This window comes from Ancylobacter polymorphus (assembly GCF_022836935.1).
In the GTDB taxonomy this organism is placed as follows: Bacteria; Pseudomonadota; Alphaproteobacteria; order Rhizobiales; family Xanthobacteraceae; genus Ancylobacter; species Ancylobacter polymorphus_A.
Genome location: NZ_CP083239.1, coordinates 3,154,467 through 3,212,137, shown reverse-complemented (window position 1 = coordinate 3,212,137; position 57,671 = coordinate 3,154,467). Strand labels below are relative to the sequence as shown.

At 67.4% G+C, this 57,671-nt stretch carries 50 protein-coding genes (2 of these 50 cut by a window edge); 16 read left to right on the top strand and 34 right to left on the bottom strand.

All coding sequences use genetic code 11. The features are described from left to right. Together K9D25_RS15140 and K9D25_RS15135 are read left to right on the top strand one after the other, a co-directional pair. Positions 1–119, top strand: the 3' portion of a protein-coding gene (locus K9D25_RS15140) for a DMT family transporter (RefSeq protein ID WP_244376439.1). It extends 844 nt beyond the left edge of the window; only the last 119 of its 963 coding nucleotides appear in the window; its start codon lies beyond the left edge, outside the window; the stop codon is at positions 117–119. Between the two features lie 66 nt (positions 120–185). Beyond that, a complete protein-coding gene (locus K9D25_RS15135; RefSeq protein ID WP_244376438.1) occupies positions 186–566 on the top strand; it encodes a hypothetical protein in 381 nt (126 codons plus the stop codon). On the opposite strand, the gene K9D25_RS15130 is transcribed toward K9D25_RS15135, so the two are convergent. Further along, positions 526–2,151 (bottom strand): beta-1,6-glucan synthase, encoded by a 1,626-nt coding sequence (locus tag K9D25_RS15130; protein ID WP_244376437.1) that lies wholly within the window; start codon positions 2,149–2,151, stop codon positions 526–528. The two genes, K9D25_RS15135 and K9D25_RS15130, sit on opposite strands and share 41 nt — an antisense overlap. Before the next feature lie 258 nt (positions 2,152–2,409). On the opposite strand from K9D25_RS15130, the gene K9D25_RS15125 reads away from it, so the two are divergent. Then, on the top strand, positions 2,410–2,886 hold the full coding sequence (locus K9D25_RS15125; RefSeq protein WP_244376436.1) for a hypothetical protein: 477 nt from the start codon (positions 2,410–2,412) through the stop codon (positions 2,884–2,886). 333 nt (positions 2,887–3,219) lie between these two features. After that, positions 3,220–5,739, top strand: a complete 2,520-nt coding sequence (locus tag K9D25_RS15120; RefSeq protein WP_244376435.1) for a glycosyltransferase — start codon at positions 3,220–3,222, stop codon at positions 5,737–5,739. Positions 5,740–5,834: 95 nt separating this feature from the next. On the opposite strand, the gene K9D25_RS15115 is transcribed toward K9D25_RS15120, so the two are convergent. From K9D25_RS15115 to tpiA, 4 genes are all read right to left on the bottom strand, one after another. After that, entirely contained in the window at positions 5,835–6,704 is an 870-nt protein-coding gene (locus K9D25_RS15115) for a VOC family protein (RefSeq protein WP_244376434.1), read from the bottom strand. Between the two features lie 232 nt (positions 6,705–6,936). Further along, complete coding sequence (locus K9D25_RS15110; protein ID WP_244376433.1) at positions 6,937–8,565, bottom strand: CTP synthase; 1,629 nt, start codon at positions 8,563–8,565, stop codon at positions 6,937–6,939. Between the two features lie 116 nt (positions 8,566–8,681). Next, complete coding sequence (gene secG, locus K9D25_RS15105; RefSeq protein ID WP_244376432.1) at positions 8,682–9,065, bottom strand: preprotein translocase subunit SecG; 384 nt, start codon at positions 9,063–9,065, stop codon at positions 8,682–8,684. Between the two features lie 149 nt (positions 9,066–9,214). Beyond that, complete coding sequence (gene tpiA, locus K9D25_RS15100; RefSeq protein ID WP_244376431.1) at positions 9,215–9,964, bottom strand: triose-phosphate isomerase; 750 nt, start codon at positions 9,962–9,964, stop codon at positions 9,215–9,217. 186 nt (positions 9,965–10,150) lie between these two features. Here tpiA and K9D25_RS15095 point away from each other — a divergent pair, with 186 nt between their 5' ends. The 10 genes from K9D25_RS15095 to lexA all read left to right on the top strand — a co-directional run bounded on the left by K9D25_RS15095 (position 10,151) and on the right by lexA (position 20,009). Continuing rightward, positions 10,151–12,043 (top strand): SurA N-terminal domain-containing protein, encoded by a 1,893-nt coding sequence (locus tag K9D25_RS15095; RefSeq protein WP_244376430.1) that lies wholly within the window; start codon positions 10,151–10,153, stop codon positions 12,041–12,043. A 15-nt stretch (positions 12,044–12,058) separates the two neighbouring features. Further along, on the top strand, positions 12,059–13,573 hold the full coding sequence (trpE, locus tag K9D25_RS15090) for an anthranilate synthase component I (protein ID WP_244376429.1): 1,515 nt from the start codon (positions 12,059–12,061) through the stop codon (positions 13,571–13,573). A 140-nt stretch (positions 13,574–13,713) separates the two neighbouring features. Further along, a complete protein-coding gene (locus tag K9D25_RS15085) occupies positions 13,714–14,322 on the top strand; it encodes an anthranilate synthase component II (RefSeq protein ID WP_244376428.1) in 609 nt (202 codons plus the stop codon). Positions 14,323–14,354: 32 nt separating this feature from the next. Next, on the top strand, positions 14,355–15,380 hold the full coding sequence (gene trpD / locus K9D25_RS15080) for an anthranilate phosphoribosyltransferase (RefSeq protein WP_244450889.1): 1,026 nt from the start codon (positions 14,355–14,357) through the stop codon (positions 15,378–15,380). Positions 15,381–15,389: 9 nt separating this feature from the next. Further along, the gene (trpC, locus tag K9D25_RS15075; protein WP_244376427.1) at positions 15,390–16,205 is read left to right on the top strand and encodes an indole-3-glycerol phosphate synthase TrpC; all 816 of its coding nucleotides are present in this window, start codon (positions 15,390–15,392) and stop codon (positions 16,203–16,205) included. 3 nt (positions 16,206–16,208) lie between these two features. Further along, positions 16,209–16,694 (top strand): cyclic pyranopterin monophosphate synthase MoaC, encoded by a 486-nt coding sequence (gene moaC, locus K9D25_RS15070; protein ID WP_244376426.1) that lies wholly within the window; start codon positions 16,209–16,211, stop codon positions 16,692–16,694. 10 nt (positions 16,695–16,704) lie between these two features. Then, entirely contained in the window at positions 16,705–17,925 is a 1,221-nt protein-coding gene (locus K9D25_RS15065) for a molybdopterin molybdotransferase MoeA (RefSeq protein ID WP_244376425.1), read from the top strand. A 56-nt stretch (positions 17,926–17,981) separates the two neighbouring features. Next, positions 17,982–18,368, top strand: coding sequence for an oxalurate catabolism protein HpxZ (gene hpxZ, locus K9D25_RS15060; protein ID WP_244376424.1), 387 nt, complete (start codon positions 17,982–17,984; stop codon positions 18,366–18,368). Positions 18,369–18,451: 83 nt separating this feature from the next. Then, positions 18,452–19,165, top strand: coding sequence for a GntR family transcriptional regulator (locus tag K9D25_RS15055; RefSeq protein ID WP_244376423.1), 714 nt, complete (start codon positions 18,452–18,454; stop codon positions 19,163–19,165). A 148-nt stretch (positions 19,166–19,313) separates the two neighbouring features. Beyond that, positions 19,314–20,009, top strand: coding sequence for a transcriptional repressor LexA (lexA, locus tag K9D25_RS15050; protein WP_244376422.1), 696 nt, complete (start codon positions 19,314–19,316; stop codon positions 20,007–20,009). Here the strand turns inward: lexA and K9D25_RS15045 are convergent. After that, entirely contained in the window at positions 20,003–22,375 is a 2,373-nt protein-coding gene (locus tag K9D25_RS15045; protein WP_244376421.1) for a ComEC/Rec2 family competence protein, read from the bottom strand. The two genes, lexA and K9D25_RS15045, sit on opposite strands and share 7 nt — an antisense overlap. Before the next feature lie 107 nt (positions 22,376–22,482). Between K9D25_RS15045 and gltX the strand changes: the two genes are divergently transcribed. Further along, positions 22,483–23,919 carry a glutamate--tRNA ligase gene (gene gltX / locus K9D25_RS15040; RefSeq protein ID WP_244376420.1) on the top strand — a complete coding sequence of 479 codons (1,437 nt, stop codon included), beginning with the start codon at positions 22,483–22,485 and terminating at the stop codon, positions 23,917–23,919. Between the two features lie 241 nt (positions 23,920–24,160). Beyond that, entirely contained in the window at positions 24,161–25,468 is a 1,308-nt protein-coding gene (gltA, locus tag K9D25_RS15035) for a citrate synthase (RefSeq protein WP_244376419.1), read from the top strand. Between the two features lie 88 nt (positions 25,469–25,556). Here the strand turns inward: gltA and lpxB are convergent, their stop codons facing one another. The 28 genes from lpxB to nuoI all read right to left on the bottom strand — a co-directional run. Beyond that, on the bottom strand, positions 25,557–26,735 hold the full coding sequence (lpxB, locus tag K9D25_RS15030) for a lipid-A-disaccharide synthase (RefSeq protein ID WP_244376418.1): 1,179 nt from the start codon (positions 26,733–26,735) through the stop codon (positions 25,557–25,559). After that, the gene (locus K9D25_RS15025; RefSeq protein WP_244376417.1) at positions 26,732–27,631 is read right to left on the bottom strand and encodes an LpxI family protein; all 900 of its coding nucleotides are present in this window, start codon (positions 27,629–27,631) and stop codon (positions 26,732–26,734) included. The genes lpxB and K9D25_RS15025 overlap by 4 nt, the downstream gene beginning before the upstream one ends. After that, the gene (gene lpxA / locus K9D25_RS15020) at positions 27,606–28,439 is read right to left on the bottom strand and encodes an acyl-ACP--UDP-N-acetylglucosamine O-acyltransferase (protein ID WP_244376416.1); all 834 of its coding nucleotides are present in this window, start codon (positions 28,437–28,439) and stop codon (positions 27,606–27,608) included. Before lpxA ends, K9D25_RS15025 begins: the two co-directional genes overlap by 26 nt. Further along, entirely contained in the window at positions 28,436–28,924 is a 489-nt protein-coding gene (fabZ, locus tag K9D25_RS15015; RefSeq protein WP_244376415.1) for a 3-hydroxyacyl-ACP dehydratase FabZ, read from the bottom strand. Before fabZ ends, lpxA begins: the two co-directional genes overlap by 4 nt. Positions 28,925–28,928: 4 nt before the next feature. After that, positions 28,929–30,002, bottom strand: a complete 1,074-nt coding sequence (lpxD, locus tag K9D25_RS15010; protein ID WP_244376414.1) for a UDP-3-O-(3-hydroxymyristoyl)glucosamine N-acyltransferase — start codon at positions 30,000–30,002, stop codon at positions 28,929–28,931. Between the two features lie 87 nt (positions 30,003–30,089). Further along, complete coding sequence (gene bamA / locus K9D25_RS15005; RefSeq protein ID WP_244450888.1) at positions 30,090–32,516, bottom strand: outer membrane protein assembly factor BamA; 2,427 nt, start codon at positions 32,514–32,516, stop codon at positions 30,090–30,092. A gap of 188 nt (positions 32,517–32,704) precedes the next feature. Beyond that, a complete protein-coding gene (gene rseP / locus K9D25_RS15000; protein ID WP_244376413.1) occupies positions 32,705–33,850 on the bottom strand; it encodes an RIP metalloprotease RseP in 1,146 nt (381 codons plus the stop codon). 149 nt (positions 33,851–33,999) lie between these two features. Next, positions 34,000–34,821 (bottom strand): phosphatidate cytidylyltransferase, encoded by an 822-nt coding sequence (locus tag K9D25_RS14995; protein WP_244376412.1) that lies wholly within the window; start codon positions 34,819–34,821, stop codon positions 34,000–34,002. 4 nt (positions 34,822–34,825) lie between these two features. Next, the gene (locus tag K9D25_RS14990) at positions 34,826–35,623 is read right to left on the bottom strand and encodes an isoprenyl transferase (protein ID WP_432207885.1); all 798 of its coding nucleotides are present in this window, start codon (positions 35,621–35,623) and stop codon (positions 34,826–34,828) included. 24 nt (positions 35,624–35,647) lie between these two features. Then, positions 35,648–36,211: a ribosome recycling factor gene (gene frr, locus K9D25_RS14985; protein ID WP_244376411.1), complete on the bottom strand. Its 564-nt coding sequence runs from the start codon at positions 36,209–36,211 to the stop codon at positions 35,648–35,650. Between the two features lie 143 nt (positions 36,212–36,354). Then, positions 36,355–37,086: a UMP kinase gene (gene pyrH / locus K9D25_RS14980; protein ID WP_244376410.1), complete on the bottom strand. Its 732-nt coding sequence runs from the start codon at positions 37,084–37,086 to the stop codon at positions 36,355–36,357. Between the two features lie 101 nt (positions 37,087–37,187). Further along, positions 37,188–38,111, bottom strand: coding sequence for a translation elongation factor Ts (gene tsf, locus K9D25_RS14975; protein WP_244376409.1), 924 nt, complete (start codon positions 38,109–38,111; stop codon positions 37,188–37,190). 123 nt (positions 38,112–38,234) lie between these two features. Then, the gene (locus K9D25_RS14970; protein WP_244376408.1) at positions 38,235–39,233 is read right to left on the bottom strand and encodes a 30S ribosomal protein S2; all 999 of its coding nucleotides are present in this window, start codon (positions 39,231–39,233) and stop codon (positions 38,235–38,237) included. A 181-nt stretch (positions 39,234–39,414) separates the two neighbouring features. Continuing rightward, complete coding sequence (locus K9D25_RS14965) at positions 39,415–40,245, bottom strand: sulfotransferase family protein (protein WP_244376407.1); 831 nt, start codon at positions 40,243–40,245, stop codon at positions 39,415–39,417. A 394-nt stretch (positions 40,246–40,639) separates the two neighbouring features. Beyond that, positions 40,640–44,074: a DNA polymerase III subunit alpha gene (dnaE, locus tag K9D25_RS14960; RefSeq protein WP_244376406.1), complete on the bottom strand. Its 3,435-nt coding sequence runs from the start codon at positions 44,072–44,074 to the stop codon at positions 40,640–40,642. Positions 44,075–44,562: 488 nt separating this feature from the next. Beyond that, positions 44,563–45,258: an ABC transporter ATP-binding protein gene (locus K9D25_RS14955; protein ID WP_244376405.1), complete on the bottom strand. Its 696-nt coding sequence runs from the start codon at positions 45,256–45,258 to the stop codon at positions 44,563–44,565. Positions 45,259–45,267: 9 nt separating this feature from the next. Further along, a complete protein-coding gene (locus tag K9D25_RS14950) occupies positions 45,268–46,491 on the bottom strand; it encodes a lipoprotein-releasing ABC transporter permease subunit (protein WP_244450886.1) in 1,224 nt (407 codons plus the stop codon). A gap of 155 nt (positions 46,492–46,646) precedes the next feature. Continuing rightward, positions 46,647–47,969, bottom strand: coding sequence for a proline--tRNA ligase (proS, locus tag K9D25_RS14945; protein ID WP_244376404.1), 1,323 nt, complete (start codon positions 47,967–47,969; stop codon positions 46,647–46,649). Between the two features lie 418 nt (positions 47,970–48,387). After that, positions 48,388–48,663, bottom strand: coding sequence for a DUF1467 family protein (locus tag K9D25_RS14940; protein WP_244376403.1), 276 nt, complete (start codon positions 48,661–48,663; stop codon positions 48,388–48,390). 9 nt (positions 48,664–48,672) lie between these two features. Continuing rightward, the gene (gene mce / locus K9D25_RS14935) at positions 48,673–49,077 is read right to left on the bottom strand and encodes a methylmalonyl-CoA epimerase (RefSeq protein WP_244376402.1); all 405 of its coding nucleotides are present in this window, start codon (positions 49,075–49,077) and stop codon (positions 48,673–48,675) included. A gap of 105 nt (positions 49,078–49,182) precedes the next feature. After that, positions 49,183–50,811, bottom strand: a complete 1,629-nt coding sequence (locus tag K9D25_RS14930) for a ribonuclease J (protein WP_432207948.1) — start codon at positions 50,809–50,811, stop codon at positions 49,183–49,185. A 71-nt stretch (positions 50,812–50,882) separates the two neighbouring features. Then, a complete protein-coding gene (locus K9D25_RS14925) occupies positions 50,883–51,638 on the bottom strand; it encodes a biotin--[acetyl-CoA-carboxylase] ligase (RefSeq protein ID WP_244376400.1) in 756 nt (251 codons plus the stop codon). A 2-nt stretch (positions 51,639–51,640) separates the two neighbouring features. Continuing rightward, on the bottom strand, positions 51,641–53,068 hold the full coding sequence (gene nuoN / locus K9D25_RS14920; RefSeq protein WP_244376399.1) for an NADH-quinone oxidoreductase subunit NuoN: 1,428 nt from the start codon (positions 53,066–53,068) through the stop codon (positions 51,641–51,643). Positions 53,069–53,099: 31 nt separating this feature from the next. Continuing rightward, positions 53,100–54,614, bottom strand: a complete 1,515-nt coding sequence (locus tag K9D25_RS14915) for an NADH-quinone oxidoreductase subunit M (protein ID WP_244376398.1) — start codon at positions 54,612–54,614, stop codon at positions 53,100–53,102. Next, positions 54,614–56,545, bottom strand: coding sequence for an NADH-quinone oxidoreductase subunit L (nuoL, locus tag K9D25_RS14910; RefSeq protein WP_244376397.1), 1,932 nt, complete (start codon positions 56,543–56,545; stop codon positions 54,614–54,616). The genes K9D25_RS14915 and nuoL overlap by 1 nt, the downstream gene beginning before the upstream one ends. A gap of 9 nt (positions 56,546–56,554) precedes the next feature. After that, the gene (gene nuoK / locus K9D25_RS14905) at positions 56,555–56,863 is read right to left on the bottom strand and encodes an NADH-quinone oxidoreductase subunit NuoK (RefSeq protein WP_244376396.1); all 309 of its coding nucleotides are present in this window, start codon (positions 56,861–56,863) and stop codon (positions 56,555–56,557) included. Between the two features lie 3 nt (positions 56,864–56,866). Continuing rightward, positions 56,867–57,472 (bottom strand): NADH-quinone oxidoreductase subunit J, encoded by a 606-nt coding sequence (locus K9D25_RS14900; protein WP_244376395.1) that lies wholly within the window; start codon positions 57,470–57,472, stop codon positions 56,867–56,869. Between the two features lie 107 nt (positions 57,473–57,579). Then, on the bottom strand, positions 57,580–57,671 hold the final stretch of the coding sequence (gene nuoI / locus K9D25_RS14895) for an NADH-quinone oxidoreductase subunit NuoI (RefSeq protein ID WP_018963955.1). It continues 397 nt past the right edge of the window; 92 of the gene's 489 nt are visible here — the last part of the coding sequence; its start codon lies off the right edge, out of view — the gene reads right to left on this strand; it ends in the stop codon at positions 57,580–57,582.

Sequence of the window (57,671 nt, the reverse complement as noted above, 5' to 3'; positions counted from 1 at the left end):
CGGTGCTGCTTCTGGGCGAGGAACTGCACCTCTACCATGCCGTGGGCTTCGTGCTGATTCTCGGCGGAGTGATCCTCGCCACCCGGCGGCGGGAACCCCCAACGCGCCCGGCGGATTGATCGCCCGGCCGCGGCATGCGATGCAGCGGCCTGCCGACAAACGCCCGCCGCAGAAGGACCGACACCGTGGCCCATCGCAGCTTCCTGCCCAGCGCCCGCGCCGCCAATGTCATCATCGCGCTCGGCGCCTTCGCCCTCGGCTGGGCGATCTATGTCCGCTATGCGCTGCTGGAACAGTCCTCGGTCGGTCTTGCCTGCCGGACGCTGGAGACCCTGACCTGCGAGACGCGGGCGACGGTGATCGCCCTGTTCAGCCAGTCCGCCTTCGGCATCGCCGCGCTGATCGGCGCCATCCTCCAGCTGATCCGGCCGTCTCTCATCATGTTCACCCTGGCGCTGATGGCTACCTGCGCCGGGCTGGTGGTCTACAACAACAACCTCGCCGGCCTCGCCGGCGGGCTGCTGCTCATATCCTTCGCCCGGCCGTGGCGAGGCGCCAGAGGATGAGTGCCAGCACAACGAACAGGCTGCCGGTCCACAGCGCCTGCCAGTTCGCCAGCGTCTCGTTCAGCGGCACATAAAGGCCGGCGGCGAGGAACAGACCGGCGGCGATCGCCTCCGCCTGCCGCCCCTCAGTGACCCGTCCGGGCCCCGCCACCATGGCGTAGAAGGCGAAGGCGGTGATGATCGGCGTCAGCCCGGCGAACTGGAAATCCTTGTAGCGCGGATCGAACACCAGCCCGAAGCCGATCTGCGCCGCGAGCACGATGACGGCGGCGAGCACCAGCGCGAGGCAGCGGTCGAAGAACGGCGCGCCGGGCGTCGCCTCGCTGTTGAGCGCCAGCGTCAGGGTGATGAGGCGGGTGCGCCGGCCGACCGCGACCGCGCAGGCCGCCGGCACCAGCAGCGCCAACCCGACCAGCGCCGCGCCGCGAATCCAGCCGCCGACGCCGAGGCTCTCGCCAGGCACCGACGCCAGCAGCCGGCCGATCATCAGCCCGGCGAAGAAGGCGATGCCGGCCACCGCCGACCATTCCCGCACGCCGAGCGGCCGTCCGCCCGCGCGCCGCCCGGCCCAGCCGGCGAGCGCGAACAGGACGCCGGCGAAGACCACGCCGAGCGCCGCCTGCGCCATCCAGTAGGGATGGTCGGAGACCGGCTCGCCCCAGGTGAACTTGAATTCGCGGGTATAGGCGTCGAGGAAACCCCAATGGCCACCGACCGTGCCTTCAAGCACCCGTTTCCACGGCTGGTCGAAGGCCTCAATAACGTTGAGCCGGTAGTTCTTGGCCTTGGCCAGCGCCAGCAATTCCTGAATCACATTGGCCTGGTTGGAGGGTGAGGGCAGCGCCCCTTCGCGCATGCGGCCCTCGCTCGGCCAGCCGGTCTCACCGATGAGGATATCCTTGCCGGCGAAGATCTCGCCGACATGCTCGCGGATCTCGCCGAGATGGGCGACGGAGTCCTCTGCCGGCACCGGCATGTCTTCCCAGAACGGCAGGATGTGGACGGTGACGAAATCCACCGAATCCGCGAGCGAGCGGTTGCGCTCCCAGAACTCCCAGACATCGGCGTAGGTGACGGGGACTTGCGGCGGAATCTTCGCCTTCACCTCTTTCAGGAAGCCGGCAATGTCATTGGCCGATTGCTCGCCGCGCAGCAGAACCTCGTTGCCGACGATGACGGCCTTGACAACATCGGGGTTCTCCCTCGCCGCCTTGATGCCGCCTTCGATCTCGGCACGGTTGCGCACGGGATCGGCGGCGATCCAGATGCCCTGCAGCACGGTGAGGCCGTGCTTGCGGGCGAGTTCCGGCACGGCGGCAAGGCCCGCCTGGATCGAGGAATAGGTCCGCACGCACTGGGTGATCTTGGACAGACGCGCGAGATCGTCGTCGATCTGTTCCGGCGAGAACGCGACATCCTCGGTGAACGGGCTCTGACCGGGGCGGAACGGGGCATAGGAGACGCAGGGCAGCTTCTCGCTCGCGGCCATCGGCGCGAAGGGCGCCGGCACCGGCTGCCCGAGCCACGCCCAGACAGCGACGATCGCCGCGCAGACGAGGGCGGCGAGGGCAAGGGGCAGTCGCATGCGAGACATCTCCGCCAAGGACGCGCCGAGCGGGCTCGGTCGCGAGGGGCTTCGTCGAAGGGCGTGGGCACGGTGTTCGGGCTCGTCCACCCTGCCGGGTAACGGGGCTTTGCGGCCACGGCAAGAGGCGTGTGCAAAGCTATGAAATTTTGCGCGCCCCCAGCGCTCCGCACCCGCCGTCATGCTGACAAATTCGATTGCTTCTCCTACTGTCCTCGCCGGTCCGGTGTTTCCTCTTTTGCGTGTGACGTTTCTCCCATGGTGTGCTCCGTACGTCCCTTCGCCGCCGCCCTGTTCGGTGGCCTGATCCTGATGTCTGCAGCGGCCGGCGGCGCGTGGGCGCAAAGCGCTCCCCCCGAGCAGAAAGCCGCCGAACAGAAGTCGCCGGAGGAGCAGGCAAAGGAAGAGGCGCAGCGCCGCTCTGTGGAGGAATATGCCGAGGCGGCCAAGCTGCCGGGCAATGCCGGCCTGCCGGAATGCGTGTGGTCCGGGCGCCGGATCGCCATGCTGCTGTGGCGCGACGACATCGACACCGCCCGTCGGCATCTCGAACTCTATGAGCGCTTCGGCTGCCCGACCGAGCACCTGAAGATCGCGTTCCGCTGCCTCGTCCGTCAGGGCAATATCGACAGCAAGGCGCAGGAGCGCCTGTCCGAGCGCGTGCATGCCTGCTGGGTCAACCCCGACGCGCAGCCGGCCAGCGCGACGCCCGCGCCGGCCGCACCTGCGCAATGAATCCGCGCCGCGGCCCCCGGTGTGTCATCGGCGCGTCATGGGGCCGCCATAGTGGGGAACCATTCTCCCATTGACGCATTCTCCGCTGCAGAGCGGCATTGTCGGCAGGCGTGACGCGCTTTGGCGCGCCGCGGCAAAGATCGTGCTGCACGTGCGTTGAAACTGTACTATATTCCACCTGTCAGCCTCCCCTTATCGTGGGTTTGTCTCATGCGCCCCGCCATTCGTGTCGCTGCCGCAGCCGTTGCGGTCGTGACGTGCGTCCATGCCTTTGTCTGGCTGGCTCTGCGTCAGGAGGTTTCCGCTCCCGCCGCACCCGATCGCTTCCAAAGCATGTCGTTCGCGCCCTATGGCCGCGACGCCAACCCGGATAAGGGTGAGCCGACCACCGAGGCGCAGATCCGCGCCGATGTGGAGGCGGTGGCGCCCTATACGCGCGGCGTGCGTACCTATGCCTCGACCGGCAATCTCGACCTGGTGGCGAAAATCGCCGCCGAGAAGGGGCTGAAGACCACGGTCGGCGCCTGGCTGGACGAGGACGAGGCGCGCAACGAGCGCGAAATCACCAACGCCATCGAGGTCGCGAAGAAGAATTCGAACGTCGTCGGCATCGTGGTCGGCAACGAGTCGATCCTGCGCGCCGAACGCACGCCCGAGCAGCTGATCGAGACGATCCGTCGGGTGAAGCGCGAGACCAACGTGCCGGTCACGACAGGCGAAACATGGGACGTCTGGCTCGACCATCCCGAGCTGGTGTCCGCCGTCGACTACATCGCCGCTCACATGCTGCCCTATTGGGAAGGCGTGACGCCGGAGCAGGTGGTCGACCACACCATCGCCATCTATGACCGCCTGCGCGCCACCTATCCCGGCAAGCGCATCGTCATCGCCGAGTTCGGCTGGCCGAGCCAGGGCTATAATCGCGACAGCGCGATCCCCGGCGAGGTCGAACAGGCGCAGATCATCCGCACCTTCGCCGCCCGCGCCGATGCGCTCGGCATCGAGTACAACCTCATCGAAGCGTTCGACGCGCCGTGGAAGAGCTTCGAGGGCAGCGTCGGCCAGTACTGGGGCATTCTCGACGCCAACCGCGTCGCCAAGTTCCCGATGGCCGGCCCGATCACCCCCTCGACCTACAACGCCACCGCCGCCATCGCCCTGCTGCTCGGCATCGCCTTCTCGCTGCCGGTGTTCCGCTTCGCCCGCCTCACCCTGCCGCAGGCGCTGGTCATGGTCGGCGCGGCGAACCTTGCCGGCGCCTGGGTGGCGACCGTCACCGACCACTGGCTGACGCATTATGTCGTGGGCGGCAACATGGTGACCATGGTCGTCAGCCTCGTGCTGCTGGTGCCGCTCGTCATCGTCATGCTCTACCGGGTGGAGGAACTCTCCACCATCGCCTTCGGCCGCACCCCGCGCCGGCTGCTGCGCAAGGAGAACGCGTCCGCGCCCTCGCGCACGCCCAAGGTATCGATCCACATCCCGGCCTATAAGGAGCCGCCGGAGATGCTGAAGCAGACGCTCGACAGCGTCGCCCGGCTGAACTGGCCGAACTTCGAATGCCTGGTCATCATCAACAACACGCCCGACCCGGCCTTCTGGGAACCGATCGAAGCCCATTGCCGCGAACTGGGTGAGCGCTTCAAGTTCATCAACCTGCCCAAGGTGGCGGGCTTCAAGGCCGGTGCGCTGCGCGAGGCCATGCTGCAGACCGCGCCGGACGCCGAGATTATCGGCATCATCGACGCCGACTATGTCGTCGATCCGAACTGGCTGATGAACCTCGTGCCGACCTTCGAGGACCCGACCGTCGGCATCGTGCAGGCGCCGCAGGACCACCGCGACGCCGACCGTAGCCTGCTGCACGAGGCGATGAACACCGAATATGCCGGCTTCTTCGACATCGGCATGGTTCAGCGCAACGAGCACGACGCCATCGTCGTGCACGGCACCATGTGCCTGATGCGCCGCGCCGCCATGGTCGAGGCTGGCGACTGGTCGAGCGACACGATCTGCGAGGACACCGATCTCGGCCTCGCCATCGTCGAGCGCGGCTGGAAGAGCCATTACACCAATGAGCGCTATGGCTGGGGCCTGCTGCCGGACGACTTCGCCTCGTTCAAGAAGCAGCGCCACCGCTGGGCTTATGGCGGCATGCAGATCATCAAGAAGCACTGGCGCCGCATGCTGCCCAATGCCGGCACACGCCTCACCCCGGCGCAGCGCCGCGAGTTCAGCATCGGCTGGATGAGCTGGCTCGGCTCGGAAAGCGTCGGTGCGCTGGTGGCCATCCTGTCGCTGCTCTGGGTGCCCTTCGTGCTCGGCCTCGGCATCGCTGTGCCGCAGCGCATTCTCACCATCCCGATCGTGTTCTGCTTCGGCATCTACCTGCTGCACTTCATTGCGCTCTACCGCCTGCGCGTCGCCACGACGCCGGTGCGCATGATCGGCGCGGCGTTTGCGGCGATGGCGGTGCAGTTCACCGTGGCCAAGGCGGTCTATGACAGCTTCCGCTACAAGGACCTCGCCTTCGCCCGCACCGCCAAGGGCTCCTGGCTGGCGGACGCCGCCCGCGCCTTCCCGGCGCTGCCGGAAGCGATCATCGGCGCCGGGCTGATGATCGCCGCGATCGGCTTGCGGCTGACCAACTGGCACGCCGTGGTGGAAGTCGATCTGTTCGCCCTGGCGCTGGCGATCCAGAGCCTGCCCTTCCTGGCGGCCGCCGGCATTGGCTGGCTGGAAGGTTCGACGCTCAACTCCTTCGCCACCTGGCGCGCCCTGCGCGGCCGCGCTGTGGCGCTGCTGCCGGGCCGCTCGACCCAGCCGCAGGCCGTGCCGGAAGAGATCGGCTGAGACCGCTGGAGGGCCCGCCCTCCTTGCCTCGCGCATAAAGAAAGCCCCGGACGCGATTCCGGGGCTTTTGCTTTTCGTCTGAGGAACGGGTCGGTTCAGGCTGCCGCTTCGAACACCAGCGTCGCTCCCAGCGCCGCTTTCGGGCCGACGACGACCACGCCTTCAATATCCTCCACCGACATGCGCGACGACGACACCCGCCGGCGCAGCCTGTCCATATCCGCGACCCCGAAGCGCACGGCGGCCAGGCGCAGCCCCGGCCCGGACGGCGCCGGCACCCCGAAGCGCTCGGTGAACAGCGCGTCGCTCATCACGTCGATATCGCCGCGCGGGGTCTTGAGGATGTACCAGCCCTCGACCGCCCGCCGTGCATCCATGCCGGCGAAACTGGCGAGAAAGCCGGTATGGGCCGCAGGATCGCCGGCCGTCATCACCACCCCCACCACGCTGTGCGCGCCATTCATGTGCCGCTGCAAATCCACGGACCAGAAATTCTCCGGGAAGAGCTGCTGGCAGGTGAAGAAGCCGGCATGCGGCGAGGCCGGATCGCGCGCATAGGCGAGGTTGAACGCAACCTTGACGCCCACGCCGTCGAGCCGCTTGCCCTCCCGCTCGAAGCTGAACAGGTCGATGCCGCCGATCCCGGCCGTGTCGAATTCCAACTTGTCGATCGCGCCGTCCCGCCCTTCCAGCACCAGCATGGAAAGGCCGGGGCCGACCTCGGCGAGGAAATCGCGGTTGAAGGCGCCGAATGAAAAGCGGGTCGCGTCCTGTGGCGGGATCTTCTCGGCGTCGGCGATCTCAAGCAATTCGACGAAGAATCCCGGCAGCTGCACGATGCGGTTGTCGGTGCCCCATGGATGGCGGTTGCGGGTGCCGACCGTGAAGCCGAGCATGTCGTAAAGTTCGCCCGCCGCCTCAAGGTCGCGGACGACATGGACGACGTGATCAAGACCGCGCTCCACCAGCACCTTCTCCCCTGCTTGCCCGGCACATGTGGCGCCGGGCGAGAATCCCGGCCACCATCAGAGCACGCCGACGGCTGGTGAACCAGCCTCGACTATCGGCGAGGGGCGAGCCTGGGAAAGGTGACGGCTTGGGCGGCGAATCCCTCCCGCCGCGCTCCTCTCGGCACCGGTGCTGCGCGCCGGCCGACAGGGCGCGCAGGGCTGAGGGTCACGATTCGCCGGCCGGCGCTCAGAACAGCCGGCTCTGCACCGCCGCCGCACCGATGAAGGAAGCGAAGAGCGGGTGCGGCTCGAAGGGGCGCGATTTCAGTTCGGGATGGAACTGCACGCCGACGAACCAAGGGTGATCGGGATACTCGATGATCTCCGGCAGCAGCCCGTCCGGCGAGAGGCCGGAGAACAGCATGCCGCAGGCCTCCAGCCGCTCGCGATAGGCCATGTTGACCTCGTAGCGGTGGCGATGGCGCTCGAAGATCGACGTGTCGCCATAAATCTCCGCGACCCGGCTGCCCTCGGCCAGCGCGGCGGGATAGGCGCCGAGCCGCATCGTGCCGCCGAGATCGCTGCCGATGCCGCGCTTTTCCAGCTCATTGCCGCGCAGCCATTCGGTGAGCAGGCCGACCACCGGCTCCTCGGTGGGGCCGAACTCGGTCGAGTTCGCCTTCTCCACCCCGACCAGGTTCCGCGTCGCCTCGATCACCGCCATCTGCATGCCGAAGCAGATGCCGAGATAGGGCACGCGCCGCTCGCGCGCGAACTGGGCCGCGCGGATCTTGCCCTCGGCGCCGCGCTGGCCGAAGCCGCCCGGCACGAGAATGCCGTGAACGTGCTCAAGGAAGGGCGCGGGGTCCTCGCGCTCGAAAATCTCGCTCTCGATCCAGTCGAGATTGACCCGCATATTGTTGGCGAGCCCGCCATGGGTCAGCGCTTCGATGAGGGACTTGTAGGCGTCCTTCATCCCCGTGTACTTGCCGACAATGGCAATGGTGACCGACCCTTCCGGGTTGCGGATGCCGGCTTCCACCTTCTTCCAGCGCGTCAGGTCCGGTTCGGGCGCCGGCTCGATACCGAAGGCCGCCAGCACTTCCGTGTCGAGCCCGGCCTCGTGATAGGCCGAGGGCACGGCATAGATGCTGTCGGCATCGCGCGCCTCGATCACCGCGCTTTCCCGCACATTGCAGAACAGGCCGAGCTTGCGGCGCTCCTCGCGCGGAATCTCGCGATCGGTCCGGCAGAGCAGGATATCCGGCGCGATGCCGATGGAGCGCAGCTCCTTCACCGAATGCTGCGTCGGCTTGGTCTTCAGTTCGCCGGCGGAGGGGATGAAGGGCAGCAAAGTGAGGTGGATATAGATGCAGTGCCGGCGCGGCAGCTCGTTGCCGATCTGGCGGATCGCCTCCAGGAACGGCATCGCCTCGATATCGCCGACCGTGCCGCCGATCTCCACCAGCACGAAATCGTAACCCTCATTGCCCGAGAGCACGAAGTCCTTGATGGCGTTGGTGACGTGCGGAATCACCTGAATGGTGGCGCCGAGATAGTCGCCGCGCCGCTCCTTGGTGAGGATGTCCTGATAGATGCGCCCGGTGGTGATGTTGTCCTGCTTGGTCGCGGGACGGCCGGTGAAACGCTCGTAATGGCCGAGGTCGAGATCGGTCTCGGCACCGTCATCGGTGACGAAGACTTCGCCGTGCTGATACGGGCTCATCGTGCCCGGATCGACGTTGAGATAGGGGTCGAGCTTGCGCAGCCGGGTCTTGTACCCACGGGCCTGCAACAATGCACCGAGTGCGGCGGAGGCGAGGCCCTTGCCAAGCGAGGACACGACGCCGCCGGTGATGAAGATGTAGCGCGCCATGGGTTTTGGTTTCTACCGGCAAAAACGCGATTCGACGAGGGCCCGCCTTGCCGAACGGGCGCCCGCCTGTGGCTAAACCGAGGGCCGCGCCGACGCGTGTCGACGCGGCACCGTTATCACTGCGACTGCGGAGCCTGCGGCGCGGCGGGAGCGGCCGGCGGCGCGGGCTGGGCGGCGTTGAGCTGGTCCAGCACGGAGCCGCCGGGAGCAGGCGCCGAGGGCGCGCCGGGAACGGCGGCCGGGGCATTGAAAATCGTCGTCGGACCGCGGCCCCAACCGGCGAGAATGGTGAGCGACAGGCTGGTGAGGAAGAACAGACCGGCCAGAATCGCCGTCGCGCGGGTCAGCACATTCGCCGTCCCACGGGCGCTGAAGAAGCCGCCGCCACCGCCTCCCCCGCCGCCAATGCCGAGCCCGCCCCCTTCGGAACGCTGAATCAGCACCACGCCGATCAGGGCCAGCACGACCATGAGATGGATGACGATGAGTACGGTTTGCATCTGACGCCTTCAAAATGCTCATGCAGCGGCACGCGAGCCCACTCCTGAACTCGCCCGCCGCACGTGTTGGCGCGTTCCTACACGATTGCGCCCGGCGTTTCCAGCCGCCCGACCACAGGGATTGTTGGCGGGCGGCTGGAAACGCCGCCTTACAGATAGGCGCGCGCAATGGCGAGAAAAGACTCCGCCTTGAGGCTCGCGCCACCGACCAGCGCGCCGTCCACATCCGGCACAGCGAGAATCTCGCGCGCGTTCTCCGGCTTCACGGAGCCGCCATAGAGCAGGCGGAACCCCTCCCCCTCGGCGCCGAAGCGCGCGGTGAGCGCCCCACGCAGCGTGGCATGCATCTCGGCGATGTCGTTATTGGTGGGGGTGAGGCCGGTCCCGATCGCCCAGACCGGCTCATAGGCCACGACCAGATCGGCGGCGGTGGCGCCGTCCGGGATCGAGCCCTCAAGCTGGCCACGCACCACATCGAGCGCCTGCCCCGCCTCACGCTCCTCCCGCGTCTCGCCGACGCAGACGATGGCGACGAGGCCCGCGCGGCGCGCCGCCTCGGCCTTGGCACGCACCTGGCCATTGCTCTCGCGATGGTCCTGACGCCGCTCGGAGTGACCAACGATGACGGCCCGCGCCCCGGCATCGGCCAGCATCTCGGCGGCGATGTCCCCGGTATGGGCGCCGAAGGGCTTGGCGTGGCAATCCTGCCCGCCGACGCCGACAGCGCCTGCCGCAGCCGCGAATGCGGAAAGCAGTGTCGCCGGCGGGCTGACCAGCAGATCGGCCTTAGCCGCCATTGCGGCGTCATAGCCTTCGACGATGGCGGCGAACTCGGCGAGCGAGCCCTTGAGGCCGTTCATCTTCCAATTGCCAGCGACCAGCGGACGACGCATCTTCATACCGTTCCAAGCTCCTGCACTATGAAAGCTCCGCGCCCCGCCTCTTAACAGAGCAAGGTCGCCTGTGCAGCGGCTTTCGTCGCGGGAAGGCCGCAGAAGTGCCGTTGCGGCGACGGGGTCGCCTCCCTATTATGCGCGCCTTTCGCGCCCCGGGCCGTCGCCCGCACGACGCCAGACGAGAATCATATGCTTGAGACCCTGCGCAAGAGCGCTTCCGGAATTGTCGCCAAGATCCTGATGGGTCTCCTCATCCTCAGCTTCGCGGTCTGGGGCATCGCCGACGTGTTCCGCGGCTTCGGCAGCCAGACGCTGGCGACCATCGGCGACACCGAGATCACGGTGCCGGAGTTCCGGCAGCTCTACCAGGAGCGGCTGCAGCAGATCAGCCAGCAGCTCAAGCGCGGCATCACGCCGGATCAGGCGCGGGCCTTCGGCATTCCCGACCAGTTGCTGAACGAGCAGCTGGCCGAGGCGGCGCTCAACGACCAGGCAAAGGCGCTCGGCCTCGCCCTGTCGGATGAGGAGATCGCGCGGCGGGTGCAGTCGAACCCGGCCTTCCACGGCCCCAGCGGCAGTTTCGATCCGGCCTATTTCAACCAGCTCCTGCGCTCCAACGGCTTCACCGAGGCGCGCTTCGTCGCGGCGGAGCGCGCGCTGGCGCTGCGCCAGCAGCTGATCCAGTCGCTGGGCGGCGGCATCGAAGTGCCGGCCGTGCTCAAGGGCGCGCTCGCCCGCTATGAGGGCGAGGAACGCTCGGTCAATTACGCGATGCTGACCCCCGCCTCCCTCGCCGCTCCGGCCGACCCGTCGGACGAGGAGCTGCGCAAGTTCTTCGACGAACGCAAGGTCGCGTTCCGCGCGCCGGAATACCGCAAGATCGGCGTGCTGGTGCTCACCCCCGAGGCGCTGGCGGCCAGCGAGGCCGTTTCCGACGCCGAGGTCAAGGCCGCCTACGACGCCAATCTCTCCACCTATGGGACGCCGGAAAAGCGCGTCGTGCAGCAGCTCGTCTTCCCCAATGAGGAAGAAGCCAAGGCCGCCGCCGACCGCATCAAGTCCGGCACGGCCTTTGCCGACATCGTCGCCGAGCGCAAACTGAGCGCCAAGGATGTCGATCTCGGCGATGTCTCGCGCGCCGACATCATCGACCGGCAGGTGGCCGACGCCGCCTTCTCCCTGCCCGCCAACGGCACCAGCGATGTGATCGCCGGCCGCTTCGGCCCGGTCATCGTCCATATCGGCGCCATCACCCCCGGCAGCGTCCAGCCGCTGGAGGAAGTGGCGCCGGCGATCAAGGCGGCGCTGCAGGTTAATGCCGCCCGCCGGGCGATGCTCGCGACCTATGACAAGATCGAGGACGAGCGCGCTGGCGGCGCGCAGCTCGCCGAGGTCGCCGGCAAGTTCGGGCTCACCGTGCAGAATTTCGACACCAGCGTTCAGGGCCAGGCCCCGGACGGCAGCGCGATCGCTTCCTTCCCCGCGCGTTCGGACGTGCTGCGCGGCGCCTTCGCCACCGCGGTCGGCGAGGAGAACGAGCCCGTCCAGCTGCCGCAGAATGGCGGCTATGTCTGGTACCAGGTCGATGAGATCACCCCGCCGCGCGACCGCAGCTTCGAGGAGGCGCGCGCGCAGGTTCTGGAGCGCTGGAAACAGGACCAGGCCGCGCAGGCGCTCGACAAGAAGGTCGAGGAGATCAAGGCCAAGATTGCCGCCGGCACCCCCTTCGATCAGGCGGTGACCGCGGCCGGGCTCGAACTGCGCGCCGCCAACGGCCTGCGCCGTGGCCGCACCGCCGACGGCGTGCCGCAGGACATCATGGCCGCCGTGTTCGAGACCCCCGAGGGTGGCGTCGGCAGCGCTCTGGCCGAGGGTGGCGACAGCCGGCTGCTCTTCCAGGTGCTGCGCGCCGTCGTGCCGGCGGCCACCGCCGCCACCGACGAGAAGCTGCTGTCCGACCTGCGCACGAGCATGGAGAACGACCTGATGACGGAGTATCTGGTCGAGCTGCAGAGCCGGCTCGGCGCCCGCATCAACCGCGCCGCGCTCGACCAGATCGTCGGCACCGACGCGGTGAACTGAGGCGGAACGCGGGTCATGAGCCTCACTCCCGAAGCGGCGGATTTTGCCGCCGCCTATCAGCGCGGCGAGGCGCAGGTGGTCACCACCACGCTCATCGCCGATCTCGAAACCCCGGTCTCGGCCTTCCTCAAGATCGCCGGCGAGCGGCCGAACAGCTTCCTGCTCGAATCGGTCGAGGGTGGCGCCACGCGCGGGCGCTACTCCATGATCGGTATCGAGCCGGATGTGATCTGGCGCTGCCATGGCGACAAGGCGGAGATCAACCGCCGCGCCGCCAGCCACGCCGACGCCTTCGAGCCCTGCCCGGACAAGCCGCTGGTCTCGCTGCGCCGGCTGGTGGAGGAATCGCGCATTCATCTGCCGGAAGGCGCCCCGCCCATGGCGGCGGGCGTGTTCGGCTATCTCGGCTATGACATGGTGCGGCAGATGGAGCGGCTTCCCGCGCCCAAGCCCGATGTCATCGACGTGCCGGATTCGATCTTCATCCGCCCCACCGTCATGGTGGTGTTCGACGCGGTGCGCGACGAAATTACCGTCGTCACCCCCGTGCGCCCGACGCCCGATATGACGGCCACCGCCGCCTATGAAGCGGCGCGCGAGCGGCTGGAGAAGGTGGTCGCCGCCCTCGACAGCGCGCTGCCCAACCTGCCCTCCGAAGACGCCTTCCACCAGGCGGTGGAGCCGCAGTCCAACACCGAGCCGGCGGCCTATCGCGACATGGTCGAGCGGGCTAAGGAATATATCCGCGCCGGCGACATCTTCCAGGTGGTGCTTTCCCAGCGTTTCGAGGCCCCCTTCGCGCTGCCGCCCTTCTCGCTCTACCGGGCACTGCGGCGGATCAACCCGGCGCCGTTCCTCGTCTATTTCAACTTCGGCGGCTTCTCGCTGGTCTGTTCCAGCCCGGAAATCCTGGTGCGCCTGCGGAACGACACCGTCACCATCCGCCCGATCGCCGGCACCCGCCGGCGCGGCGCCACTCCGCATGAGGACAAGGCGCTGGAGGACGAACTCCTCGCCGACCCGAAGGAGCGGGCCGAACATCTGATGCTGCTCGATCTCGGCCGCAACGATGTCGGCCGCGTGGCGAAGATCGGCTCGGTGGAGGTGACCGACAGCTTCTTCATCGAGCGCTACAGTCAGGTCATGCACATCGTCTCCAATGTCGAAGGCGCGCTCGACCCGCGCCGCGACGCGCTGGACGCGCTGGCCGCGGGTTTCCCTGCCGGCACGGTGTCGGGTGCGCCGAAGGTGCGGGCGATGGAGATCATCGACGAGCTGGAGCGCGACAAGCGCGGCATCTATGCCGGCGCCATCGGCTATTTCGGCGCCGATGGCGAGATGGACACCTGCATCGTGCTGCGCACCGCCGTGGTGAAAGACGGGCGGATGTATGTGCAGGCGGGCGCCGGCATCGTCTATGATTCCGTGCCCGAAAGCGAGCAGCAGGAATGCGTCAACAAGGCCAAGGCGCTGTTCCGCGCCGGCGAGGAAGCCGTGCGCTTCGCCGCCCGGGCCGGCAGAGGGCAGTGAGGCGATGAGCAGGGATCGGCGCCACGAGCGATGGCGGGGCTGGCGATAGAGACCATCGCCCGCCGGCGCGGCTTGACCCCGCGCCGGAACAGCCCCTAGACCTTCTCACAGCCGGCATGAGGCCGGCGGATGGACGCACGATGATCCTGCTCATCGACAATTACGACAGCTTCACCTGGAACCTCGTCCACTACATTGGCGGGCTCGGCGCCGAGGTGGAGGTGCGCCGCAACGATACGCTCACCGTCGATGAGGCGATGGCGCTGAAGCCGGAGGCGATCGTGATTTCGCCCGGCCCGGCGACCCCCAACGAGGCCGGAATTTCCTGCGCGCTCATCGAGCGCGCCGCGAAGGACGGCGTGCCGGTGTTCGGCGTCTGCCTCGGGCACCAGGCCATCGGCCAGGTGTTCGGCGGCGACGTGGTGCGGGCGCCGCAACCGATCCATGGCAAGCTGTCGGAAATCCACCACCGCAATGACGGCGTGTTCCATGGCATCAACGGGCCGCTCAAGGCGACGCGCTACCACTCGCTGGTGGTGAAGCGCGACACGCTGCCCGACACGCTGGCGGTGACGGCCGAGACCGATGACGGCCTCATCATGGGCCTGTCGCACACCACGCTGCCCGTGCATGGCGTGCAATTCCACCCGGAGAGCATCGCCTCCGAACACGGCCGCACCATTCTCAAGAATTTCCTCGATCTCGCGCGCGCCTGGAATGCCGGCCCCGGCCGGGAGCGGGCGGCGTGAGCGCGGCACAACAGGCGGGGACGCAGAGCCAGATGGACAATCTCAAGCCCATTATCGGCAAGCTGGCGACCGGCACCACGCTGACGCGCGCGGAAGCCGCCGCCGCCTTCGACGTGATGATGTCGGGCGAGGCGACGCCCTCCCAGATCGGCGCCATTCTCATGGCGCTGCGGGTGCGCGGCGAGGCGATCGAGGAGATTGCCGGCGCCGTCACCACCATGCGCTCCAAGATGCTGCGGGTGGACGCGCCGGCGGAGGCGGTGGACGTGGTCGGCACCGGGGGCGATGCCTCCGGCTCCTACAACATCTCCACCTGCGCCTCCTTCATCGTCGCCGGGGCGGGCGTGCCGGTGGCCAAGCACGGCAACCGCGCGCTGTCCTCCAAATCCGGCGCGGCGGATGTGCTGATGGCGCTGGGGGTGAAGATCGACCTGACGCCGCAGCAGATCGCCACCTGCATCCGCGACGCCGGTATCGGATTCATGTTCGCCCCGGCCCATCACCCGGCGATGAAGCATGTCGGCCCGACGCGGGTGGAGATGGGCACGCGTACCATCTTCAACCTCATCGGCCCGCTTTCGAATCCCGCTGGCGTGACCCGTCAGATGGTCGGCGTGTTCGCCCGCACCTGGGTCGAGCCGCTCGCCGAAGTGCTGCGTACGCTGGGGTCCACCCATGCCTGGGTGGTGCATGGCTCCGACGGGCTCGACGAAATCACCACGACAGGCCCGACCCAGGTGGCCGAGCTGAAGGATGGCAGCATCCGCAGCTTCGAGATTACGCCGGAAGAGTTCGGCCTTGCCCGGGCGACGCCGGAGGCGCTAAAGGGCGGCGACGGCGCCGCCAATGCGCTGGCGCTGCGCGCCGTGCTGGCGGGCGAGCCCAGCGCCTATGCCGATGTCTCGCTGCTCAATGCCGCCGCCGCGCTGGTCGTCGCCGGCAAGGCGGACGATCTCGGTTCCGGGCTGGAGCTGGCCCGCGCCAGCCTCACGGGCGGCCATGCCGCCGCGGCGCTCGACCGGCTGATCGCCACCTCGGCGCTGGCGGCGGCGGAATAGGAGCGCGCCATGGCCGACATTCTGGAAAAGATCGGCGCCTATAAGCGCGAGGAGATCGCCACCGCCAAGCGTGAGCGGCCGCTCGCGCAGGTTCGCGCGAGCGCCGAGGCGCAGCCGCCGGCGCGTGGCTTCCTGCGGGCGATCGAGGCGAAGATCGCCGCCGGCACCACCGCGCTGATCGCCGAGATCAAGAAGGCCAGCCCGTCCAAGGGACTGATCCGCGCCGATTTCGACCCGCCCGCGCTGGCGAAGGCCTATGAGGCCGGCGGCGCGGCGTGCCTGTCCGTGCTGACCGACGGCCCCTCCTTCCAGGGCGCACCGCAATTCCTCGTCGCCGCCCGCGCCGCCTGCGCGCTGCCGGCGCTGCGCAAGGATTTCCTTTACGACACCTATCAGGTGTACGAGGCGCGCAGCTGGGGCGCGGACTGCATTCTCGTCATCATGGCCTCGGTCGACGACGCGCTGGCACTCGACCTCGTGGAGACCGCCCACGGCCTCGGCATGGACGCGCTGGTCGAGGTGCATGACGACGCCGAGCTCGACCGGGCCTTGAGGCTGCCGGCGAAGCTGGTCGGCATCAACAACCGCAACCTGCGCACCTTCGAGGTGACGCTGGAAACCTCCGAGCGCCTCGCCCCGCGCATCCCGGCGGAGCGCATCATCGTCGGCGAGAGCGGCATCTTCACGCCGGACGATATCGCCCGGCTGGCGCAGGTGAACATCAGCACCATCCTTGTCGGCGAAAGCCTGATGCGGCAGGCGGATGTGGCGGCGGCGACGCGCGCCCTGCTCGCCCCCGCCCTGCCCGCGCGCGCGGCCGGCTGAGCGATGAGCGACACGCCCCGCCTGACCCATCTCGACGCCGCCGGCGCCGCTCATATGGTCGATGTCGCCGACAAAGCGGTGACCGACCGCGTGGCGGTGGCGGAGGGCCAAGTGACGATGCAGGCGGAAACGCTCGAGCTCATCCTCTCCGGCAACGCCAAGAAGGGCGACGTGATCGGCACGGCGCGGCTCGCCGGCATCATGGCGGCCAAGCGCACGCATGAGCTGATCCCGCTCTGCCACGCGCTGCTGCTGTCCAAGGTCGCGGTGGAGATCGAGCCTGCCCGCGCTTTGCCCGGTCTCGTCATCCGCGCCACCGTGCGCACCGCCGGCCAGACCGGAGTGGAGATGGAAGCGCTGACCGCCGTCACCGTCGCCGGCCTCACCATTTACGACATGGCCAAGGCGGTGGACCGGGGCATGCGGATCGAAAATGTCCGCCTGCTGGAAAAGGCCGGCGGGCGTTCCGGCCACTGGCAGGCCGACTGAGGAGAGAACCATGGCGCTGATGCCGGTCGAGGAGGCGCTGGCCCTCCTGCTCTCCACCGCCGGGCCGCTCGGCGCCGAGACCGTGTCGCTGGACGCCGCCGCCGGCCGGGTGCTGGCCGCGCCGGTGATCGCCCGCCGCACGACGCCGGGTGCCGATGTTTCCGCCATGGATGGCTACGCGCTGCGGGCGCAGGATGCCACCGACACCGGGGCAACGCTCACCGTCATCGGCGAATCCGCCGCCGGCCGCCCCTTTGCCGGCGCGGTGCTGCCGGGCACCACGGTGCGCATCTTCACCGGCGCCGTCCTGCCGCAGGGCGCCGACGCCATCGTCATCCAGGAAGACACGCGCCGTGCGGGCGACAGCGTCACGGTGACGGAAGCCGCGACCGCCGGCCGCCACATCCGTCGCGCCGGTGGCGACTTCGCCGCGGGCGAGACGCTGCTGCCGGCCGGCCACCGCCTGCGTGCGCGCGACCTCGCCCTTGTCGCCGCCGGCGATGTCGACATGGTATCCGTGGCGCGCCGCCCCCGTGTCGCGCTGCTCTCCACCGGCGACGAGCTGGTGCGGCCGGGTACAGGCGCGGGGGTGCATCAGGTGATCGTCTCCAATATCTACTCCGTCGCCGCCCTCGCCCGTGGCGCCGGGGCGGAGGTGATCGACCTCGGCATCCTCCCCGACCGCATGGACGCGACCGAGACCGGCGTGCGGGCCGCGCTCGATGGCGGCTTCGACGTGCTGGTGACGACGGGCGGCGCCTCTGTGGGGGACCACGACCTCATCGCCCCGGCGCTCACGGCGCAGGGGGTCGACCTCGCCGTGCACAAGATCGCGCTGCGGCCGGGCAAGCCGCTGATGTTCGGCCGTTCCGGCGCGACGCGCACGCAGGTTCTGGGGCTGCCGGGCAACCCGGTTTCCGCCCATGTCTGCGCGCTGCTGTTCCTCGTGCCGCTGATCAAGGCGCTGCAGGGGCTGGCGGTGCCGCCCCATCCCGCGCTGGAGCCGGCCCGGCTGGCCGGGGACGTGAAGGCAAACGAGCAGCGCATGGATTTCCAGCGAGCCGAAATCGTCGGCCATGCGGAAGGTGTGCCGCTGGTGCGGCCGCTGCCGGTGCAGGACAGTTCCATGCTGCGCAACCTCGCCCGCGCCGATGTGCTGCTGGTCCGCCGGCCCCACGCGCCGGCGGCCATGGCCGGGGAACCCTGCGAGATTCTGCGCCTGGAGGATTGACGCCGCCCCGCCACGCCTGTGTTCTCAACGCTTGGCTGGCGAAGGAGGGGCTGCGCATGGACATCGATCTTCCCGAGGTGGTGGCCGAAGTCCGCGCCGCCTTCGAGCGCTATGAGCGGGCGCTGGTGGCCAACGATGTCGCCGAACTCGACGCGCTGTTCTGGGATGATGCCCGCACCCTGCGCTATGGCGGGGGCGAGAATCTCTATGGCATCGCGGCGATCCGCGCCTTCCGCGCCGCCCGCTCGCCGGCCGGGCTGGAACGGACACTCGACGGCACGGTGATCACCACCTATGGCCGCGACATGGCGGTGGCCTCCACCCTGTTCCGGCGGGAGACCGCGCCGGGGCGGGTCGGCCGGCAGATGCAGACCTGGATGCGCACGCCGGAAGGGTGGAAAGTGGTGGCTGCCCATGTCAGCGTGATCGACGACCCTCTCTGAGCCCTTGGTGAAGCCCGGCGCGGCGGCTACACATGGGATGGCCGCCCGGCATTCGGGCGCGCCCGTCGGTTCTGTGTTCGCTCATGTCGGTGCTGCCTGTCCGCCTGCCGCTCGATCGGCCCACCTCCCCCTCCCGACCGGCGCCGGGCCGGCCGGGGCGCACGACGCGCGCGGAAGAGTTGCGCATGCAGCTTGCCGACGAAATCACCCGCGGCACGCTGCCTCCCGGTTCGGCGCTCGACGAGACCGCGCTCGCCGCCCGCTTCGGCGTGTCGCGCACCCCCGTGCGGGAGGCGCTGCGCGAACTCGTCGCCTCCGGCCTGGTCGACGCCCGCCCGCATCGCGGCGCCGTGGTGGCACGCCCGAGCGTCGCGCGGCTGCAGAACATGTTCGAGGTGATGGCCGAGCTGGAAGCGCTCTGCGCCGGCCTGTGCGCGCTCAAGATGACACCGCCCGAGCGACGGCAGCTGGAACAATTGCATGCCGAGATGGGCGAACTCATGCGGCTGGGGGATTTCGCCGCCTATCGCGAGGCCAATGAACTGTTCCACACCTCGGTCTATGCCGGCAGCCACAACGACTATCTGATCGAACTGACGCTCGGCACGCGCCGGCGCCTGTCCCCGTTCCGCCGCGCGCAGTTCCGCGCGCTCGGCCGCCTCGCGCTCTCGCATGCCGAGCACGACCGGGTGACGACGGCCATTCTGCGCGGCGACCGCGACGGCGCGGCCGGCGCGATGCGCGACCACATCGCCATCGTCCACGACGCCTATGAGCAATACGCCCAGACGCTGTGACAACGGGACGGGACACGCCGATGCGCGCCGATGGCCGTGCCGGAGGTATTTAACCTCTCTTTACCCATTGTGGAACACAATAAGAACGGCTAGTCTTTGTTCGTGATTTGTTTCGTTCCGGCGCCGTCCGGCAGACGGGGTTGTCTTGATGCTCACCCGCAAACAGCATGAGCTGCTTCTGTTCATCAATGAACGCCTCCAGAAGGACGGCGTGCCCCCTTCCTTCGAGGAGATGAAGGAGGCGCTGGACCTGCGGTCGAAGTCCGGCATCCACCGGCTGATCACGGCGCTGGAAGAGCGCGGCTTCATCCGCCGCCTGCCAAACCGCGCGCGGGCGCTGGAGGTGGTGCGCCTGCCGGAAGACGCTCAGCCGCCGAAGCCGGCCCGTCCCTTCTCGCCCAATGTGATCGAGGGAAATCTCGGCAAGGTTCGCCCGCCCTCCGACGACGATTCGGAGCGGCGCGTGGTGCCGATCCCGGTCATGGGCCGCATCGCCGCCGGCACGCCGATTTCCGCCATCCAGTCGCGCGACCACACCATCAGCATGCCGCCGGAAATGCTGTCGGGCGGGGAGCATTTCGCGCTCGAAGTGCGCGGTGATTCGATGATCGAGGCCGGCATTCTCGACGGCGACCTGGCGCTGATCCGTAAATGCGACGCCGCCAGCACCGGCGAGATTGTCGTCGCGCTGATCGACGATGAGGAAGCGACCCTCAAGCGCCTGCGCCGCAAGGGCGCCTCGGTGGCGCTGGAAGCCGCCAACCCCGCCTATGAGACGCGGATTTTTGGCCCTGACCGGGTTCGCATCCAGGGCAAGCTTGTGGGGCTTTTCCGGCGCTATTGAGCGGCGTCGGCGGCCGGTGGTGCCTCGTCATCGGTGGCGAGCGGTCCGGCAGCAGCGGGGTCGGCGCCGATCGCCGAGGGATCGGCGGGTGAGCTGGATGGCGCCCCTTGCCGCGATGCGCCAGCGGCGGAGGCGGGTTCACTTGCAGGTGTTGGCGGCGACTGGGTTTTCGGCTCCCACGGCCGTGTGCCCGGCCCGCGGCGGGCAAAGGCGAGGGTGAGACGTCCATCCGGCTGAAGCGTGGCGGAGACACCGCCCACAGAAATTCGCGGATCGCGGTAGATCACCGTCGCCGCGCAGTCCAGCGGCGGCGCGAAGGGCGTCACCAGCACAGCCGCGAGACGGCAATCATCCTCCAGCGAATCCCGGTCGCGCGACAGGGCGACCAATCGCCCGTCCGGCAGAGCGAGGGTACAGCCGAGCGGATCGCAGGCGGCGGCGGCCGTAAGATCCTTCGCGCCGAAGCGTGACCGCGCGCCATCCGCGCTCAACCATTGCTCCACCGCAAAGCGCCCGCCCACGCCGCTGTCGCGATCGCCCATCACGGCGAGCGCGCCATCCCTCCCCCGCACCGCGACGGTTCGCGCCTCCGTATCGACATAGAGGTCAGGGCGCGGCGCCGTGGCCGCGACGGCGAGGCCGGCGGTGGCCAGCACCGGCGCCAGCAGCACAAGGCGGGTGCGGGCGAGGCAGAGCACGACCAGCCCGAGGCTGATCAGCACCAGGCTCGCCACCGGCATCGCCGGCACGCCGCGATCCGCGCCGGGCAGCGCAGCGACGAGATCGGAAATATCGCGCATCCGGGCGAGGCCCCAGCCCATCAGCCGCCACGCCGGATCATCCCAGCCGAACGGAATCAGAACCGCCCCGGCGAGGCCGGCCGGCATGACGATGAACGACACCACCGGCGCGGCGCCGAGATTGGCCAGCAGGCTGAGCGGTGCCAGTCTCTGGAAGTGATAGGCCGCGTAAGGCGCCGTCGCCAGCCCCGCCGCCAGCGAGGCCAGCACCAGCGCCGCGATATGGCGCGCCGGCACGCCCAGCCAGCGGCCTGTCCGCGCGGGAACGGCGGTGAGGAGATAGCCGAAGCGCTCATAGGCGGCGACCAGGCCCAGCGTCGCGGCGAACGACATCTGCGCGCCGGGATCGAGCACCGCCCGAGGCGAGAGCGCCAGCAGCGCCAGCGCCGCCAGCGCCAGCGTGCGCAGGGTGAGTGCCGGGCGCCCGAGCACAATTCCGGCAAGCACCAGCAGCGTCATCACATAGGCGCGCTGGGTCGGCACCTCGGCGCCGGACAGCAAAAGGTAAAAGCTCGCCGAGGCCATGGCCGGCAGCGCCGCCCAGGCCTTGATCGGCCGGTAAAGCGCGAATTCCGGCACCAGCGCCAGCAGCGCCCGGGCGAGAAAGAACACCGAACTCGCCACCAGCGCCATATGCAGGCCGGAAATCGACAGCACATGCGACAGGCCGGAGATTCGCATGCTTTCCTCGATCGACTCCGGCACCGCGTCGCGCAGCCCGGTGACCAGCGCGACGGCCACGCCGCCCTCCTCGCCCGGAAGCGCCGCCTGGATACGCGCGGCGATGGCGCGGCGGGTGCCGTCGAGCCAGGTGGTGAGCGCCAGTCCCGGCGGCGGCGGACCGCGCGCCGGCGTCAACTGCAGCCGTCCGAGCGCGTAGCCGGTGGCGCCGATGCCATCGAGCCAGATCGCCCGGCCGAAATCGAAGCCGCCGGGATAGGACGGCCCCGGCGGCGGGGCGAGCGTCGCCCGCAGCGTCACATGGCTACCCACGGCCGGCGGCTCCCGCCCCGCCAGCGTCACCCGCACCCGCCTTGGCGGATCGGTGCGCGGGCGCTCCAAGCGGGTGACGGCGAGGGTGATCCGGCTGCCGCGTGGGCGAAGTTCCGCCGCTTCGACATAGCCGCTGACCTCCACCGCGTTGAGCGTTGTCGCCAGCACCGGATGCGCCATCCGCTGCACCTGCAGCGCCGCTACCGCGAAGCCGGCGGCGACCACAGCGAGCATGGCGAAGAAATGAAAGGCGAAGGGTCGGGCGCGTGCCAGCACCGCCAGCCCAAGAGAGCCGAGGGCCGGCACCCAGCCGGCATAGGGCAGAGGCTCATGCGGGGCGGCGAAATACAGCGCCGCGCCGGCGGCAAAGCCCAGGGGTAGAAAAAGAAAGCCGCGCCGGTCCTCGAACTCGCGCACCAGCGCGGCGGCCAGTGCCTGCCAGAGGCCCGCGAGGGACAACTCGGGCAACCAGCCCGCCGCCGGGTGCCCGCGCGCCCCCGCCGCGCCGAGCGCCGCCGCCCGGGCCCGCGCGCGCGGCCCGTCTCGCGCTTCCCGTTCCGGCGGCCGCTGCATCCCCCTCAAGGCCCCTGCGCGCTTTTCCCGTGTCGCCGACCTATGGTACACGCACGCTCCGCGCCCGCCATGCTTCGACGCCGCCCTGCGGCGCAGACGGAAGAAATATGTCCGAGACCGTCGTTACCCGCTTCGCCCCCTCGCCCACCGGCTTCTTGCACATTGGCGGCGCCCGCACCGCGCTGTTCAATTGGCTGTATGCCCGCGCCAAGGGCGGCACCATGCTGCTGCGCATCGAAGACACCGACCGCCAGCGCTCCACGCCGGAAGCGATCGACGCCATCATCGACGGGCTGAAATGGCTCGGCATCGACTGGTCGGGCGAGGTGATCTACCAGTTCGCCCGCGCCGAGCGGCACCGCGAAGCGGTGGAACAGATGATCGCCGCCGGCCGCGCCTATCCCTGCTATGCCAGCGCGGCGGAGCTGGAAGAGATGCGCGAGACCGCCCGCAGGGAGGGCCGCCCGCCGCGCTATGACGGCCGCTGGCGCGACCGCGACCCCGCCGAGGCGCCCGCCGACCGCAAGCCGGTGTTCCGCCTGAAGGCGCCGACCGAGGGCGAGACCGTCATCGACGACCTCGTGCAGGGCCGGGTGGTGATTCCGAACAAGGACCTCGACGACCTGGTGCTGCTGCGCTCCGATGGTACGCCGACCTATATGCTCTCGGTGGTGGTCGACGACCACGATATGAACGTCACCCACATCATCCGCGGCGACGATCATCTGACCAATGCTGCGCGCCAGACGCAGATCTACCATGCGCTGGGCTGGGAGGTGCCGAAGATGGCCCATATCCCGCTGATCCATGGACCGGACGGGGCAAAGCTCTCCAAGCGCCATGGCGCGCTGGGCGTCGATGCCTACCGGGCGATGGGCTACCTGCCGGCCGCTTTGCGCAACTATCTCGTCCGCCTCGGCTGGAGCCATGGCGACCAGGAGATTTTCTCCACCGAGGAGATGGCGCAGCTGTTCGATCTCGACCGCGTCGGCCGCTCGGCGGCGCGTTTCGACTTCGCCAAGCTGGAAAACATCAACGGCCTCTATATCCGCTCCACGCCCGATGCCGAACTGCTCGCGGCCATCGACACGCTGCTGCCGCATATTCCTGAGGGCGCCACCATTGCCGCCGCGCTCACGCCCGAGCGCCGCGCGCAGCTGCTCGCCGCCATGCCGGGACTGAAGGAGCGCGCCAAGACGCTGATCGAACTCATTGAAAGCGCCGCCTATATCTGGCGCGCCCGCCCGTTGCCGCTGGAAGAAAAGGCGCAGGCGCTGCTGACCGAGGAGGCACGCCGCCTGCTGGCGGCCGCGTCCGTACAGCTCGCGGCGGTGGCGAATTGGAACGCGGCGGAGACCGAGGCGGCGGTGCGTGCGGTGGCGGAAGCGCAGGGCGTCAAGCTCGGCATGCTGGCGCAGCCGCTGCGCGCGGCAGTGACCGGCAAGACCACCTCGCCCGGCATTTTCGACGTGCTGGCCGTGCTCGGCCGCGAGGAGTCGCTGGCCCGGATCGGCGACCAGACCGGCGCGGTCGCGCAGGCGTAAGAAACCGTTCTAGCACATGGCGGAAGCGCGGATGCAATGGTTTCGCGCCCGCCCGGCGGCCGCATTGCGGCAGCGTTTTCGCTGCGCTTGCGAGGGCGGATCGAAACCGCTACGACTTTGATCATGGGCCGCAGCGAGACACCCCCCGTCTCCTACGCACAGCGCCAAACGGCAGGCGCGGCCCCTCGCCAAGACGCGATCCGTTTCAGATCCGTTCGTTCCTAGGTTCAGGGAGACCCGCATGGACGCCAGCCAAAGCAACGCGCCAAAATCCGCCACGCTCACCATTGGCGATGAAAGCTGGGAGCTGCCGATCCTGAACGGGACGATCGGTCCTGACGTGATCGATATCGCCAAGCTCTACGCGCAGACCGGCAAGTTCACCTACGATCCCGGCTTCACCTCCACCGCCTCCTGCGAAAGCCAGATCACCTATATCGATGGCGACGAGGGCATCCTGCTCTATCGCGGCTACCCCATCGAACAGCTGGCCGAAAGCGACTTCCTCGAAACCTGCTACCTGCTTCTCTACGGGGAGCTGCCGACCGCCGCCCAGAAGGCGGATTTCGACTACCGCGTCACGCGCCACACGATGGTGCATGAGCAGATGAGCCGGTTCTTCCACGGCTTCCGTCGCGACGCGCATCCCATGTCCGTGCTGGTGGCCTCGGTCGGCGCGCTGTCCGCCTTCTACCATGACAGCACCGACATTTCCGATCCGCAGCAGCGCATGATCGCCTCGATCCGAATGATCGCGAAGATCCCGACGCTGGCGGCCATGGCCTACAAGTACTCGATCGGCCAGCCCTTCGTGTACCCCAAGAACGATCTCGACTACGCCTCGAACTTCCTGCGCATGTGCTTCTCGGTTCCCTGCGAGGAGTACAAGGTCAACCCGATCCTCTCGCGCGCGATCGACCGCATCTTCATCCTGCACGCCGACCACGAGCAGAACGCCTCGACCTCGACCGTGCGTCTCGCCGGCTCGTCGGGCGCCAACCCCTTCGCCTGCATCGCCGCCGGCATTGCCTGCCTGTGGGGCCCCGCCCATGGCGGCGCCAATGAGGCGGCGCTGAAGATGCTGGGCGAGATCGGCTCGGTGGACCGTATCCCCGAGTTCATCAACCGCGCCAAGGACAAGAACGACCCGTTCCGCCTTATGGGCTTCGGCCATCGCGTCTACAAGAACTACGATCCGCGCGCCAAGATCATGCAGCGCACCTGCCATGAGGTGCTCGGCGAACTCGGCATCAAGGACGACCCGCTGCTCGACATCGCCGTGGAACTGGAGCGCATCGCGCTGCAGGACGACTACTTCGTCGAGCGCAAGCTCTACCCGAATATCGACTTCTACTCGGGCATCACCCTGCGCGCCCTCGGCTTCCCCACCTCCATGTTCACCGTGCTGTTCGCCCTCGCCCGCACCGTGGGCTGGATCGGCCAGTGGAAGGAAATGATCGAGGACCCGAGCCAGCGCATCGGCCGGCCGCGCCAGCTCTACACCGGTGCCACCCAGCGCGACTACGTGCCGATCGCCCGCCGCAAGTGACGGCAGTGCCACGGCACTGAGACGACCGACGAAAACCCCGCCCTCCGGACCGGAAGGCGGGGTTTTTCATGGCCGAGCATCATCCTGGTCAGGCAACGCCACGTCGCTGCGCCAGAGTCTCCAGCACCGCCCGCGCCGCGCGCCGGCTCGGCGGTTCACCCCCCTCGCCCATGACAGCGTCAAGCCGCGCAAAGGCGGCAAGCTGCGCCTCGCGCTCCGGCCCACCGACGATCAGCCGCGCCAGCTGCGCCGCCATGGCGGGCGGGTCGATATGCCATTGCAGATATTCCGGCATAGCCGGCTCATCGAGTATGAGATTGGGCAGGATCGCCGTCTTCACCCGGATGATGAAGGGCGCGATACGCCCTTCCAGCCATGGCACGCGATAGGCGGCGACGGTCGGCACGCCGGCTAGGGCGAGCTCCAGCGTCACCGTGCCGGACGCCGCCAGCGCCGCGCGGGCAATACGGAAGGCGGCGCGCTTCTCCTCATCGCTGACAATGATGCGTGGCTTCACCGCCCAGGAGGCCACCATCGCCTCGACCTGCGCCCGCCGGGCCGGCAAGGTCGGCAGCAGCAGCTCGACATCCGGCACCTCGGCCTTCAATCGCTCCAGCACCTCACCGAAGGTCGCACCGAGCCGCGCCAGTTCCGAGCGGCGGCTGCCGGGCAGCACCAGCAGCACGGGCGGGGACGCGGCGCGGCGGGCGGCCTCCGCCGTATCGGGCCGCAAGGTGGCGAGTTCACCGAGCAAGGGATGGCCGACATAAGTGGTCGGCGGCCCGCCGAGCGCGTGCATCGCCTCCGGCTCGAAGGGGAGCAGCGCCAGAACCCGATCGACATGCGGCGCCATGGCCCGCGCGCGCCCGGGTCGCCAGACCCAGACCGTCGGGGCGACATATTTGACGATCGGCAGATCAGGCAGGCGCGCGCGCACCTTGCTGGCGACACGATGGGTGAAATCCGGCGCATCGACCAGCACCAGCACATCCGGCCGCCTCGCCACGATGGCGCGCACCGTCTCGTCCATCCGCCGGAGGAGGCGCGGCAGGCCGGTCACGACCTGCGCGAAGCCCATGGCGGTGATGTCTTCCATCGGAAACAGCGGCACCAGCCCCTGCGCCTGCATGCGCGCGCCGCCGACGCCGCGAAAGCGCACCCCACCCGCATGCAGCGCCTTCAGCTCCGCCATAAGCCCGGCGCCGAGCACATCGCCTGATTCCTCGCCGGCGACGATGAACACATCGAGCGGCGCGGCGCCGCTCATAGCGATGCTCCGTCGCCGGGTTCGAAGCCGAGGATGAACAGCCCCGCCTCATCCGCGCGGCGGATCAGTTCCACACCATCGGCGACGATGACGCCGCCGGCCTCAACCGCGATGCCGGCAAGCCCGGCGCGCACGGCGCCCTCCACCGTGCGCGCGCCGAGCGAGGGAAGGTCGATCCGAAAATCCTGCCCCGCCTTGGGGCGCTTCACCAGCACGCCGCAACGCGCCGGCATCTTGACCCGGCCATTGGCCCGCAATTCGGCCACCCGCGCCAGCATGAGATCGGTGCCTTCCGCCGCCTCCACCGCCACCACATGGCGGTTCATCACCACCAGCCCCTGGCCGATATCGAGCGGGCCCATCACCGCGAGCGCCTCGCGCCCACGGGCGATATCCGCGCGCGCCGCCGCATCTGGCGCGATGGCGCCGAGCTGGCCCGCCGGCATAAGGATTTCCGGCGCCACTTCATGCGCGCCGACGAGCCGGAAGCCCGATTCCTCCACCAACCGCCCCAGGCCGGTGAGCAGGAAATCGTCACCGCCGCGAAACAGCCTGAGCACGCGCGGCATCAGCCGCAGAGTCGTCCAGTCGAGCCGGAGATCGCGGATGCGCGGACGCAGCACATTGCCAATGAACACCACATCGCGGCAGCCGCGGCGGCGCATCTCGCTTCTGAGGAAACCGAAACCGCCCAGTGACACCCATTCATGCGGCCAGGCACTGAAATCCGCATCGGCAAAGCCGCGCACCGGGAACAGCACCACGGGGCGCCCGGCCCTGCGGGCGCCTTCCGCGACGGCGAGGGGAAATGTGCCGCCGCCGCAGATGATCGCCAGCGGCGCGGCGCGCTCCACCACCCGGGACGGCGCCTCAGGCGGCGTCGGGTTCGGCGCCATGGTCGGCCGCATCGCTGGGAACGATCAGGCGGCGCTTGGCGCCGCTGCGCACGAAATCGATCACCTGCATCACATTGGCATCGTCGCCATACTGCCCGGCGACGCGCTCAACGCGCTCGGCCAGCGTGCCGCCGGAATAGAACAGCTCGCGATAGGCGGCACGCAGCGCGTGGATCTGCGGCCGGGTGAAACCCCGCCGCTTCATGCCAATGATGTTGAGCCCGCCGAGCCCGCTGCGGCCATAGATCAGCGCGCCGAAGGGAATGAGATCGTGCTGAAGCCCACACAGCCCGCCGACAATGGCATTGTCGCCGATGCGCACGAACTGATGCACCGCGGACAAACCGCCAAGGAAGACATTATTGCCAACCGTGACATGGCCGGCGAGGGTCGCGTTGTTGGCGAAGATCACATGGTTGCCGACGATGCAGTCATGCGCGACATGGGCGTTGACCATGAAGAAGCACTTGTCGCCGACCACCGTTTCCCCATGGCCACTGGCCGTGCCGGTGTTCATGGTGACATGCTCGCGGATGATGCAGTCGCGGCCAATCACCAACTTCGTCGGCTCGCCCTTATAGCCGAGCGACTGCGGCGCGGAGCCGAGCGCGGCGAAGGGATGGACGACCGTTCCCGCGCCGAGCGTGGTGTGGCCGCTGACGGCGACATGCGAGAGCAGTTTGACGCCCTCGCCCAGCACCACATGCGGACCCACCGTGCAGAACGGGCCGATCTCGACGCCAGCGCCGAGAACGGCACCCGCTTCCACGCGCGCCAACGGGTCGATCTTCGCCTCGGAAACGGTCATTTACGTCCCTCGCGGGCGATCATCGCGCCCACCTCTGCCTCGGCGACAATCTGGCCGTCGACTTTCGCCTCGCCGCGGAACCACCACATGTTCCGCCGCTTGGACATCTGCGTCATGTGATATTCGAGCACGTCGCCCGGCACCACCGGCTTGCGGAACTTCGCCTTGTCGATGGTCATGAAATAGACGAGCGACGGCGCGCCGTCTTCCGGCCGGTTCAGCAGGCAGATGCTGCCGGCGGTCTGGGCCATCCCCTCCAGGATGAGCACGCCAGGCATGACCGGATTGTCCGGGAAATGTCCCTGGAAATGCGGCTCATTGGCGGTGACGTTCTTGATCCCGATCGCCTTCCGGTCGCCCTCGATACCGACGATCTTGTCGACCAGCAGAAACGGATAGCGGTGCGGCAGAGCCGCCAGAATGCGCTTGATATCGGCGGTGCCGAGCGCTGTCGGCTCGACTGCGGCTTCGACCTGCACGTCCATTCCTTCATTGCCCCTGTTGTTCGCCGCGACGGGCGCCGATTTCACCGCGCCCGAGGCGCTGGACCGCCATCACCTCGCGGAACCAGTCGCGCATCGGCTTGGCGGGAGAGCCCCCCCATTCGACACCCGGCGGCACGTCGTCCTTCACATTGCTCGACGCGGCGATGCGCGCGCCATCGCCGATATGGACATGGCCGATGACACCGACCTGCCCACCCAGCATGACGAAATCGCCCAGAGTCGCGCTGCCGGCGATGCCGGCCTGCGACACCACGATGCAGTGCCGCCCGATGACCACGTTGTGCGCGATCTGAACCAGATTGTCGATCTTGGTCCCCTCGCCGATCACCGTATCGCGCAGGCCGCCGCGGTCGATGGTGGTGGAGGCGCCGATCTCGACATCGTCCTGCAGGATCACGCGGGCAATCTGCGGAATCTTGGCGTGCCCCTTGGCGCCGCCGACATAGCCGAACCCATCCTGGCCGATGCGGGCACCTGGATGGATGATGACGCGATCGCCGACCAATGTGTGCTGTAGCGTGACGCCGGCGCCGATCGAGCAAAAGCGTCCGATGCGCACCCCCTGCCCGATCACGGCGCCGGCGGCGATCACTGTACCCGTACCGATCTCCGCGCCGGCCCCGATCACCGCGCCCGGGTCGACCGTCACGTCAGCTTCGAGCCGCGCCTGTGGGTGGACCATCGCCCCGGCGGCGACGCCGGCCTGGCCGAACATTGAGCCGGGCTGAAGGCTGCCGGCATAAAGCCGCCGGGCAACGGTGACGAAGGCGGCGTGAGGCTTGGCCACGCGAAGCGCGACCGTGCCGGCGGGCACATGCGCGGCGAAGCGTTCAGTGACCAGGCAGGCGCCAGCGCGAGTGGCGCGGAGCGCCGGGACATGGCGGGCGCCGTCCATGAAGGCGAGATCGTGCGGACCGGCCTCTTCGAGCGAGGCGACACCGGAGAGGCGCAGAGCCGCGGCATCGGACCCGAGCGCCGCAGCATCTGCCCCGACGAGTGCCGCGATGTCGGCCAGTGTCAGCGCCGTCGGCACCGGATGGAAGAAGGGATCGTTCATCGCCGCCTGTCGACTGCCGTGGCACTTCCCAAACGCACGAGCGGCCCGGATGACCGGACCGCCCTGCATCTCATGTGGTGGACTGTATCAGAAGCTGGTGCCGCCGCTGAAGCGGAACTCCTGAACCTCGTCGTACCATTCCTTGGTCAGCGCCCAGGCATAGTCGAAGCGCAGCGGACCGAAGGGCGAGGCCCAGATCAGACTGACACCGACCGAAGAGCGGATCAGGTCACTGTCGGCGACGCAGACATTGGCGAGCCCCTGCGTCTTCGAGCCAGAGAACGCGCTGCAGTCGACGAGACTGGCCTCCCAGCCCGGGATGTTCGGGAAGGTTGTGTTGCCCTGATAGTCCCACAGCGAACCGGCATCGGCGAACACGGCGAACTTCAGGCCGAAATCCTTGGGCAGGAAGGAAAGCGGGAACTGCACTTCCGCCGTCGCACCCCAGAACAGCGTGCCGCCGAGCGCATCCATGTCCTGACCAAAGGCACCGGACGCAAGGTCGCGCGGACCGATACCGTTCGGCGCGAAGCCACGGACGAGGTCGGGCCCCTTGAAGAAGTTGTCGGTGATGCGCAGGTCTTCGTTACCCCAGGCCGCGACATTGCCGGCCTGGCCACGGAGCAGCAGAACCGCGTCGCCGACCACCGGCATATAGTAGCGGGCGTCGAAGGTGGTGCGGACGTACTGGGAGTCGCCACCGAGACCGGCGAAATCCTGCTTCAGCTCCAGCAAGTAACCGCTGGACGGGTTCTTGTTGTTGTCGAGCATGTTGTAGGAGAGCGTGTAGCCAACAGCCGAGGTCAGGATCGACTCGTTGTTGATCTCCAGCAGCGCCCACGAAATGTTGTTGTACACCTCGTCGGTCACGCTGACCGAAATCTCCTTCTGCGACAGCATGTAGCGCAGGCCGAGGGTCAGCTCGTCGGTGAGCGGCAGGGCGACGCGCAGCGTGCCGCCAGCGGTCTCAGTGTCGTACTGGCTGTAGCTCGTCGCGCTAGTCGTCTTCCAGAACAGGTCGAAGCCGGCCGCCATGCGGTAGTCGAGGAAGTAGGGCTCGGTGAAGCTGAAATCGGCGCCCTGCACGTTCTCGCCGAGCTGGCCGGCCAGACGGACATACTGGCCGCGACCGAGGAAGTTCTTCTCCGAGATCGCCACTTCGCCGATGAAGCCATCCGTCGTCGAATAGCCGCCCGAGACCGAGAACTCGCCGGTGGGCTGATCCTCGACCGTCACCACGAGGATGATGCGGTCCGGCGCCGTGCCGGGCTCGTTGGTGATCTTCACGTCCTTGAAGTAGCCAAGATTGCGCAGACGACGCTCGGCACGGTCGACCAGCACGCGGTTATAGGCATCGCCTTCGGCAAAATCGAACTCGCGACGGATCACCCAGTCGCGGGTACGGGTGTTGCCGCGGATCTCGATGCGCTCGACATAGACGCGCGGACCTTCCTCGACGGCGAACACCAGCGAGATGGTACGGGTCTCGACATTGCGATCACCGCGTGGACGCACCTGGGCGAAGGCATAGCCGGACTTGGACACCTCAATGGTCGCGTTCTCGACCGACTTCTCCACCAGCTCGGCATTGTAGACCTGGCCCGGCGCCACGCGAAGGGCAGCGCGCAGATCCTTGATATCCACGTCCTTGATGCCGGAGACGACATCGACGGTTCCGATGCGATACTGCGGGCCTTCGTCGATCACATAGGTGAGGACGAAGCCGTCGCGCTGACGATCGAGATCGGCCGTCACCGAGATGATGCGGAAGTCGGCATAGCCGTGCTTCAGATAGAAGCGGCGCAGCAGTTCCTGATCGGTGTTGATGCGGTCGACATCGTAAATGTCGGAGTTCTTGAGCCACGAGAGCCAGTTGGTCTCGGTGGTGGTGATCTCGTCCTTCAGCTTGTAGGCCGAAAAGGCCTTGTTGCCGACGAACTTGATCTCGGCCACGCCGAGCTTGTCGCCCTCGGTGATCTCGAACACGAGATCGACGCGACCCTGGCCACGCTCAATGATCTTCGGCTCGACGCGCACATCGTAGCGGCCGGCGCGGTGATAGATATCGATGATACGCTGCGTATCGGCCTGAACCGTCGTCTTGGACAGCGGGCTACGGGCCTTGGACTGCACTTCAAGCGACAGCTGGTCGTCCTTGACCTTCTTGTTGCCTTCGAAGGCGACGCGGTTGATCACCTGATTCTCGACGACGGTCACAACCATCCGCCCACCGCGGTTGCTGATGGTGACGTCGGAGAAAAGCCCGGTGGCGTAGAGCCCCTTGAGCGCCTCGTCGATCTTGGCCGGCGTCAGCGACTGGCCGGGCGAGGTCTGGAAATAGGAGCGGATGGTATCGGCATCAACGCGCTGATTCCCCTCGACGACGATGGAACTCGCCGACTGAGCCATGGCCGCCCCGGGCGCCATGACGGCACCGGAAACACCGCCGACCGCCACAAGAAGGGCAAAGCCGACTGCCGACGCCAATCTACTCACGAACCGGGAACGAGCCATTTGGTGCGCAACCTTACCGTTGTTCTGGGAGACGACCACCGACGCACCCGAAGATGCGCACCCGGCGACACTCCTCACCCTGCACTCCGTTTGATACAGACTTTTCCAGAGCCTGCAAACCGGACCTGCCGCTTTCAGTGCCTTTTCCGGACGGCGTGGCCGCTTGGCAACGCCGTCCCGAATCCTCGTCAAGATTTTGATATATTGAGAATATCGTTCCACGTTGCAAACAGCATCAACATCAGCACGAGCGCCAGGCCGATGCGGAAACCCACCTCCTGGGCCCGTTCGCTGAGCGGCCGGCCGCGCAGCGCCTCGATCCCGTAGAAAAGCAGGTGTCCGCCATCCAGTAGCGGTACAGGAAAGAGGTTAAGAAGTCCGATCGACACCGACAGAACCGCCGCCAGCTGCAGCAGGGCCGCGATTCCGAAGGTCGCGACCTGTCCGGACACCTGGGCGATGCGGATCGGGCCGCCCAGCTGGTCGGCACGCTCGCGTCCCGTCACCACGCCACCGAGATAGCTGAAGGTGCGGTCGACGATGAACCAGACCTCGGCCGTCGCCTGGGTCACGGCCTGAACCGGGCCGAATCGCTCGGTGCGAACCTGCCCTCCCCCGGTGTCGCGCGAGATGCCGAGCACGCCGATGCGGTGCACATTGCCAAAGGTGTCAGTGACCTCGCGCAGATCCGGGGTCGCCTGGAGCGTGAGTCGCTGCCCGCCGCGTTCGACCTCGACGGCGAGCGGCTCGCCGGCATTGGCGCTGACGACACGCTGCATGTCGCCGAACGAGTCGATCTTGGCGCCATTGATGGTGAGGATGAGATCGCTCGGCTGGAATCCGGCCCGCTCGGCGGCGCTGCCGGCCTGCACCGCATCCACCTGCGGCGTCGTCACCTGGCGGCCGACCGTCATGAACAGACCGGCGAAGATGACGATGGCCAGGATGAAATTGGCGATCGGCCCTGCTGCGACGATAGCCGCCCGGGCGCCGACCGATTTGTGGAAGAAGCTCTCCCGCCGCTCCGTCTCGCTCATGTGCGAGATCGCCCCACGGTCGGGGGCGCTGGCAGCGTTTTCGTCTCCGAGGAACTTCACATAGCCGCCGAGCGGAATCGCCGAGAGTTTCCAGCGTGTGCCGCGGCGGTCGTTGAAGCCGGCGATCTCCGGCCCGAAGCCGATCGAGAACGCCACCACCCGCACCCCGGCCCGCCGCGCGACCCAGAAATGGCCCAACTCGTGGAAGAACACGACGATCGTCAGCACGAACAGAAACGGCACGACATAGCCGAGCAGCCAGCCCGCGGTGCCGCCCATCGAGGCAAGAAAGTCCATCAGCGATTTCCCAGACAGGCACGCCGACGGGCGCGCCGCATGTTCCATAAGGAGCGTTTAAGGCGAAGGTGGGTAAAATGCGGCGAGATGTCGGAATTTAAGGCCGGACTCGCGTGCGACGTGGCAGCGCGGGGCCCCCCCCGGCCTCTTCACCACAGCAGGAAGCCGCGCGCGGGCGCGTCCGGCGCGCGCAGCAGGCCGATCAACAGCATAAGCGCCGCCGCCGCGATGAAGCCGTCGAGCCGGTCCATCAGACCACCATGGCCGGGGATGAGATGGCTGGAGTCTTTCACGCCGAAACGCCGCTTCATCGCCGATTCGAACAGGTCGCCGCTTTGGCTGGCAAAGCTTGCCAGCAGCGCGACCGGGGCGGCGAGCAACGCTGTCTCGACCCGCGCGAGGTACAGCGCCGCCATTCCCGCCAGCATGCCGAACAGCGCCCCGCCGAGCGATCCCGCCCAGGTCTTGTTGGGGCTGACGCGCGGCCAGAGCTTGGGGCCGCCAATGAGGCGACCGCAGAAATAGGCGGCGATGTCGGTAGACCACACGACAGCCAGCAGCCATACCAGGCTCACCAGACCGAGGGCTCCATCCTGGCGCAGGATCAGTGTCGGTAGCGCCAGCGCACCGGCATAAAGCACGCCGAACGGCGCCCATGTCCGCCGCTCACGGTTGGAACGTGCCACCAGCGCCGCCGTGATGGCGCCAAGCACCACAATTCCAATGGCGGCAGGCGGCGGGCGTATGGCGAGCAACAGCACGGCCACGACCAGTGTCGCGGCGCCGATCACCAGCAGCGGCGTGCGGGGCTTGGCGCCGATCATGCGCAGCCATTCCCACAGCACGATCACGGAAGAGAGCGCGACAAGGGCACTGAAGGCCCAGCCGCCGGCCACGGCGACCAGCATCACCAACGGCCCGAGCACCAGAGCCGAGACGAGCCGCGGCAGAAAGTCCTCTCCGATACGCAAGAGCTCAGCTTTCCGCCGCTTCGACGCCGCCGAAGCGGCGCTCACGCCGACGATATTCGCAAAGCGCCTGCTCCAGCCAGCCGCGATCGAAATCCGGCCACAGCACGGGGAGGAAGACCAGTTCGGCATAGGCCGCCTGCCAGAGCAGGAAATTCGACAGGCGCTGCTCGCCGCTGGTGCGGATGACGAGATCGAGCGGCGGCAACCCCGCCGTGTCGAGCGCCTCCGCGAAACGTTCCGGCGTGATGTCTTCGGCCCGCAGCGCGCCAGCCGCGACCTGCCGCGCCAATGTCTGCGCCGCACGGGCGATTTCGCCGCGCGCGCCATAGTTGAACGCCACGGTCAGGCGCACACCCGTATTGTCGCGGGTCAGCGCCTGAGCTTCATCGAACAGCGCCTGCACTTCGCTGTCGGTCGGATGTCCCTCGCCGATGATGCGCAGGCGGACATTCTTGGCGTGAAGTTCCTTGAGATCGGAGCGGATGAAGCGCTTCAGCAGCCCCATCAACTCGCCAATCTCACGCTGCGGCCGTGACCAGTTCTCGCTGGAGAAGCTGTAGAGGGTCAGCGCCTCGATGCCCAGCTCCCGAGCATCTGCCACCGTGCGGCGGACGGCTTCGGCACCCCGCCTGTGCCCCTCGAAGCGCGGAAGCCCGTGCCCCTTCGCCCATCGCCCGTTGCCATCCATGATGATGGCAACGTGGCGCGGCACCGGGAAGAGCGACGCCGCCGCGTCCCCGTCGGTCTCGATGGCGGCCCCAGAGGCCTCGCCGCGCCTTGCAATGTTCACGGACCCCCCCATGGCGCCCTTATCGGCGCCCGCCGATCAAACCGCGAGGATTTCCTTTTCCTTCGCGGCCACGACCTGATCGATCTCGGCAATGAACTGGTCCGTCGCCTTCTGGACCTGGTCGGCGAGCCGGTCGAGGTCGTCCGAGCTCATCTCGCCGTCCTTTTCCGCCTTCTTGATGACGTCGAGCCCGTCGCGGCGCACATGGCGCACCGACACACGCGCGGCTTCGGCATATTTATGTGCGACCTTGACGAGTTCCTGGCGGCGATCCTGAGTCAGCTCGGGGATGCGCACGCGCAGCACCTGCCCTTCGGTCTGCGGGTTCAGGCCGAGATTGGAGTCGCGGATGGCCTTCTCGACCGCCGCCACCATGCCCCGGTCCCACACCTGCACCGACAGCAGGCGCGGCTCCGGCACATTGACCGACGCGACCTGATTCAGCGGCATGTGGCTGCCATAGGCATCCACCTGGATCGGCTCCAGCAGGCTGGCCGAGGCGCGGCCGGTGCGCAGGCCCGAAAGCTCAGTCTTGAGAACGGAGATCGCGCCCGTCATGCGGCGCTTGATATCGGCAATGTCGATCGGACCAGTGCTCATCACGAACCTCATTCATTCATCAGCCGGCCCGAGGCCGACGGGCGCCGGTTGGCGGCTTATCCAACCTAACGGCGCGCATGGCAAGCGTTAGGCGACAACCATGCCCGCACCACGGGCGCGGGACGCCAATTTGGTGGCGAAGGCTACGGAGCTACCGTCGTAGAACGTCCCTCGCCGCGAATGGCGGCGGCAATGGCCCCCGGTTCGCGGATCGAGAACACGACGATCGGCAGCTTCGATTCCCGCGCCAGCGCGAAGGCGGCGGCGTCCATCACCTTCAGGTCTTTGGCCAGCGCCTCGTCATGGGTGAGCCGCTCATAGCGCCGCGCCGAGGGGTCGTGCTTGGGATCGGCGGTGTAGACGCCATCGACATTGGTCGCCTTCATCACCGCGTCGCATTCAAGCTCGGCGGCGCGCAGCACGGCGCCGGTGTCGGTGGTGAAATAGGGGTTGCCGGTGCCGCCGGCCAGCAGAACCACGCGCCCGCGCCCCAGATGGCGTGAGGCGGTTTGGCGGGCATAGGGCTCGCAGATGGTGGGCATGGGAATGGCGGACAGGGTGCGGGCGGGAACACCGGCCTTCTCGACCGCCTTCTCCAGCGCCAGCGCGTTCATCACCGTCGCCAGCATGCCCATATGGTCGGCCGTGGCGCGGTCGAGCCCCTGCCCCGCGACGCTGGCGCCGCGCAGGATATTGCCGCCGCCGACGACGACGGCGATCTCGGTTCCGGTGGCGCGGGCCTCTACGAGATCCTGGGCGATGCGCTCGATCGTCGGCCAGTGCAGCCCGAACGCCTCGTTCCCCATCAGCGCCTCACCGGAGACCTTGACCAGGACGCGCTCGAAAAGGGCGCCGTGCGGCTCGGGGATCGACATGGGGCACCTCTGGCTTGGCGCGACTCGGGGTGGCGCGCACAGTAAAACACGCCGGACTGCCCGTGGGCGGCCCGGCGTGACTTATCAACGTAACAACGCGCTCAGACGCCGGCAGCGGCCGCGACTTCGGCGGCGAAGTCGCTTTCCTGCTTCTCAACGCCTTCGCCGAGGCCGAAGCGGACGAAGCCGACCAGCTTGATCGGCGCGCCGACCTTGCCTTCGCTCTCCTTCACCGCCTGGGCGACCGTCTTGGACGGGTCGTGGATGAACGCCTGCTCGACGAGAGTCACTTCCTTGTAGAAGGTCTTCAGGCCGCTCTCGACGATCTTCTCGACAACGTTGTCCGGCTTGCCGGAGGCCTTGGCCTTCTCGGCGAGCACGCCCTTCTCGCGGGCGATCACGTCGGCGTCGATGCCCGCGGCGTCGAGCGCCTGCGGGTTGGCAGCCGCGACATGCATGGCGATCTGGCGACCGAGCGCGGCGAGTTCATCCGCCTTGCCCTCGGACTCCAGCGCGACCAGCACGCCGATCTTGCCGAGACCTTCGCCCACCGAACCGTGGACATAGGCGCCGATGGCGCCCGTCGACACCGCCAGCTTCTTGGAGCGGCGCAGGTTCATGTGCTCGCCAATGGTGGCGACCGCGTTGTTGATCGCCTCGGCGACAGTGCCGCCAGCCGGATAGGCCGCCGCCTTCACCGCCTCGACATCGTCCTCGGCGCTCAGGGCGACGGTGGCGATGTCGCGCACGAGCTGCTGGAACTGGTCGTTGCGCGCCACGAAGTCGGTTTCGGAATTGACTTCGACGACGATACCCGTGGTGCCCGACACGGCGAGGCCGATCAGACCCTCGGCGGCGACGCGCCCGGCCTTCTTGGCGGCCTTGGCGAGACCCTTCTTGCGCAGCCAGTCGATGGCGGCCTCGATGTCGCCGTCCACCTCGGTCAGCGCGGCCTTGCAGTCCATCATGCCGGCGCCGGTCTTCTCGCGCAGCTCCTTCACCATGCCCGCGGTGATGTTGGCCATGTTCCGTTCCTCAACGATCTCTGTGTCTATCGACGACACGGCCGGCCGGACGAAATCCGGGCCGGCCGTGCGATACAATGCTTGGCGCCGGAATGTGACGCCGTCGCGAAGCGGACGCCGGGGTCACTCGACCTCGGCGGTCAGCTCCTTGGCCTGCGCCACCCAGCCATCGACACGGCCCGGCAGACCGACCTCTTCGCCGAGACGATGGGCGTCGTCGGCATTGAGGGCGGCGATCTGCCAGAAGTGGAAGATGCCGAGGTCGGTCAGCTGCTTCTCGATCGCCGGCGACACGCCGGTGAGCTTCTTCAGGTCGTCGGCGATGCCGCGCGGGCCCGAAAGGGCTTCGAGGCTGGTCCAGGCGGTCTCCGCCGGCAGGTCCTCAACCAGCGGGGCCTCAGCCGCACCAATGTCGATGCCGAGATCGCCATGCGAACGGCCGATGCCGTCGATGGCGGCGCGGGCGACGAGGTCGCAATAGAGGTTGATGGCGCGACCGGCGTCGTCATTGCCGGGAACCGGGAAGGCGATGCCGTCCGGATCGCAATTGGTGTCGAGGATGGCCGCGACCGGAATGCCAAGGCGGCGGGCCTCGGCGACGGCGAGGTCTTCCTTGTTGGTGTCGATCACGAACAGCAGGTCGGGAATGCCGCCCATGTCACGGATACCGCCAAGGGCGCGATCGAGCTTTTCCTTCTCGCGCTGGAGCGTCAGGCGCTCCTTCTTGGTGTAGCCAACGCCCTCGCCGGCCGCGAGCAGCTCTTCGAGCTTCTTCAGTCGGGCGATGGAGTGGGAAATGGTCTTCCAGTTGGTCAGCATGCCGCCGAGCCAGCGGGAGTTCACATAGTACTGCGCCGAGCGCTTGGCGGCATCCGCCACGGCATCGGCCGCCTGGCGCTTGGTGCCGACGAACAGCACGCGGCCGCCACGGGCCACGGTGTCGGACACGGCCTGCAGGGCGCGGTGCAGCGCCGGCACGGTCTGGGCCAGGTCGAGAATGTGGATGTTGTTGCGGGTGCCGAAGATGAACGGAGCCATCTTCGGGTTCCAGCGGTGGGACTGATGCCCGAAGTGCACGCCAGCTTCCAGGAGCTGGCGCATGGTGAAGTCAGGAAGCGCCATTGTCGTCTCTCATCCGGTTGGGCCTCCGCGGACATGGCCGTGCCGAGGAATTCGGCTTACGGCACCGGAGCGGTCGTGAAGCCAGCGTCAGGTTGTGACGAGGGGCTCCCGGCCGCGAGTCCGCGTGCGGAATGGCGCGGCTTATAGGGGAGCGCCGTTCCCGTGGCAAGTCCGCCGCACGTCAGCGCGCAGCGTTGTGCGCCACGAGGCCGCTCGAAGCGCTACCGGTCCGCAGGCTAAGCTCCGCGAGCGCGGAGGCGATGAGACCGGGCGAGGCGGCGGGTCGCTCCGTCAGAGCCTGCGCCATGTCACGGTAGAGCAGGCCGGCAATCGCTGCGCGACCGAACCCGGCGCCGGGCAACTCGATCGTGTGATGACGCAGATCGGGCGTGAGGAACGCGTCGATGGCGGCAGCCGCTTCTTCGGTCACCTCAGGCCAAGAACTGCCCAGATGCTGCTTCATCCGGCGGGTTGCGGCGCGCCAATCCGCCAGCAATTCCTCATAGACCACGAGTGCCCGGGGCAGGCCGCGCGTGCCCCGCTCGGCATCGAGCGTGTAGCGCATCCACACCCCGATCGCCCTCCGCGGCTCCATCTGGTCGCGCCGCGCCAGCGATTGCGCGACCTCCAGCGGGTTGCGCAGGGTGAGAACGGCCTCAGTCGCGTAGCCCAATTCGTCGAGGACTTCCCGATAAAGCGGAACCAGCCGGCTGATGCGCGGGTCCTTCAGCACCACCGTCGAGGCACCGCCGAACTCGCTTTCCAGCGTGTCGCGCAGACGGGACCACATGCCCCGCGCCCGCACGACATCGCTCGGACAGACCGTGATCCGCTTGCGCGAATACCAGCGGTGCCCGCACGCGGCGAGGATCTCGTCGTTGAGATCGACGATAGGCTTGGATTCCCAGTGGCCGCGAAGATTGTTCGAGGTGGCACCCATTAACGTCTGCGGCGTGGCCGCCCCCAGCAGATTGACCGTCCGCGTGAGCGCCGACGTACCGCTGCGGTGCATGCCCAGGATCAAAATCGCCCGACGTGTCGTTGAACCCTCAAATACCACCGCCCCAAACACCTTCCCTTGTGCTGCGCGGTAAAAAAGGCATGCTCGCCGCAAATATCAAGAAAAAATCAAACGCAATAACCGAATAAAATCTGCGTATTTGTTCAGAAACACACAGACATACCGCATCACGCTCTGAAACATCGTACCTCAGACGTTCCCGACGCGGCGTCGCACGTCATTAAGGTTGAGTACAACCGGGATCAGACTCTGAATTGCAGGTCGGCCGATGCGGGCACGGTTCGGCGCGCCACAGCCAGCGGCGATCGGGAGGCGGAACTATAGGGAGCGCTGACCGGGGCCCGCTTGCCGATGCAGGCGTCTTACCGGCGCCGGCGCGGCGGCGTTACGCCATCTCGACCATTTCGACACCGGGCACCGCCTTCAGAGCGCCGGCGATCTGCGGCGACAGGCTGAAGCGGCCGGGGAGCTTCACCTCCACCTCCGTATCGCCGCGCTCACCGAGCAGAAGCACCAGCGATACCTCGCCATCCCCTCGGCCGCCGCCAAGCGAACCGAGCCGGGTGGCGACGCTTTCCAGAGGCTCGGGCGAGCGCAGGAAAACGCGCATCCCCTTCTGCATTTTCGAGGCCGCCTGGTCGAGCGGCTCCACGGTCTGGATACGCGCGCGCACATCCTCGCCCTGCAGTTCCGCCGACACCTGCAGCAGCACGGCCTTGCCCGGCTCAAGCAACTCCCGGTACTGCGCCAGCGCTTCAGAGAACAGCACCGCTTCGAACTGCCCGGAAGGGTCGGAAAGGCCGACAATGCCCATCTTGTTGCCGGTCTTGGTCCGGCGCTCCTGCCGGCTTACCACCGTGGCAGCAAGGCGCCCGGCCATGGAGCCGGCCCGCACCGAACGCGTGAAATCGGTCCAGCGCTGCACCCGCAGCCGGTCCAGTGCCTTGCCGTAATCGTCCAGCGGGTGGCCGGTGAGGAAGAAGCCGATGGCGTCGTATTCGCGCTGGAGCTTCTCGGCCGGCAGCCACGGCGCGGCGCTGGGAATCGGCAGTTCCGCCGCGACCGACGGCCCGCCGAACATATTGCCCTGCCCCGATGCCACCTCAGCCCCGACCGATGCCGCATGGGCGAGCATGCAGTCGATCGCCGCCGAGGCCCGGGCGCGGTTCTTCTCCAGCGCATCGAACGCCCCGGCATTGACCAGGCTTTCCATCGTCCGCTTGTTCAGCGCCTTGGCGTTGATGCGCGAGGCGAAGTCGGCGAGGCTGGTGAAGGGGCGCGCGCCCCGCGCCTCGACGATGGCGTCGACCGAGTGCCCACCGACCCCCTTTATCGCCGCCAGCGCATAGAGAATGCGTCCGTCCTTCACGGCGAAGTCGCGCCCGGAGTGATTCACCGAGGGCGGCACGACCTCGATGCCGAGCCGCTGCGATTCCTGCCGGAATTCCGCGAGCTTGTCGGTATTGCCCATGTCGAGCGTCATGGAGGCGGCGAGGAACTCGGTCGGGTAGTTCGCCTTCATATAGGCGGTCTGGTAGGACACCAGCGCATAGGCGGCCGCGTGGCTCTTGTTAAAGCCGTAATCGGCAAATTTGGCGAGCAGGTCGAAAATCTCCGACGCCTTCGCCTTCGGCACGCCCCGCTCCACCGCACCACTGACGAAGCGCTCGCGCTGCTTGTCCATTTCGGCGCGGATCTTCTTGCCCATGGCGCGGCGCAGCAGGTCGGCTTCGCCCAGCGAATAGCCCGAGAGCGTCTGCGCGATCTGCATCACCTGTTCCTGGTAGATGATGACGCCGTAGGTCTCCTTCAGGCTGGCTTCCAGCGCGGGATGCGCATAAGCCGCCTTTTCCTGCCCGTTCTTCACCGCGCAATAGACCGGGATATTGGCCATCGGGCCCGGCCGGTACAGGGCGACGAGGGCGATGATGTCCTCCAGCCGGTCCGGCTTCATGTCGACCAGCGCCCGCCGCATGCCGGCGCTTTCCACCTGGAACACGCCGACCGTCTCGCCGCGCGTCAGCATGTCGTAAGTCTTTTTATCGTCGAGCGGAATCGTCGACAGGTCGAGGGTGATTCCCCGCTGGGCGACCAGACGGACGGCGGTTTGCAGGACGGTGAGGGTCTTGAGGCCGAGGAAGTCGAACTTCACCAGCCCGGCTTGCTCCACCCATTTCATGTTATACTGGGTGACCGGCATGTCCGAGCGCGGGTCTCGGTAGAGCGGGACCAGTCGCGCCAGCGGCCGGTCGCCTATGACGATACCAGCGGCATGGGTCGAGGCGTGGCGGTTGAGCCCTTCCAGCCGGGTGGCGATATCGAAGGCGCGCTTGACCACCGGGTTGGAGTCGCTTTCGCCCTGCAGGCGCGGCTCGTCGGTGATCGCCTGCTTCAGCGTCACCGGATTGGCCGGGTTCTGCGGCACCAGCTTGCACAGCTTGTCGACCTGGCCATAGGGCATTTCCAGCACCCGGCCGACATCGCGCAGCACGCCGCGCGCCTGCAACGTACCGAAGGTGATGATCTGCGCCACCTGATCGCGGCCGTAGCGCTGCTGGACGTAGCGGATCACCTCGTCGCGGCGCTCCTGGCAGAAGTCGATGTCGAAGTCGGGCATCGACACGCGTTCGGGATTGAGGAAGCGTTCGAACAGCAGGCCGAAGCGCAGCGGGTCGAGATCGGTGATGGTCAGCGAATAGGCGACCAGCGAGCCCGCGCCCGAGCCACGGCCCGGACCGACCGGAATTCCCTGCGCCTTGGCCCATTTGATGAAGTCCGACACGATGAGGAAGTAGCCGGGAAACTTCATCCGCTCGATGATACCGAGCTCGAAAGCCAGTCGCGCTTCATAATCCGCGACCGTCAGACCTTCCGTCGGCCCGTGGATCGCCAGGCGATTGCGCAGCCCCTCTTCCGCCTGCAGCCGCAACTCCTCCGCCTCGTCGCGGTCGAGAGTGAAGCGCGGCAGAATGGGCTTCACCGTGCGCGGGCGATAGGCGCAGCGCTGGGCGATTTCCACCGTGTTGGCAAGGGCTTCCGGGAGATCAGCGAACAGGTCCGCCATTTCCGCGCGGGTGCGGAACCGGTGCTCGGGGGTGAGTTGGCGCCGGTCGGGCTCGGCGACGAGACGGCCTTCGGCGATGCAAATCAATGCGTCGTGGGCCTCGTAGTCGTCCTGGGCGGCGAAGAACGGCTCGTTGGTCGCCACCAGCGGCAAATCGAGGCGGTAGGCGAGTTCGATCAGCGCCGGCTCGACCCGGCGCTCCTCGGCGACGCCATGGCGTTGAATTTCTACGTAAAGCCGGTCGCCGAACAGGCTGTGGAGCGTCGCCAGCCGCTGTTCCGCATGGTCGGCGCTGCCGGCCGCCAAAGCGCGGTCGATGGGGCCGATGGGACCGCCAGTGAGAGCGATGAGACCGGCGGCGCGGCCTTCCAGCCAGTCCACCTTGATGTGGGGGGCGCCGTCGGCGGCGGTGTCGAGGAAGGAGCGCGACACCAGCTCCATGAGGTTCGTCCACCCCTCCTCGTTCATCGCGAGCAGGACGATGCGCGGGCGCTCCTGCCCGGCGGGGCCGCGGGGGGCCGTGCCGGGAAAATCCACCGCCACGGCGCAGCCGAGAATCGGCTGGATGCCGGCGCCGGCCATCTTTTCCGAGAATTCCAGCGCGCCGAACAGATTGCCGGTGTCGGTGAGGGCGATGGCGGGCTGGCGGTCCTTCTTGGCGAGATCGGCGAGCTTGCCGATGCTGAGCGCGCCTTCCAGCAGGGAGAAGGAGGAATGAACATGCAGATGCACGAACCCGACATCAGCTTGCGCCATCTCACATCCCTCCTGCGACTCGAAACTCGCTATGGTGGGCATCGCCGCCGGCGGCGTCCACCTTTGCGGGCGGCTCCTCCCCGCTGTCCTCAGGCGCGACCGGGTAATCGCGCCTCAAACCCCGGTGATCACCCCGGCCCACAGGCCGATCATGGCGACGAACAGTGCGATGGACGCGAGAGCGGCGGCTTCCTGTACGAGAACGCGGATCATGTCGACCTCCCTGGAACATAGAGAGAACATGACGCCCGCAATCCACATGATCAAGCCATGTTCTTCTTTCGTTCCCGTTCATGGTTGACGAAACGAAAACGCCCCCGACGCCCTCGCGCCGAATCGCCGTACGTGATGCGGGGCTGGGCGATTAGGCTGCACTAAGCCTTCATCCTTCGAGGCCCGGCGCTGCCGGGCACCTCAGGATGACGTAGCGCGTAACCGATGACGTTGCGCGCCTCAGGGCTACGTTGCCCGCTTGGGGTGCCCCCGCCTCAGGCGAGTTCCACCACCTGCCCCTCGCGCAACGTCACCCGGCGGTGCATGCGGTCGGCGAGGTCGAGATTATGGGTGGCGATGACCGCCGCGAGCCCCGTCGCCTCCACCAGCTGCGACAGCGCGTGAAACACATGGTCGGCGGTGTGCGGGTCGAGATTGCCGGTCGGCTCGTCGGCCAGCAACACGCGCGGGGCGTTGGCGACGGCGCGGGCGATGGCGACGCGCTGCTGCTCGCCGCCGGAAAGCTCGCCCGGCCGGTGTTCCAGCCGCTTGCCGAGGCCGAGATAGCTGAGCAGTTCCTTCGCCCGCTGCGCCGCCTCCCGGCGCGGCAGGCCGCGGATCATCTGCGGCAGCATCACATTCTCCTGCGCGGAGAATTCGGGCAGCAGATGGTGGAACTGGTAGACGAAGCCGACATCGACGCGGCGGATGCGGGTGCGCTCGGCGTCCGACAGGCCGGCGGTGCCGGTATCGCCGATGAACACCTCGCCGGCGTCCTGATGTTCCAACAGGCCGGCGATATGCAGCAGGGTGGACTTGCCGGTGCCGGAAGGGGCGACCAGCGCAACGGACTGGCCTTCCATCACGGTGAAATTGGTACCGCGCAGAATTTCCAGCGTGCCCTCGCCCTGGGCATAGCGGCGTTCGATGCTCTCAAGCCGCAGCGCGGCCTTGGGGTGAGCGGTCGACATGGCGCCCTCCTATTCGTAGCGCAGCGCTTCCACCGGATCGAGGCGCGCGGCGCGCCAGGACGGGTAGAGCGGGGCGAGAAGGGACAGGATGAGCGCCATCAGCACCACGGTGGCGGTTTCGCCGGCGTTCAGCTCGGCCGGCAGGCGGCTGAGATAATAGAGTTCCGGCGAGAACAGCTCGGTTGAGGTCAGCCAGGAGATGAACTGACGGATCTCCTCGACATTGAGGCAGACGATGAGCCCGAGCAAAAAACCCGCCAGCGTGCCGACCACGCCGATGGCGGCGCCGGTGACGAGGAAGATGCGCATGATCGCCCCGCTGGTGGCGCCCATGGTGCGCAGAATGCCGATATCGCGCCCCTTGTCCTTCACCAGCATGTTGAGGCCGGAGACGATGTTGAAGGCCGCCACCACCACGATCAGCGTCAGGATCAGGAACATCACGTTCCGCTCCACCTGCAGCGCGTTGAAGAAGGTGGCGTTCCGCTGCTTCCAGTCGACGATGTAGATCGGCCGTTCCACCGCCTCCTGCAGCAAGGCTCGGTAGCGGTCCACCTCGTCCGGCTTGTCGATATAGACCTCGATGGCGGTCACATCGCCATCCCTGTTGAAATAGGCCTGGCTCTCCGCCAGCGGCATGAACACGAAGGCGCTGTCATATTCCGACATGCCGATCTCGAACACCGCCGCGATCTTGTAGACCTTGATGCGCGGCGTCGTGCCCATGGGCGTGACCGCGCCGCGCGGGGCGACAAGGGTGAGATTGTCGCCGGCCTGCAGCGAGAGCTGCTTGGCGAGGCCCGCGCCGATGGCGACGCCGGATCCCTCGTCGAAGCCGTCCAGCGTCCCGGCCTTGATATTGGAACCGATGGCGGGCAGCGCCCGCAGGCTGGCCTCGGAGAGGCCGCGCACCAGCACGCCGCCCGCTCCGAAGGCGGAGGAGGCCAGCGCCTGCCCTTCCACCAGCGGCACGGCGAGCTTCACCCCCGGCACGCCGGCAATGCGCTTGGCGACTTCTTCGTAGTCGGTCAGCGGCCCGCCGGCCGACTGCACCAGCATATGGCCGTTCAGCCCGAGGATCTTCGACAGCAGCTCGGTGCGGAAGCCGTTCATGACCGCCATGACGATGATGAGCGTCGCCACGCCGAGCATGATGCCGAGGAAGGAGAAGCCGGCGATGACCGAGATGAAGCCTTCCTTGCGGCGCGCGCGCAGATAGCGCAGCGACAGCATCCACTCGAAGGCGCTGAACGGCCTGGAGCCCGTGGGCTCCGCGCCGGCACTCGCCGACGCGGTCTTCGCTGCCTTGGTCCGACGCGCTGCGCTCTTGGCCGCCATGCCTGCTCCGCCCCTCGCCCGGCCTTGATCGGCCGGCGCGCGCCCTCAACTCAACCGATGATCCGCTCCAGCGCCGCCGGGATGGTCAGCGTCTCGCGCGAACCATCCGCCCGCCGCTTCAGCTCCACCGTACCGGCCGCCAGCCCCTTTGGCCCGACGATGATCTGCCAGGGAAGGCCGATCAGGTCGGCGGTGGCGAATTTCGAGCCGGGCCGCTCCGCCGTGTCGTCATAGAGCACATCGACGCCGCGCGCGGTCAGCTCGGCATAGATCGCCTCGCAGGCCTCGTCCGTCGCCGCATCACCGACCTTGAGGTTGAGCAGCCCGACGCGGAACGGCGCGATGGCCTCCGGCCAGATGATGCCGTTCTCGTCATGCGACGCCTCGATGATGGCGGCGACGAGACGGGAGGGGCCGATGCCGTAGGAGCCCATATGCACGGGCGTCTCCACGCCATCGGGGCCCGTCACCTTGGCGCCCATCGGCTCGGAATATTTGGTGCCGAAATAGAAGATGTGACCCACCTCGATGCCGCGCGCCGAGACCCGCTGTTCCTCGGGAATCGCCGCGAAGGCCTCTTCGTCATGCTTCTCTTCCGTGGCCGCATAAAGGCTGGTCCAGCGGTTCACGATGTCTTGCAGGCCGGCGGGATTGCGGAAGTCGACGCCCGCCTCCGGCGTGGCCATGTCGAGATAGTCGGCATGGCAGAACACCTGGCTCTCGCCGGTCGAGGCGAGGATGATGAACTCATGGCTGTGATTGCCGCCGATCGGGCCGGTGTCGGCCACCATGGGAATCGCCTTCAGCCCGAGCCGGGCAAAGGTCCGCAGATAGGCGACGAACATGCGGTTATAGGCGACGACCGCGTTCTCGAAGTCGAGGTCGATGGAATAGGCGTCCTTCATCAGGAACTCGCGCGAGCGCATGACGCCGAAGCGCGGGCGCACCTCGTCGCGGAACTTCCACTGGATGTGGTAGAGGTTCAGCGGCAGGTCCTTGTAGGACTTCACATAGGCGCGGACGATCTCGGTCAGCATCTCCTCATTGGTCGGCCCGTAGAGCATGTCGCGCTCATGCCGGTCCTTGATGCGGAGCATCTCCTTGCCATAGTCGTCATAGCGCCCGCTTTCGCGCCAGAGATCGGCCGACTGGATGGTCGGCATCATGATCTCGATGGCGCCGGAGCGGTTCTGCTCCTCGCGGATGATGTTGCAGATCTTGTCGAGTACGCGCTTGCCCAGCGGCAGCCACGCATAGATGCCAGCGCTCTCCTGCCGGATCATGCCGGCGCGCAGCATGAAGCGGTGCGAGACGATTTCCGCTTCCTTCGGGACTTCGCGGAGGATGGGAAGGAAGTAGCGGGAAAGGCGCATCAGCGGAAACTCACGATTCGGCCGGGATCGGCTGCGTGGCGGCGATGGCGGAGTGAAACCGGATCGCCTCACAAAACACAAGCCCTTGCCCCATGGACGCGGGCGAATGGCGCAAAGACTGCCTCAACTTAAGGCTTGATGCCCGATCCGCGCCCATTTTTGTTGCAACGCACCATAATCGTATTGCGACGCAAGGATGACAAGGTTCTAAATTTTGCTAGAGTGCCGGCCTCTAGAAAGAGGTCCGCTGAACGCTTTGAGGAGCGTGCTGATCGGTCCAGGTCTCGGGAGGAATGACGGCTAAGAAAGCCCCCTGGCAGACGTCGAAACGGCGCGGAATCAGGTGCGGGCGGCCAGACAAGGAAGGCGGGACTTCGGTCCCGCCTCTTTTTTTGCCTTTTTGCCGGCAGCGCGCCGTCTATTTGGCCTGATAGAGCGGGAACGGCATGGGCAGCATGTCGGAATTCAGCCGGTCCGTCTCCACCAGCCAGGCGAAGATCAGCACGAGAATGGCGGAGATCACCGTCGTCGCCAGTGCCTTGCGCAGCAGCATCGGCTGCTGCGGCGCGCCCGGCTCGGTGCCGTCCTCGACCGCGCCGTCCTCATGCTGGGAGCGCACGCCGAAGGGCAGGACGGTGAAGATCACCACCCACCAGACGATGAAATAGATCGCGATATAGGTGCCGACGCCCATTGTGCCGCCTCACGCCTGTTCCAGCTCGACCAGCGTGCCGAGAAAATCCTTGGGGTGGAGGAACAGCACCGGCTTGCCATGCGCGCCGAGGCGCGGCTCGCCCGAGCCCAGCACCCGCGCCCCCGCCGCCAGCAGGCGGTCGCGGGCGGCGAGGATGTCCTCGACCTCGTAGCAGAGATGATGAATGCCGCCTTCCGGATTGCGTTCGAGGAACTTCGCGATGGGCGAGTTCTCCCCGAGCGCGCCGAGCAGTTCCACCTTGGTGTTGGGCAGGGTGACGAACACCGTGTTCACCCCATGCTCCGGCTGCGGCGTGATGCCGGACACCACGCCGCCGAGCGTGTCGCGATAGGTGGTGATCGCGGCATCGAGATCCGGCACGGCGATGGCGACGTGGTTCAGACGGCCGATCATGCAAGTCCCCTCCCCGTTCCGCCGCGCGGACGCGCCGGCACCGGGGATACGCCGGCGGCACGGGAAAGGCTCACCTCCCGCGCCCGCCGGCTCCCGGCCCGCCTGTCATACCGTGATCACAAGCACATGGCAGAGCGGCTTCTTGCCCCAGGCAGCGTTGATCTGGGCGCGCACCGCGCGCGTCACCGATTCCGCGACCGCGTCCGGGTCGCGCCGGCGCGGCTTGGGCAGGCCGTCGAGGCAGTTCAGCACGGCGTCCTCAACCACCTCATCGAGCGGCGTGCCGCCAATGCCGAGGCGCGGCAGGCCGGAGAGGTCGATCATGGGATCGCCGACCACCTCGCCCTTGGACGACATGGCGATGGCGACCGAGACCAGCCCGCTGAAGGACAGCCGCCGGCGCTCGGAAATCGCCGGGTCCTCGGCGCCGACCAGCACCTGCCCGTCCTTATACAGACGGCCGGAGGGAATCTCCTCGATCACCTCCGCGCCCAGCGAGGGATCGGCGCTGATGAGGCGCACCACATCGCCATCCACCAGCCTTATCACCTCGCGCGCGCCCATGCGGCGGGCAAGCTCGGCATGCTCGGACAGATGCAGCGGCTCGCCATGCACCGGCACCGCCACTTGCGGGCGCAGCCATTTGTACATCTGCTCCAGCTCGCCCCGGCGCGGATGGCCGGACACATGCACAAGCCCGTCGCGGTCGGTGATGACCTTGATGCCCTGCAGCACCAGCGCGTTGATGATGCGGTTCACCGCCCGCTCATTGCCGGGAATGGTGCGCGACGAGAAGATCACATGATCGCCCGGCGACAAGGCGATATCAGGATGGTCGTCATCGGCGATGCGCGCCAGCGCCGCGCGCGGCTCGCCCTGGCTGCCGGTGAGGATGGCGACCACCTTGTCGCGCGGCAGGAAGCCATAGGCATCGACCGGGCGGAAGGGCGGCAGCCCGTCGAGCATGTGCTGCTCGCGCGCCACGCCGATCACCCGTTCCATCGCCCGCCCAACCAGCACCACCTCGCGCCCGGCCTTCACCGCCGCCTCGGCGATGGAGCGAATGCGGGCGACATTGGAGGCGAAGGTCGTCACCGCCACACGGTGCGGCGCGGCGGCGATCAGATCGTGCAGCGCGGCCTGCACATCCACTTCCGAGGGCGAGATGCCGTCGCGAATGGCATTGGTGGAATCGCAGATGATCGCCCGCACGCCCTCATCGCCCAGCGCGGTGAAGCGCGCGGGATCGGTGACATTGCCGACCACCGGGGTCGGGTCGATCTTCCAGTCGCCCGTGTGCACCACCAGCCCGAGCGGGGTGCGGATGGCCAGCGAATGGCTGTCGGGAATGGAATGCGCGACCGGCACGAATTCCACGTCGAACGGGCCGATCTTCGTCCGCCCGCCCGTGGGCACGATGTGGAAGGGAATCTTCGGCGCCCCCGGCTCGCCGAGGCGCCGCGCCTCCGCCAGCGCGTGGGTGAAGGGCGTGGTGTAGACGGTGCAGCCGAGACGCGGCCACAGATCCACCAGCGCGCCGATATGGTCCTCGTGCCCGTGGGTGATGACGAGGCCGGCGAGGTTGCCGGCATCCGCCTCACGTTCGAGAAAGCCGACATCGGGCATGATGATGTCGATGCCCGGCACTTCCGGCGGCGCGAAGGAGATGCCGAGATCGACCGCGAGCCATTTGCGCCGGTTGCGTGGCCCCAGACCATACAGCCCGAGATTCATACCGATCTCGCCGACCCCACCGAGGGGGGCGAAGACCAGTTCGTCCGGCCACTTGCTCACATTCCTGCCTTTCACACTGGCGCGGCAGGCGTGGGAAACACGTCGCCGGCGCTGATCGTCTCGCGCACACCGTCACTGCGGCGCAGCACCATGGCGCCCGAAAAATCGAGTGCCTCGAATACTCCCGCAACCTCCCGGCTGCCAAGCCGTGCCGTCATCGCCTTGCCGAGGCCGCTGGCGCGGCGCAGCCAGGCGTCGCGCGTCGCGGCGAAGCCGGCGCCCCGTGCCCATTCCGCCAGCCGCGCCGCCATCGACGCATCGAGCGCGGCCAGCAGTGCCGGCGGATCGGTGGGATAGCCGGCGGCCGCGAGGTCCGTGGTGGGATAGGGCGTGTCGGCGGGATGGTGCGCGCAATTGACACCGAAGCCAATCACCGTCGCGGCCCGCCCGCCAGGCGCCACCGTGCCCTCTAGCAGGATTCCGGCCAGCTTGGCGCCGTCAATCATCACGTCATTGGGCCATTTGAGGCCGATGCGCAGCGGGTCGATGCCGGTGACGGCGCGCACGGCATCATAGAGCGCGAGCGCGGCGACGAAGCAGAGCTCCGGCTGGCGGGCCGCCGGCGCGGCATCCACCAGCAGCAGCGAGGCGTAGAGATTTCCGGGCTCGGACGCCCAGGGGCGGCCGCGCCGGCCGCGTCCGCCGGTCTGCCGCGCGGCGACAAACCAGCAGGGCGCCGCGCCGCCCACTTGGGCGAGCGCGGCTTCGTTTGTCGAACCGACGGTGTCGAAACGGACGACCGGCGTCGCGACCGGCGTGGGCGCCATTCTCAGAAGAGCGCCCGGGCCGCCGCCGCCGCCGCCGCGATGAGCGGCGCGGGATAGACGAAGAACAGCAGGGTGAAGGTGCCGGAAATGGCGAGCACCACCCGCGGTTCCGAGCGCATGGGCTCGAAGGCCGCCGCCGGCTCGTCGAAATACATGATCTTGACGATGCGCAGATAGTAGAACGCGCCGACCACGCTGGTGAGCACGCCGATGACGGCGAGCGTGTACAGCCCGGCCTCGATCGCCGCCAGGAACACGTAGTACTTGGCGAGGAAGCCGGCGAGCGGCGGAATGCCGGCGAGCGAGAACATCAGCACCGCCAGCATGAACGCCTTCACCGGGCTGGTGCGGGCGAGACCGGCGAGTTCGTCATAGCTCTCGACCATGCCGTCCTTGCGCCGCATCGACAGGATGCAGGCGAAGGTGCCGAGCGTCATGACGAGATAGACCGCCATGTAGACCAGCACGCCCTGGACGCCCTGCTGCGTGCCGGCGGCGAGGCCGACCAGCGCGAAGCCCATATGGCCAATGGAGGAATAGGCCATCAGGCGCTTGAAGTTGCGCTGGCCGATGGCGGCGAAGGAGCCGAGCGCCATCGAGGCGATGGAGACGAAGACGATGATCTGCTGCCACTGATGCGCGACGTTGGGCAGCGCCTCCATGGCGAAGCGCACGAACACCGCCATGGCCGCCACCTTCGGCGCCGAGGCGAAGAAGGCGGTGACGGGCGCCGGCGCGCCTTCGTACACGTCCGGCGTCCACATGTGGAACGGCACGGCCGAGACCTTGAAGCACAGGCCCGCGAAGGTGAACACGATGCCGAAGATCAGCCCGAGCGAAGGCTCGCGCGCCGCCTGGGCGATCTGGGCGAAATTCACCGAGCCGGTGAAGCCATAGATCAGCGAGGCGCCGTACAGCAGCATGCCGGAGGAGAGCGCGCCGAGCACGAAATACTTCAGGCCCGCCTCGGTGGAGCGCACGGAATCGCGGTTATTGGCGGCGATCACGTATAGCGCGAGGCTCATCAGTTCGAGGCCCATATAGAGCGCGATCAGATCGCCGGCCGAGATCAGCACCATCATGCCGAGGGTCGAGAGCAGCACCAGAACCGGGTACTCGAAGCGGTCCTGCTTCTCGATCTTCAGCCAGTCCACCGACATGGCCAGCGTGCCGCCGGCGCCGATCAGCGCCAGCACCTTCATGAAGCGGCCGAACGCGTCGACCTGGAAGGCGCCGTTGAACAGCGTCGCATCGGCGGGGCCGATCAGCACCAAAACCAGCGCGCCGAACAGGGCGGCGAGCGCCAGCCCGTTCACCGTGTCGGTCGACTTCGGCCCGGCGAAGGCGCCGAGCATGAGCAGCGCCAGCGCGGACAGCGCCAGCAGCAGTTCGGGCAGCGCGGGGCCGAGCGCGGCGAGGGAGAGGGTCATTGGACGGGCTCCGCGATGGTCATGGGTCGGATCAAGGCAGCACCAGCGCGGCGGCCTTGACGGCGCCGACGGCGATGTCGGCGCGGGCAACAATCGCGTTCACCGCGACATTGCAGGCGTCGAGGATCGGCTGCGGCCACACGCCGAACAGGATGGTGAAGAACAGCAGCGGCACGAGCGAGGCCATCTCGCGGGCGTTCACGTCGCCGAGCCCCTTCAGGCTATCCTTTTCCAGCGGACCGAAGATGATCCGCCGGTAGAGCCACAGCGCATAGGCCGCCGAGAGGATCACGCCGGTTGTGGCGAAGAAGGCGACCCAGGTGTTGCGGCCGAACGTGGCGAGCAGGGTGAGGAACTCACCGATGAAGCCCGACGTGCCCGGCAGGCCGACATTGGCCATGGTGAACACCATGAACAGCGTGGCGTAGATCGGCATGCGGAAGACGAGGCCGCCATAGGCGGCAATCTCGCGGGTGTGCATGCGGTCATAGACCACGCCGACGCACAGGAACAGCGCGCCCGAGACGAAGCCGTGGCTGACCATCTGGAACACCGCGCCCTGGATGCCTTCCTGGGTCAGGGTGAAGATGCCCATCGTCACATAGCCCATATGGGCGACGGAGGAGTAGGCGATCAGCTTCTTCATGTCCTCCTGCATCAGGGCGACCAGCGAGGTGTAGACGATCGCGATCACGGAGAGCGTGAAGACGAAGGGGGCGAAATAGGCCGACGCCTCCGGGAACATGGGCAGCGAGAAGCGGAGCAGGCCGTAGCCGCCCATCTTCAGCAGGATGCCCGCCAGAATGACCGAGCCGGCGGTCGGCGCCTCGACATGCGCGTCGGGCAGCCAGGTGTGCACCGGCCACATCGGCATCTTCACCGCGAAGGAGGCGAAGAAGGCGAGCCAGAGCCAGTGCTGCATCCCCGAGGGGAAGTTGAAGCTCAGCAGCTGGGTGATGTCGGTGGTGCCAGCCTGCCAGTACATCGCCATGATGGCCAGCATCATCAGCACCGAGCCGGCGAGCGTGTAGAGGAAGAACTTGAACGTCGCGTAGATGCGCCGCTTGCCGCCCCAGATGCCGATGATGAGGAACATCGGGATCAGGCCGCCTTCGAAGAAGAAGTAGAACTGCAGCAGGTCCAGCGCCGCGAAGGTGCCGATCATCAGCGTTTCGAGCACCAGGAAGCAGATCATGTACTCCTTCACACGGTGCTGAATCGACTCCCAGCTCGCGAGGATGCACATCGGCATCAGGAGCGTGGTCAGCACGATGAAGGGCAGCGAAATGCCGTCCACGCCCATGCGGTAAGCGGCGACATCGCCGAGCCAGGGCTGGTATTCGGTGAACTGGAAGTCCGGGTTCGACGCATCGAAGCCGACCAGCAGCAGCAGCGAGATGACGAAGGTGACGAGGGTCGCCCACAGCGCCACCCAGCGGGCGTTGCGCTTGGCGACCTCATCGTCGCCGCGGATCATCAGGACGATCAGCAGCGCGCCGACGAGCGGCAGGAAGGTGACGACGGAGAGAATGGGCCACTCATACATCAGTGCGCGCCCCCGAACATGAACCAGGTGATGAGGGCCGCGACGCCCACCAGCATCACGAACGCATAGTGGTAGAGATAGCCGGTCTGCAGCCGCACGACGCGGTTGGTCACGTCGATGACGCGGGCCGAGACGCCGTTCGGGCCGTAGCCGTCGATGACCCGCATGTCGCCCTGCTTCCACAGGAAGCGGCCGAGCCACATGGTCGGGCGGACAAACAGGAAGTCATACAGCTCGTCGAAGTACCACTTGTTGAGCAGGAAGCGGTACAGAACGTCGTTCTGCTTGGCCAGCGCCTTCGGCACGGCGGTATTGGCGATGTACATCCAGTAGGCCACGGCGAAGCCGAGCGCCATCATCACCGTCGGGGCCCACTTCGCCCAGCCGGGAATGTGATGCATCTCTTCCAGGATCTTGTTGTCCGACGCCATGAAGATCGACTCCCGGAAGAAGTGATCGACATCGTGCCCGACGAAGTACGGGTAGAGGATCATGCCGGCGAACAGCGCGCCGAGCGAGAGCACGCCGAGCGGGATGAGCATGGTCAGCGGCGATTCATGCGCATGGTCGTAGGTGTGGTGATCCGCGCGCGTCTTGCCGTGGAAGGTCATGAACATCTGCCGCCAGGTGTAGAAGGCGGTGAGCGCCGCCGCCGCGACCGTCATCACCCAGGCATAGGTGGCGGCGGGGCTGTGGCTGACGAAGGCGGTCTCGATGATCGCGTCCTTGGAGAAATAGCCGGCGGTGAAGGGGAAGCCCGTCAGCGCCAGGCCACCGATCATCATGGTGGCGTAGGTGAAGGGAATCTTCCGCCACAGGCCGCCCATGTGGCGCATGTCCTGCTCATGGTGCATCGCATGGATGACCGAGCCGGCGGCAAGGAACAGCAGAGCCTTGAAGAAGCCGTGGGTGAGCAGGTGGAACACGCCAACGGAATAGGCGCCGGTGCCGAGGGCGACGAACATGTAGCCGAGCTGCGAGCAGGTGGAATAGGCGATCACGCGCTTGATGTCGTTCTGCACGCAGCCGACCGTCGCCGCGAAGAAGGCGGTGGAGGCGCCAACGAACAGCACCACGTTCAGCGCCGTGTCCGACAGCTCGAACAGCGGCGACAGGCGCGCCACCATGAAGACGCCGGCCGTCACCATGGTGGCGGCGTGGATGAGCGCCGAGACCGGGGTCGGGCCTTCCATCGCGTCGGGCAGCCAGGTGTGCAGGCCGAGCTGCGCCGACTTGCCCATGGCGCCGATGAACAGCAGCAGGCAGATCACGGTCGGCGCGTGCCACTCATGGCCGAGGAACAGGATGTTCTTGTCCATCAGCGAGGGCGCGGCCGCGAAGACCTGCTCGAAGGCCACCGAGCCGGTCATGAGATAGACGGCGAAGATGCCGAGCGCGAAGCCGAAATCGCCGACACGGTTGACGATGAACGCCTTCATCGCCGCCGCGCAGGCCGACGGCTTGTCGTACCAGAAGCCGATGAGCAGGTAGGAAGCGAGGCCGACGCCCTCCCAGCCGAAGAACAGCTGCACGAGGTTGTCGCTCGTCACCAGCATCAGCATGGCGAAGGTGAACAGCGAGAGATAGGCGAAGAAGCGCGGACGGCTGGGGTCCTCGTGCATGTACCCCATGGAGTAGAGGTGCACGAGCGAGGACACGGTGGTGACGAGGATGAGCATCACCGCCGTCAGCGTGTCGACGCGGATCGCCCAGGTCACGTCGAGCTTGCCCGACGCCATCCAGGTGAACAGCTCCACCGTGCCGTCATGACCGCCGAAAGCGGTCTGGAAGAACACGATCCACGCGAAGAAAGCGGAGATCATCAGCAGACCTGTCGTCACCAGCTCCGAGGCGCGGGCGCCGATCAGCCGGCCGAACAGGCCGGCGATGAGAAAGCCGACGAGGGGAAGAAATACGATCGCCTGGTACATGAAGCCCGCTCAGCCCTTCATGGTGTTGATGTCCTCGACGGCGATCGACCCGCGATTGCGGTAGAACACCACGAGGATGGCGAGGCCGATGGCGGCCTCGGCGGCGGCGACCGTCAGCACGAACAGGGCAAAGACCTGTCCGACGATGTTGCCGAGGAAGACGGAGAAGGCGACGAGGTTGATGTTCACCGCCAGCAGGATGAGCTCCACCGACATCAGGATGACGATGACGTTCTTCCGGTTGAGGAAGATGCCGAGCGTGCCGAGCGTGAACAGGATCGCCGCGACGGTCAGATAGTGCGGAAGGCCGATCGCCATGGCTCAGAGCCCCTTGCCGGAAGGCACCTTGACGACGTCGATCGCCATCGCCTTGGTGCGCGCGTTCTGGACCGGAATGCTCTGGCGCTTCACATTCTCCTTGTGGCGGAGCGTCAGCACGATGGCACCGATCATGGCGACCAGCAGGATGAAGCCCGCCGCCTGGAAGAAATAGACGTAATCCGTGTACAGCACCCGGCCGATGGCGACCGCGTTCGACACGCCGGGCGCGGCGGAAGCGACCGCGCCGGTGACGCCGGCACCGAAGGTCCAGGAACCGACGACCAGCACCAGCTCGGCGAGGAACACCATGCCGATCAGCACGCCCACCGGCAGATACTGCAGGAAGCCCTGGCGCAGCTCGACGAAATCCACGTCCAGCATCATGACGACGAAGAGGAACAGCACCGCGACCGCGCCGACATAGACCACGATGAGCAGCATCGCGATGTATTCGGCGCCGATCAGGATGAACAGGCCCGAGGCGTTGACGAAGGTCAGGATCAGGAACAGCACCGAATGGACCGGGTTCCGCGACGCGATGACCATGAAGGCCGAGGCCACGGCGACCCCGGCGAAGAGATAGAAGAACAGCGCGGCGAGGCTCATGCCCGGCACCCCCCAGTCATTCCGGCGCCCGCTGTTGCGGCGGTCGCAGCGCGAACGGCCCTAGCGGCCCTTATCGTTTCGGTCTTCACGTTCCCAGCCCCCAGCGCTCAACGATACGGCGCGTCAAGCGCCATGTTGCGCGCGATCTCGCGCTCCCAGCGGTCGCCATTCGCGAGCAGCTTGGCCTTGTCGTAATAGA

Bases quoted from the DNA above. Each gene is read 5' to 3' on its own strand.
- K9D25_RS14900 (WP_244376395.1), bottom strand. From the start codon at position 57,472: ATGAGCCTCGCCGCGCTGTTCTTCTATCTCTTCGCCGGGGTCGCCGTG.
- pyrH (WP_244376410.1), bottom strand. From the start codon at position 37,086: ATGTCGATCCCCGAGCCGCACGGCGCCCTTTTCGAGCGCGTCCTGGTC.
- K9D25_RS15025 (WP_244376417.1), bottom strand. From the start codon at position 27,631: ATGGCGCCGAACCCGACGCCGCCTGAGGCGCCGTCCCGGGTGGTGGAG.
- K9D25_RS14955 (WP_244376405.1), bottom strand. From the start codon at position 45,258: ATGTCGACCGCTCACCCCAAGGCCGCGCTGCGGCTTGAGAGCATCGAA.
- K9D25_RS15125 (WP_244376436.1), top strand. From the start codon at position 2,410: ATGGTGTGCTCCGTACGTCCCTTCGCCGCCGCCCTGTTCGGTGGCCTG.
- frr (WP_244376411.1), bottom strand. From the start codon at position 36,211: ATGAGCACTGGTCCGATCGACATTGCCGATATCAAGCGCCGCATGACG.
- K9D25_RS14915 (WP_244376398.1), bottom strand. From the start codon at position 54,614: ATGTATGAGTGGCCCATTCTCTCCGTCGTCACCTTCCTGCCGCTCGTC.
- tpiA (WP_244376431.1), bottom strand. From the start codon at position 9,964: ATGAAGATGCGTCGTCCGCTGGTCGCTGGCAATTGGAAGATGAACGGC.
- lexA (WP_244376422.1), top strand. From the start codon at position 19,314: ATGCTCACCCGCAAACAGCATGAGCTGCTTCTGTTCATCAATGAACGC.
- trpD (WP_244450889.1), top strand. From the start codon at position 14,355: ATGGACAATCTCAAGCCCATTATCGGCAAGCTGGCGACCGGCACCACG.
- lpxD (WP_244376414.1), bottom strand. From the start codon at position 30,002: ATGAACGATCCCTTCTTCCATCCGGTGCCGACGGCGCTGACACTGGCC.
- K9D25_RS15120 (WP_244376435.1), top strand. From the start codon at position 3,220: ATGTCGTTCGCGCCCTATGGCCGCGACGCCAACCCGGATAAGGGTGAG.
- secG (WP_244376432.1), bottom strand. From the start codon at position 9,065: ATGCAAACCGTACTCATCGTCATCCATCTCATGGTCGTGCTGGCCCTG.
- trpC (WP_244376427.1), top strand. From the start codon at position 15,390: ATGGCCGACATTCTGGAAAAGATCGGCGCCTATAAGCGCGAGGAGATC.
- K9D25_RS14950 (WP_244450886.1), bottom strand. From the start codon at position 46,491: ATGCTGTCGCTGCGCTATCTGCGCGCGCGCCGCAAGGAAGGCTTCATC.
- K9D25_RS15130 (WP_244376437.1), bottom strand. From the start codon at position 2,151: ATGCGACTGCCCCTTGCCCTCGCCGCCCTCGTCTGCGCGGCGATCGTC.
- hpxZ (WP_244376424.1), top strand. From the start codon at position 17,982: ATGGACATCGATCTTCCCGAGGTGGTGGCCGAAGTCCGCGCCGCCTTC.
- K9D25_RS15085 (WP_244376428.1), top strand. From the start codon at position 13,714: ATGATCCTGCTCATCGACAATTACGACAGCTTCACCTGGAACCTCGTC.
- K9D25_RS15095 (WP_244376430.1), top strand. From the start codon at position 10,151: ATGCTTGAGACCCTGCGCAAGAGCGCTTCCGGAATTGTCGCCAAGATC.
- fabZ (WP_244376415.1), bottom strand. From the start codon at position 28,924: ATGGACGTGCAGGTCGAAGCCGCAGTCGAGCCGACAGCGCTCGGCACC.
- nuoN (WP_244376399.1), bottom strand. From the start codon at position 53,068: ATGACCCTCTCCCTCGCCGCGCTCGGCCCCGCGCTGCCCGAACTGCTG.
- bamA (WP_244450888.1), bottom strand. From the start codon at position 32,516: ATGGCTCGTTCCCGGTTCGTGAGTAGATTGGCGTCGGCAGTCGGCTTT.
- trpE (WP_244376429.1), top strand. From the start codon at position 12,059: ATGAGCCTCACTCCCGAAGCGGCGGATTTTGCCGCCGCCTATCAGCGC.
- K9D25_RS14990 (WP_432207885.1), bottom strand. From the start codon at position 35,623: ATGGGGGGGTCCGTGAACATTGCAAGGCGCGGCGAGGCCTCTGGGGCC.
- proS (WP_244376404.1), bottom strand. From the start codon at position 47,969: ATGCGCCTTTCCCGCTACTTCCTTCCCATCCTCCGCGAAGTCCCGAAG.
- K9D25_RS15045 (WP_244376421.1), bottom strand. From the start codon at position 22,375: ATGCAGCGGCCGCCGGAACGGGAAGCGCGAGACGGGCCGCGCGCGCGG.
- tsf (WP_244376409.1), bottom strand. From the start codon at position 38,111: ATGGCCAACATCACCGCGGGCATGGTGAAGGAGCTGCGCGAGAAGACC.
- K9D25_RS14930 (WP_432207948.1), bottom strand. From the start codon at position 50,811: ATGAATCTCGGGCTGTATGGTCTGGGGCCACGCAACCGGCGCAAATGG.
- nuoK (WP_244376396.1), bottom strand. From the start codon at position 56,863: ATGGCGATCGGCCTTCCGCACTATCTGACCGTCGCGGCGATCCTGTTC.
- mce (WP_244376402.1), bottom strand. From the start codon at position 49,077: ATGATCGGCCGTCTGAACCACGTCGCCATCGCCGTGCCGGATCTCGAT.
- lpxA (WP_244376416.1), bottom strand. From the start codon at position 28,439: ATGACCGTTTCCGAGGCGAAGATCGACCCGTTGGCGCGCGTGGAAGCG.
- lpxB (WP_244376418.1), bottom strand. From the start codon at position 26,735: ATGAGCGGCGCCGCGCCGCTCGATGTGTTCATCGTCGCCGGCGAGGAA.
- K9D25_RS14940 (WP_244376403.1), bottom strand. From the start codon at position 48,663: ATGGGCGTCGGCACCTATATCGCGATCTATTTCATCGTCTGGTGGGTG.
- K9D25_RS14965 (WP_244376407.1), bottom strand. From the start codon at position 40,245: ATGCACCGCAGCGGTACGTCGGCGCTCACGCGGACGGTCAATCTGCTG.
- K9D25_RS14970 (WP_244376408.1), bottom strand. From the start codon at position 39,233: ATGGCGCTTCCTGACTTCACCATGCGCCAGCTCCTGGAAGCTGGCGTG.
- gltA (WP_244376419.1), top strand. From the start codon at position 24,161: ATGGACGCCAGCCAAAGCAACGCGCCAAAATCCGCCACGCTCACCATT.
- moaC (WP_244376426.1), top strand. From the start codon at position 16,209: ATGAGCGACACGCCCCGCCTGACCCATCTCGACGCCGCCGGCGCCGCT.
- K9D25_RS15055 (WP_244376423.1), top strand. From the start codon at position 18,452: ATGTCGGTGCTGCCTGTCCGCCTGCCGCTCGATCGGCCCACCTCCCCC.
- K9D25_RS15110 (WP_244376433.1), bottom strand. From the start codon at position 8,565: ATGGCGCGCTACATCTTCATCACCGGCGGCGTCGTGTCCTCGCTTGGC.
- dnaE (WP_244376406.1), bottom strand. From the start codon at position 44,074: ATGGCGCAAGCTGATGTCGGGTTCGTGCATCTGCATGTTCATTCCTCC.
- gltX (WP_244376420.1), top strand. From the start codon at position 22,483: ATGTCCGAGACCGTCGTTACCCGCTTCGCCCCCTCGCCCACCGGCTTC.
- nuoL (WP_244376397.1), bottom strand. From the start codon at position 56,545: ATGTACCAGGCGATCGTATTTCTTCCCCTCGTCGGCTTTCTCATCGCC.
- rseP (WP_244376413.1), bottom strand. From the start codon at position 33,850: ATGGACTTTCTTGCCTCGATGGGCGGCACCGCGGGCTGGCTGCTCGGC.
- K9D25_RS15065 (WP_244376425.1), top strand. From the start codon at position 16,705: ATGGCGCTGATGCCGGTCGAGGAGGCGCTGGCCCTCCTGCTCTCCACC.
- K9D25_RS14925 (WP_244376400.1), bottom strand. From the start codon at position 51,638: ATGGCGCCCACGCCGGTCGCGACGCCGGTCGTCCGTTTCGACACCGTC.